General features: G+C 66.7%; 55 protein-coding genes and 1 pseudogene (1 of these 56 running past the window's edge). 20 read left to right on the top strand and 36 right to left on the bottom strand.

What is annotated here, in order from left to right:
- Nucleotides 1-98: 98 nt before the first annotated feature.
- Entirely contained in the window at nt 99-1,598 is a 1,500-nt protein-coding gene (locus ACRCUN_RS02640) for a two-component system sensor histidine kinase PdtaS (RefSeq protein WP_462140126.1), read from the bottom strand.
- A 16-nt stretch (nt 1,599-1,614) separates the two neighbouring features.
- Nucleotides 1,615-1,830: a biotin/lipoyl-binding carrier protein gene (locus ACRCUN_RS02645; protein WP_029373615.1), complete on the bottom strand. Its 216-nt coding sequence runs from the start codon at nt 1,828-1,830 to the stop codon at nt 1,615-1,617.
- A gap of 128 nt (nt 1,831-1,958) precedes the next feature.
- On the opposite strand from ACRCUN_RS02645, the gene ACRCUN_RS02650 reads away from it, so the two are divergent.
- Nucleotides 1,959-2,033 (top strand): 50S ribosomal protein bL37, encoded by a 75-nt coding sequence (locus ACRCUN_RS02650; protein ID WP_011728008.1) that lies wholly within the window; start codon nt 1,959-1,961, stop codon nt 2,031-2,033.
- Nucleotides 2,034-2,045: 12 nt separating this feature from the next.
- Here the strand turns inward: ACRCUN_RS02650 and rsrA are convergent, their stop codons facing one another.
- Nucleotides 2,046-2,351 (bottom strand): mycothiol system anti-sigma-R factor, encoded by a 306-nt coding sequence (gene rsrA, locus ACRCUN_RS02655; protein ID WP_462140127.1) that lies wholly within the window; start codon nt 2,349-2,351, stop codon nt 2,046-2,048.
- Nucleotides 2,348-2,995: a sigma-70 family RNA polymerase sigma factor SigH gene (gene sigH, locus ACRCUN_RS02660; protein ID WP_462140128.1), complete on the bottom strand. Its 648-nt coding sequence runs from the start codon at nt 2,993-2,995 to the stop codon at nt 2,348-2,350. The genes rsrA and sigH overlap by 4 nt, the downstream gene beginning before the upstream one ends.
- Before the next feature lie 216 nt (nt 2,996-3,211).
- On the opposite strand from sigH, the gene ybaK reads away from it, so the two are divergent.
- On the top strand, nt 3,212-3,703 hold the full coding sequence (ybaK, locus tag ACRCUN_RS02665; RefSeq protein WP_462140129.1) for a Cys-tRNA(Pro) deacylase: 492 nt from the start codon (nt 3,212-3,214) through the stop codon (nt 3,701-3,703).
- On the opposite strand, the gene catC is transcribed toward ybaK, so the two are convergent.
- From catC to ACRCUN_RS02685, 4 genes are all read right to left on the bottom strand, one after another.
- Nucleotides 3,700-3,981 (bottom strand): muconolactone Delta-isomerase, encoded by a 282-nt coding sequence (catC, locus tag ACRCUN_RS02670; protein ID WP_085147212.1) that lies wholly within the window; start codon nt 3,979-3,981, stop codon nt 3,700-3,702. The two genes, ybaK and catC, sit on opposite strands and share 4 nt — an antisense overlap.
- 7 nt (nt 3,982-3,988) lie before the next feature.
- Complete coding sequence (catA, locus tag ACRCUN_RS02675; protein ID WP_462140130.1) at nt 3,989-4,840, bottom strand: catechol 1,2-dioxygenase; 852 nt, start codon at nt 4,838-4,840, stop codon at nt 3,989-3,991.
- Between the two features lie 70 nt (nt 4,841-4,910).
- Complete coding sequence (locus tag ACRCUN_RS02680) at nt 4,911-6,014, bottom strand: mandelate racemase/muconate lactonizing enzyme family protein (protein ID WP_462140131.1); 1,104 nt, start codon at nt 6,012-6,014, stop codon at nt 4,911-4,913.
- Nucleotides 6,011-6,913 (bottom strand): LysR family transcriptional regulator, encoded by a 903-nt coding sequence (locus ACRCUN_RS02685; protein WP_462140132.1) that lies wholly within the window; start codon nt 6,911-6,913, stop codon nt 6,011-6,013. Before ACRCUN_RS02685 ends, ACRCUN_RS02680 begins: the two co-directional genes overlap by 4 nt.
- Nucleotides 6,914-7,128: 215 nt before the next feature.
- Between ACRCUN_RS02685 and benA the strand changes: the two genes are divergently transcribed.
- The 5 genes from benA to ACRCUN_RS02710 all read left to right on the top strand — a co-directional run bounded on the left by benA (nt 7,129) and on the right by ACRCUN_RS02710 (nt 15,055).
- Nucleotides 7,129-8,484: a benzoate 1,2-dioxygenase large subunit gene (benA, locus tag ACRCUN_RS02690; RefSeq protein ID WP_462140133.1), complete on the top strand. Its 1,356-nt coding sequence runs from the start codon at nt 7,129-7,131 to the stop codon at nt 8,482-8,484.
- Entirely contained in the window at nt 8,481-8,999 is a 519-nt protein-coding gene (gene benB / locus ACRCUN_RS02695) for a benzoate 1,2-dioxygenase small subunit (protein ID WP_462140134.1), read from the top strand. Before benA ends, benB begins: the two co-directional genes overlap by 4 nt.
- 8 nt (nt 9,000-9,007) lie before the next feature.
- Entirely contained in the window at nt 9,008-11,647 is a 2,640-nt protein-coding gene (gene benC / locus ACRCUN_RS02700) for a benzoate 1,2-dioxygenase electron transfer component BenC (protein ID WP_462140135.1), read from the top strand.
- A 194-nt stretch (nt 11,648-11,841) separates the two neighbouring features.
- Nucleotides 11,842-14,469 carry a helix-turn-helix transcriptional regulator gene (locus tag ACRCUN_RS02705; protein WP_462140136.1) on the top strand — a complete coding sequence of 876 codons (2,628 nt, stop codon included), beginning with the start codon at nt 11,842-11,844 and terminating at the stop codon, nt 14,467-14,469.
- Nucleotides 14,470-14,494: 25 nt separating this feature from the next.
- Nucleotides 14,495-15,055, top strand: coding sequence for a M15 family metallopeptidase (locus tag ACRCUN_RS02710; protein ID WP_462140137.1), 561 nt, complete (start codon nt 14,495-14,497; stop codon nt 15,053-15,055).
- Nucleotides 15,056-15,073: 18 nt separating this feature from the next.
- Here the strand turns inward: ACRCUN_RS02710 and ACRCUN_RS02715 are convergent, their stop codons facing one another.
- Genes ACRCUN_RS02715 through ACRCUN_RS02730 form a run of 4 tightly spaced genes read right to left on the bottom strand, consistent with a single transcriptional unit; the run spans nt 15,074 to nt 18,496 of the window.
- Nucleotides 15,074-15,724, bottom strand: a complete 651-nt coding sequence (locus tag ACRCUN_RS02715; RefSeq protein WP_462140138.1) for a CoA transferase subunit B — start codon at nt 15,722-15,724, stop codon at nt 15,074-15,076.
- Complete coding sequence (locus ACRCUN_RS02720) at nt 15,721-16,509, bottom strand: CoA transferase subunit A (protein ID WP_462140139.1); 789 nt, start codon at nt 16,507-16,509, stop codon at nt 15,721-15,723. The genes ACRCUN_RS02715 and ACRCUN_RS02720 overlap by 4 nt, the downstream gene beginning before the upstream one ends.
- Nucleotides 16,506-17,267, bottom strand: coding sequence for a 3-oxoadipate enol-lactonase (gene pcaD / locus ACRCUN_RS02725; protein WP_462140140.1), 762 nt, complete (start codon nt 17,265-17,267; stop codon nt 16,506-16,508). The genes ACRCUN_RS02720 and pcaD overlap by 4 nt, the downstream gene beginning before the upstream one ends.
- Complete coding sequence (locus tag ACRCUN_RS02730; RefSeq protein ID WP_462140141.1) at nt 17,264-18,496, bottom strand: acetyl-CoA C-acetyltransferase; 1,233 nt, start codon at nt 18,494-18,496, stop codon at nt 17,264-17,266. Before ACRCUN_RS02730 ends, pcaD begins: the two co-directional genes overlap by 4 nt.
- 77 nt (nt 18,497-18,573) lie before the next feature.
- Between ACRCUN_RS02730 and ACRCUN_RS02735 the strand changes: the two genes are divergently transcribed.
- From ACRCUN_RS02735 to ACRCUN_RS02760, 6 genes and pseudogenes are all read left to right on the top strand, one after another.
- Nucleotides 18,574-19,452 (top strand): LysR substrate-binding domain-containing protein, encoded by an 879-nt coding sequence (locus tag ACRCUN_RS02735; protein ID WP_462140142.1) that lies wholly within the window; start codon nt 18,574-18,576, stop codon nt 19,450-19,452.
- 9 nt (nt 19,453-19,461) lie between these two features.
- Complete coding sequence (locus ACRCUN_RS02740) at nt 19,462-20,310, top strand: SDR family oxidoreductase (RefSeq protein WP_462140143.1); 849 nt, start codon at nt 19,462-19,464, stop codon at nt 20,308-20,310.
- 141 nt (nt 20,311-20,451) lie between these two features.
- Nucleotides 20,452-21,510, top strand: a complete 1,059-nt coding sequence (locus ACRCUN_RS02745) for a GNAT family N-acetyltransferase (protein WP_462140144.1) — start codon at nt 20,452-20,454, stop codon at nt 21,508-21,510.
- 107 nt (nt 21,511-21,617) lie between these two features.
- Entirely contained in the window at nt 21,618-22,922 is a 1,305-nt protein-coding gene (locus tag ACRCUN_RS02750) for a hypothetical protein (RefSeq protein WP_462140559.1), read from the top strand.
- Between the two features lie 160 nt (nt 22,923-23,082).
- Nucleotides 23,083-24,447 (top strand): annotated as a pseudogene (locus tag ACRCUN_RS02755) (DUF222 domain-containing protein); the annotation flags it as partial.
- Nucleotides 24,448-24,492: 45 nt separating this feature from the next.
- Nucleotides 24,493-25,278, top strand: a complete 786-nt coding sequence (locus ACRCUN_RS02760; RefSeq protein ID WP_462140560.1) for a class I SAM-dependent methyltransferase — start codon at nt 24,493-24,495, stop codon at nt 25,276-25,278.
- Between the two features lies 1 nt (nt 25,279).
- On the opposite strand, the gene ACRCUN_RS02765 is transcribed toward ACRCUN_RS02760, so the two are convergent.
- Nucleotides 25,280-26,125: an enoyl-CoA hydratase/isomerase family protein gene (locus ACRCUN_RS02765; RefSeq protein ID WP_462140145.1), complete on the bottom strand. Its 846-nt coding sequence runs from the start codon at nt 26,123-26,125 to the stop codon at nt 25,280-25,282.
- 12 nt (nt 26,126-26,137) lie between these two features.
- Entirely contained in the window at nt 26,138-26,722 is a 585-nt protein-coding gene (locus ACRCUN_RS02770; protein WP_462140146.1) for a TetR/AcrR family transcriptional regulator, read from the bottom strand.
- 56 nt (nt 26,723-26,778) lie between these two features.
- Here ACRCUN_RS02770 and ACRCUN_RS02775 point away from each other — a divergent pair, with 56 nt between their 5' ends.
- Nucleotides 26,779-27,231, top strand: a complete 453-nt coding sequence (locus tag ACRCUN_RS02775; protein WP_462140147.1) for a 6,7-dimethyl-8-ribityllumazine synthase — start codon at nt 26,779-26,781, stop codon at nt 27,229-27,231.
- An 8-nt stretch (nt 27,232-27,239) separates the two neighbouring features.
- On the opposite strand, the gene ACRCUN_RS02780 is transcribed toward ACRCUN_RS02775, so the two are convergent.
- On the bottom strand, nt 27,240-28,739 hold the full coding sequence (locus ACRCUN_RS02780) for a DUF7782 domain-containing protein (RefSeq protein ID WP_462140148.1): 1,500 nt from the start codon (nt 28,737-28,739) through the stop codon (nt 27,240-27,242).
- Entirely contained in the window at nt 28,736-29,494 is a 759-nt protein-coding gene (locus tag ACRCUN_RS02785) for an SOS response-associated peptidase (RefSeq protein ID WP_462140149.1), read from the bottom strand. The genes ACRCUN_RS02780 and ACRCUN_RS02785 overlap by 4 nt, the downstream gene beginning before the upstream one ends.
- Nucleotides 29,495-29,539: 45 nt before the next feature.
- On the opposite strand from ACRCUN_RS02785, the gene aroA reads away from it, so the two are divergent.
- From aroA to ACRCUN_RS02800, 3 genes are read left to right on the top strand one after another with little or no spacing between them, the layout of a single operon-like run.
- Complete coding sequence (aroA, locus tag ACRCUN_RS02790) at nt 29,540-30,844, top strand: 3-phosphoshikimate 1-carboxyvinyltransferase (protein ID WP_462140150.1); 1,305 nt, start codon at nt 29,540-29,542, stop codon at nt 30,842-30,844.
- A gap of 6 nt (nt 30,845-30,850) precedes the next feature.
- Complete coding sequence (gene rsgA, locus ACRCUN_RS02795; RefSeq protein WP_462140151.1) at nt 30,851-31,831, top strand: ribosome small subunit-dependent GTPase A; 981 nt, start codon at nt 30,851-30,853, stop codon at nt 31,829-31,831.
- A gap of 53 nt (nt 31,832-31,884) precedes the next feature.
- Nucleotides 31,885-32,811: an SAM-dependent methyltransferase gene (locus tag ACRCUN_RS02800; RefSeq protein ID WP_462140152.1), complete on the top strand. Its 927-nt coding sequence runs from the start codon at nt 31,885-31,887 to the stop codon at nt 32,809-32,811.
- Nucleotides 32,812-32,821: 10 nt separating this feature from the next.
- On the opposite strand, the gene ACRCUN_RS02805 is transcribed toward ACRCUN_RS02800, so the two are convergent.
- Nucleotides 32,822-33,247, bottom strand: coding sequence for a hypothetical protein (locus ACRCUN_RS02805; RefSeq protein WP_462140153.1), 426 nt, complete (start codon nt 33,245-33,247; stop codon nt 32,822-32,824).
- A 228-nt stretch (nt 33,248-33,475) separates the two neighbouring features.
- Here ACRCUN_RS02805 and ACRCUN_RS02810 point away from each other — a divergent pair, with 228 nt between their 5' ends.
- A complete protein-coding gene (locus ACRCUN_RS02810; RefSeq protein ID WP_462140154.1) occupies nt 33,476-33,745 on the top strand; it encodes a hypothetical protein in 270 nt (89 codons plus the stop codon).
- Nucleotides 33,746-33,753: 8 nt separating this feature from the next.
- Here the strand turns inward: ACRCUN_RS02810 and ACRCUN_RS02815 are convergent, their stop codons facing one another.
- From ACRCUN_RS02815 to ACRCUN_RS02845, 7 genes are all read right to left on the bottom strand, one after another.
- On the bottom strand, nt 33,754-34,383 hold the full coding sequence (locus tag ACRCUN_RS02815) for a TetR/AcrR family transcriptional regulator (protein ID WP_462140155.1): 630 nt from the start codon (nt 34,381-34,383) through the stop codon (nt 33,754-33,756).
- A gap of 297 nt (nt 34,384-34,680) precedes the next feature.
- The gene (locus ACRCUN_RS02820; protein ID WP_462140156.1) at nt 34,681-35,928 is read right to left on the bottom strand and encodes a fatty acid desaturase family protein; all 1,248 of its coding nucleotides are present in this window, start codon (nt 35,926-35,928) and stop codon (nt 34,681-34,683) included.
- A 68-nt stretch (nt 35,929-35,996) separates the two neighbouring features.
- Nucleotides 35,997-37,133: a ferredoxin reductase gene (locus ACRCUN_RS02825; protein WP_462140157.1), complete on the bottom strand. Its 1,137-nt coding sequence runs from the start codon at nt 37,131-37,133 to the stop codon at nt 35,997-35,999.
- Nucleotides 37,134-37,197: 64 nt separating this feature from the next.
- The gene (locus tag ACRCUN_RS02830) at nt 37,198-38,604 is read right to left on the bottom strand and encodes a metal-dependent hydrolase family protein (protein WP_462140158.1); all 1,407 of its coding nucleotides are present in this window, start codon (nt 38,602-38,604) and stop codon (nt 37,198-37,200) included.
- A 23-nt stretch (nt 38,605-38,627) separates the two neighbouring features.
- Nucleotides 38,628-39,125: a DUF6912 family protein gene (locus tag ACRCUN_RS02835; RefSeq protein WP_462140159.1), complete on the bottom strand. Its 498-nt coding sequence runs from the start codon at nt 39,123-39,125 to the stop codon at nt 38,628-38,630.
- Between the two features lie 9 nt (nt 39,126-39,134).
- Nucleotides 39,135-40,892: a BCCT family transporter gene (locus ACRCUN_RS02840; protein ID WP_462140160.1), complete on the bottom strand. Its 1,758-nt coding sequence runs from the start codon at nt 40,890-40,892 to the stop codon at nt 39,135-39,137.
- 85 nt (nt 40,893-40,977) lie between these two features.
- Nucleotides 40,978-42,387: a WS/DGAT/MGAT family O-acyltransferase gene (locus ACRCUN_RS02845; protein ID WP_462140161.1), complete on the bottom strand. Its 1,410-nt coding sequence runs from the start codon at nt 42,385-42,387 to the stop codon at nt 40,978-40,980.
- A 179-nt stretch (nt 42,388-42,566) separates the two neighbouring features.
- Between ACRCUN_RS02845 and ACRCUN_RS02850 the strand changes: the two genes are divergently transcribed.
- A complete protein-coding gene (locus ACRCUN_RS02850) occupies nt 42,567-43,073 on the top strand; it encodes an Rv3235 family protein (protein ID WP_462140162.1) in 507 nt (168 codons plus the stop codon).
- On the opposite strand, the gene secA is transcribed toward ACRCUN_RS02850, so the two are convergent.
- From secA to ACRCUN_RS02900, 10 genes are all read right to left on the bottom strand, one after another.
- A complete protein-coding gene (gene secA, locus ACRCUN_RS02855) occupies nt 43,070-45,943 on the bottom strand; it encodes a preprotein translocase subunit SecA (RefSeq protein ID WP_462140163.1) in 2,874 nt (957 codons plus the stop codon). The two genes, ACRCUN_RS02850 and secA, sit on opposite strands and share 4 nt — an antisense overlap.
- 204 nt (nt 45,944-46,147) lie before the next feature.
- Nucleotides 46,148-46,792, bottom strand: a complete 645-nt coding sequence (gene hpf, locus ACRCUN_RS02860) for a ribosome hibernation-promoting factor, HPF/YfiA family (protein ID WP_462140561.1) — start codon at nt 46,790-46,792, stop codon at nt 46,148-46,150.
- Nucleotides 46,793-47,122: 330 nt separating this feature from the next.
- On the bottom strand, nt 47,123-47,752 hold the full coding sequence (locus tag ACRCUN_RS02865; RefSeq protein WP_462140164.1) for a ComF family protein: 630 nt from the start codon (nt 47,750-47,752) through the stop codon (nt 47,123-47,125).
- 50 nt (nt 47,753-47,802) lie between these two features.
- Complete coding sequence (gene lpqB / locus ACRCUN_RS02870; protein WP_462140165.1) at nt 47,803-49,563, bottom strand: MtrAB system accessory lipoprotein LpqB; 1,761 nt, start codon at nt 49,561-49,563, stop codon at nt 47,803-47,805.
- Complete coding sequence (gene mtrB / locus ACRCUN_RS02875; protein ID WP_462140562.1) at nt 49,560-51,212, bottom strand: MtrAB system histidine kinase MtrB; 1,653 nt, start codon at nt 51,210-51,212, stop codon at nt 49,560-49,562. Before mtrB ends, lpqB begins: the two co-directional genes overlap by 4 nt.
- A 46-nt stretch (nt 51,213-51,258) precedes the next feature.
- Nucleotides 51,259-51,945: a two-component system response regulator MtrA gene (mtrA, locus tag ACRCUN_RS02880; RefSeq protein ID WP_029373661.1), complete on the bottom strand. Its 687-nt coding sequence runs from the start codon at nt 51,943-51,945 to the stop codon at nt 51,259-51,261.
- Between the two features lie 53 nt (nt 51,946-51,998).
- A complete protein-coding gene (locus tag ACRCUN_RS02885) occupies nt 51,999-52,631 on the bottom strand; it encodes a dTMP kinase (RefSeq protein WP_462140166.1) in 633 nt (210 codons plus the stop codon).
- A gap of 82 nt (nt 52,632-52,713) precedes the next feature.
- Nucleotides 52,714-53,109: a hypothetical protein gene (locus ACRCUN_RS02890; RefSeq protein WP_462140167.1), complete on the bottom strand. Its 396-nt coding sequence runs from the start codon at nt 53,107-53,109 to the stop codon at nt 52,714-52,716.
- A gap of 31 nt (nt 53,110-53,140) precedes the next feature.
- A complete protein-coding gene (locus ACRCUN_RS02895; protein ID WP_462140168.1) occupies nt 53,141-54,163 on the bottom strand; it encodes a tetratricopeptide repeat protein in 1,023 nt (340 codons plus the stop codon).
- Nucleotides 54,160-55,380: an AAA family ATPase gene (locus ACRCUN_RS02900; RefSeq protein WP_462140169.1), complete on the bottom strand. Its 1,221-nt coding sequence runs from the start codon at nt 55,378-55,380 to the stop codon at nt 54,160-54,162. The genes ACRCUN_RS02895 and ACRCUN_RS02900 overlap by 4 nt, the downstream gene beginning before the upstream one ends.
- 129 nt (nt 55,381-55,509) lie before the next feature.
- Between ACRCUN_RS02900 and ACRCUN_RS02905 the strand changes: the two genes are divergently transcribed.
- Nucleotides 55,510-56,358: a helix-turn-helix transcriptional regulator gene (locus ACRCUN_RS02905; protein ID WP_462140170.1), complete on the top strand. Its 849-nt coding sequence runs from the start codon at nt 55,510-55,512 to the stop codon at nt 56,356-56,358.
- Here the strand turns inward: ACRCUN_RS02905 and ACRCUN_RS02910 are convergent.
- Nucleotides 56,313-57,194, bottom strand: coding sequence for an LLM class F420-dependent oxidoreductase (locus ACRCUN_RS02910; RefSeq protein ID WP_462140171.1), 882 nt, complete (start codon nt 57,192-57,194; stop codon nt 56,313-56,315). The genes ACRCUN_RS02905 and ACRCUN_RS02910 overlap by 46 nt on opposite strands.
- Nucleotides 57,195-57,280: 86 nt before the next feature.
- Nucleotides 57,281-57,671, bottom strand: the 3' end of a protein-coding gene (gene selD / locus ACRCUN_RS02915; RefSeq protein WP_462140172.1) for a selenide, water dikinase SelD. It continues 602 nt past the right edge of the window; only the last 391 of its 993 coding nucleotides appear in the window; its start codon lies off the right edge, out of view — the gene reads right to left on this strand; its stop codon occupies nt 57,281-57,283.

Below are 57,671 nucleotides of genomic sequence, written 5' to 3' on the forward strand. Positions count from 1 at the left end.
CCCCCCCCCCCCCCCCCCCCCCCCCCCCTCTCCCCCCCCAAACCCGGGCGCCCAGGTGCGCGCAGTGGACCGCAGGGGCCACACAGAGCCGCCAGGGGCTATTGAACGCCGCGGCTGCGCCTGCCGATGGGCACGCGAAGAACCACGTCGGTACCACCGGTGGGGACGTCGTGCATGCCCAGCGAGCCGTCCAACTCGGCCGAGACGAGCGTCCGCACGATCTGCAGGCCGAGCCGGTCGGATTTCTCCAAGCTGAAGCCCGCCGGCAGCCCACGCCCGTCGTCGTGCACGACGACATCGAGCCAGCGCGCCGAGCGCTCGGCCCGGATCGTCACGCAGCCCTGCGGCTGGCTGGCGTCGAAGGCGTGCTCGATGGCGTTCTGCACGAGTTCGGTGATCACCATGATCAGTGCGGTGGCACGGTCGGCGTCGAGTACGCCGAGATCGCCGTCGCGGTTGATCCGGATCGGCGTGTCGACCGAGGCCACGTCGTTCATGATCGGCAGGATGCGGTCCACCACTTGGTCGAGGTTGACCTCCTCGTCGACCGACATCGACAGCGCATCGTGCACCAGCGCGATGGACGAGACCCGGCGCACCGATTCGATCAACGCCTCGCGCGCTTCGACGTTGTTGGTGCGGCGGGCCTGCAGACGCAGCAGCGCCGCGACGGTTTGAAGGTTGTTCTTCACCCGGTGATGGATCTCGCGGATCGTGGCGTCCTTGCTCAGCAACGCCCGGTCGCGCCGTTTGACCTCGGTGACGTCCCGGATCAGCACCGCCGCGCCGACGGCAGCGCCGTGCACGACCAGAGGCAGGGTCCGTAGCAGCACGGCGGCGCCGCCCGCGTCGACCTCCATGCGCATGCTGGAACCGCCGGCAAGCGAGTCACGCACGTGGTTGGCGAGCTCCTGCGCCTCGAACGGGTCTGAGATCAATGGGCGGGTGACCGTGACGAGATTGTGCCCGTCGAGTTCGGAGGCCAGGCCCATGCGGTGATACGCCGATATGGCGTTGGGGCTCGCGAACACCACGTCACCCACCTCGTCGAGTCGGATGAAGCCGTCACCCACTCGCGGGCTCGAACGTGACATGGCCAGGTCGCCGACGTTGGGGAACGTGCCCTCCGACAGCATGTGGAGAAGATCGGTCGCGCAGTCCAGGTAGGCGCCCTCCAGCGGGCTGGCCATGCGGCGCGCGGCGAGCGCGGTCTGGTGGGTCAACACGGCCACCACGCGACCGCCGTGACGCACGGGCACCGCCTCGACGTTCAGGCCGGGCGCGTCGTACGAATCTCTTTGCGCGCCATCGCTTCCCCTGCCGATGGCACCCGTCTCGAAAGCTGTGGTGACCACTGGGAGGTCTTCGGCGCCGGCCAATGTGCCCACCGAATCGGCGAGCAACACCGTCGGGGCGGTATTGGGCCGCACCTGCGCGACGCACACCAGCGCGCCGTCGTCGCGGCGCACCCACATCAGGTAGTCGGCGAACGACAGATCGGCCAGTAACTGCCACTCCCCGACCACCGCATGGAGGTGGTCGACGGCATTGCCGGGCAAGACCGTGTGCTCGGCGAGCAGATCACCGAGGGTGGACATCAGCTACCGCGCAGAGTTAGTCGATCACCGCGATGAGGTCGCCGGCCTGGATGACATCGCCTTCGGCGACGTTGACCTTGGTGACCGTGCCCGCCACCTCGGCGAGCACCGGGATCTCCATCTTCATGGACTCGAGCAGCACCAGGGTGTCCCCTTCGCCGATCTGATCGCCCTCATGAACCACGACCTCGAGCACACTGGCCACGATTTCAGCGCGAACGTCCTCGGCCATCTTCACCCCACTCACTCCGGCTTGCTGTCTGCCTGCCGCCCTATATCGAACCACAACCCCGTGTGGACAGCGGTGTCACCGGGCCATGAGACACTTGGGAGCAAGCTCTAAACGTCTGGAGGAACATCATGGCCAAGCGTGGCCGCAAGAAGCGGGACCGTAAGCACTCGAAGGCGAACCACGGCAAGCGTCCCAACGCCTGACCTGTTCGCTCGTTAGCCCCGGATAATCGTGGTGCGGCTGATTTCAATACGCAGTCGCTCACGCAAGCTATCCGGGGCTTTTTCACCGCTGCACTTGGCGGCGATGAGCCGCTTCACCCGTTCCTCGACCCCGTAATGCCGCAGGCAGGCGGGGCATTCTTCGAGATGGTGCTTGAGCTTGTCACGGCTTTCGGGTGTGCACTCCCCGTCCAGCAGCGTCCATACCTCGGCGATGACCGCAGCGCAGTCCGGATGCTCGGGATCAACGGGTCCGACGGGCGGAGACCATCGCTCTTCCGACTCACGACTGTCGCTCATGACGACACCTCCTCCGGCTCACCAAACTGCGGACCTCGAATGAAGCCGCGGTCCCTGGCCACATCGGACAGCAGATCACGCAGCTGCTTGCGGCCGCGATGCAGCCGGGACATCACTGTCCCGATCGGCGTATCCATGATCTCGGCGATCTCCTTGTAGGGGAACCCTTCGACGTCGGCGTAGTACACCGCCATCCGGAATTCTTCGGGTAGGGCCTGCAGCGCCGCCTTGATCTCAGTGTCGGGCAGCGCCTCGAGCGCTTCCACTTCCGCCGACCGCAGACCGGTCGACGAGTGCTCGGCATTCGACGCCAGCTGCCAATCGGTGATCTCGTCGGTCGGGTACTCCGACGGCTGCCGTTGCTTCTTGCGGTAGCTGTTGATGTAGGTGTTCGTCAGAATCCGGTACAGCCACGCCTTCAGGTTGGTGCCCTCGCGGAACGACCGGAAGCCGGCGTAGGCCTTGACCATGGTTTCCTGCAAGAGGTCCTCGGCATCGGCCGGGTTGCGGGTCATGCGCAGCGCACCGCCGTAGAGCTGATCCAGCAGCGGGATCGCATCGCGTTCGAACCGCGCGGTGAGCTCGGCATCCGTCTCGTGTGTCGCTTCCGGCGTCTCGGGTTCTACCCGGTCGACGTCAGTCATCGTGGGAAACACCTTCCCTTCTGTTGCGGCGCCACCTAACGAGCCGGAATACCACGCGGTATCCGCCGGACGTTCCAGGCACACAGTTGGCACCAAAATCCCTCCTTATGATCCTAGAGCCTGCTACCGACAAGTAGCGCCGACCGCCGTCAGGCGCCGATGCTGACAGCAATAACAGCACGCAGGGGCCCAGGTGTTCCCGGTTACGCTGACCGCGTGGCACGCGCAGCAACCCCGGCTATCGCAGCTCTACAGGCCGCAGGCATCGACCACGAAGTGGTGGCCTACCACCACGATCCCCGCAATGAATCCTTCGGGGCCGAGGCCGTGGCCCAGCTCGCCGCGGATGGCATCGTGGCCGGGCAGGTGTTCAAGACGCTGGTGATCGCCCTCCCGAAAGGCCTGGCGGTCGCGGTGCTGCCCGTTCCCACCAAGCTGTCGCTGAAAGCGGCCGCTGCCGCACTGGGCGTGCCCAAGGCAGAAATGGCCGACCCGGCCGCCGCGCAGCGGTCCACGGGTTACGTGGTCGGCGGCATCTCGCCGTTGGGGCAGCGCAAGCCGCTGCCCACTGTTGTCGACACATCCGCGCTGCGGTTCGACAAAGTGCTGTGCAGCGCCGGGAAACGCGGCTGGGACGTTGCGCTCGCACCGGGCGACCTGATCCGGGCCACGCGGGCGGTCACCGCGGAAATCGGCGTTCCCGCTTAATCTTTGACATCGGAGGGATGCCGGGCCAGCGGAGTCACATGGATGTCCATGTACGGGAACAGCGGTAGGCCCGAGATGAGGTTGTGCAGTTCGTCGTTGGACTCGACGTCGAAGATCGAGAAGTTGGAGTACTCCCCGACGATCCGCCAGATGTGCGGCCATTTACCGGACCGCTGCAGCTGCTGCGAGTAGGCCTTCTCCCGTGCGACGAGGTGCGTACGGGCATCAGGGTCCATGTCATGGGGCAGATGGACGTCCATCCGCACGTGAAACAGCACGGGTGCGTCAGCTTTCCGGATCGAGGACGAAGCCGTACCGGACGGTCTCGCCACCGTCGGGCCCGGGCACCGGATCGAGCATCAACTCAGGTTTGACCGCGGTCGCGATGTCGTCGCGGTTGTGCGGGTCGCCGGGGAAGTACAACTGCGCGGTGAGCAGTTCATGCCCGGGCGCCGAGACCTTCACGTGCAGGTGCGCCGGACGCCACGCGTGCCAGCCGGCGGCCGCGATCAGCTTGCCGCACGAGCCGTCGGTGGGAATCTGGTACGGCGCGGGCCGGATCGTGGTGATCCGGAACTTGCCGTCGGGCCCGGTCGAGATGCTGCCGCGCAGGTTCCATTCCGGGATACCGGGCGCGAACTGCGAGTAGAACCCGTCGGAATCGGCGTGCCAGAGCTCGACCTTGCCGGCCAGCGGGCGCCCGTCGGTCGAGGTGATGGTGCCCTCCCACACGAGCGGGGTGCCTGCCTCGCCGTTTCGCATGGGCAGGGTCGCGTCCGCGCCGAGTTCGGGCGCGTTCGGGACGTAGTACGGCCCCTCGATGCTGCCCTTGTTGCCGTGCCGGTGCGACGTCGCGACATCCTCCACGACGTGCTCGACCCAGACGTCGAGGAACAGCGGCCATTCGCCGTCCTGGCCGACGTTGATGAGCCAGGCCTTGAGCGCGTTGTACTCGTCGTAGGTCACCTTGTGCTTGCGGATGGTGTTGTGCACGGCGTCGAGAACCTCACGCGCGAGTATGTCGACGCGCTCAGCCGGGACGTCGCGCACCGCCTCGAACGGCGACTTGTCGGTGTGAAAGCGCTCGGTGGCCGAGGCGCCCGACGCGGCGGCTGACGCCTTTTCAACGGTTGTCATGTGAATTCCTTTCGTGGTGCCGCGATTTGTGCACAGTCACCGGCGCCCAGCGCCGCTCAACGTGCACAAATCACAGGTCGGTGCGGTAGCGGGCGAGCTTTTCGGGATCGATGTCGACGCCGATGCCGGCGCCCGGCCTGCGGTGCAGCTGCCCGTCAGTGATCTGCAGCGGCGTCGTCAGCAGGTCATCGCTCATGTCCAGGAAGTTGGACAGCTCGCCGGCATAACGCGACGTGCGCTCGTAGGCGGTGCCGAACGAGATCGCGCACGCGGTGCCGAGCTGTCCGTCGATCTGATTGCCCATCACCATCTCCAGACCGAGTCCTTCGGCGAGATGGTGCACCCGGGCCGAGCCGGTGAAGCCGGTGCGGGCGGTCTTGATGTTGATCGCGGTCGCCGAACCGCCGAGCACCTCGCGCGTGACGTCGGCCGGTGTCGGCACGGATTCGTCGGCGATGAACGGGATGTCGAGCTTGTCGACCAGCCAGCGCCGCCCGAGCACGTCGTCGGCCGGGCACAGTTCCTCGGCGAACAGCAGGTCCAGATCGGCCATCTCGCGCATCGCCCGCATGGACTCCGATGCCGACCAGCCGCGGTTGCCGTCGACATAGAGTTCGACGGCGGTTCCGAAACGCTCGCGCAGCGCACGGACGACCGCGGTGTCCAGCGACACCGGGCGCCTCCCCACCTTGACCTTGAAGGTGCTGATTCCGAAGGTGTCTCGCATCCGTTCGGCCTCGGCGACCATCTTCGCCGGATCGTCGAAGCCGAGCATGTGGCTGACGCGCATGCGGTCGGTGTAGCCGCCGAGCAGCTCGCCGACCGACAGGCCGAGCGTGCGCCCGAACGCGTCCCACATCGCCATGTCGACCGCGGCTTTCGCGGTCGGGTTGCCGACCGTGCGGGCGAGCCGGCTGCCCGCGACCTCACGCTCGGTCAAGGTGAGGCCGACGAGTGCAGGCGCGAAGATCTGGTCGATCACCGCGACGATGCCGGCCTGGGTTTCGCCGTAGGTGAAGGGCCGCGGCGGCGCCTCGGCAACCCCCACGACGCCGTCGTCGGTGTGAACGTGCACCAACACGTGTTCGGCTACATGCACCTCGCCCGACGCGAATCGCAACGGCTTGACATACGGGATCGCGAACGGGATCGCTTCTACCGCAGTGATTTTCACAGCTTCTCCTCAAGCGGCTCTCGGCGTAGCGCCGATGCAAGGATCTCGACGACGGTGTCGACGACCGGGTTGTCGGTTTCACGGCGCCAGGCCAATGCCAGCTCGATGGTTCCGCCGTCGACGAGGTCGCGGAACACCACACCGTCCAGCGGCAGGGCCCGCACCGACTCCGGGACGACGGCTACTCCCAGATCGGCCGCCACGAGCGCCAGCAGCACCGCGGTGCCCGGCGCGGCGTGCTCGCGGTGAGGGACGAAACCCGCACTGCGGCAGCTGCGCAGCACCGCATCGTTGACCGCGGAGTCGCGACTGGCGTACGCGACGAACGGTTCGCTGCGGAGATCGGTCAGCGAGACCACGGGCTCGACGGCAAGCCGGTGATCGACCGAGACCGCGAGCACGAGCGACTCGACGTCGATGGTCGTCATCTCGATTCCTTCACCGACGGCCGGTGGCCGTAGCACACCGAGATCCAGTGCGCCCGTGCGCAAACCATCGCACTGCTCGGGGGTCAACATGTCGGCCTGGATTTCGAGCGCCACCGCCGGCAGCTCGCGTTTGACCATGCGGGCGATGCGCGGCAGATGCGAGAACGCGGCGGTGCCGGTCAGTCCGAGCCGCAACAGGCCGCCGCGTCCGCGGGCGATTCGGCGCACACCGCGCTCAGCGTCGTCGACGCCGGCGAGAATCCGAATTGCCTCGCCCCGCAGGAACTCTCCGGCTGCCGTCAGCGAGACCTGGCGAGTGGTCCGGTTGAACAAAGTCACATCGAGCTCGGCTTCGAGCTGGCGAATCGCGTAGGACAGCGCGGGCTGCGCGACATGGAGCTGTTCGGCCGCCTGGCCGAAATGGCAGGTGTCGGCCACGGCTGCGAAGTACCGAAGATGCCTGAGCTCCACGCTGCACTCCTTTCGGGCCGTCCGATTGTGATGGGTGACACATCGACGGTATCTCCGGGATAGATATCGAACAAGGACTTGTTTTGGTCAGATTAATCGTGCGCCTTTATCAATTGATGCCTGAGTCAGGACTAGGAGACTGCCTAGTGTGACGCCGAACACTCACTGCGAGAGTGCTGTTGTCGCGCATCGTCGCGCACACCTGGAGGACCGATATGACAGCCACTCACCTGGCCAGCGTGCTGGCCGACGCCGTGATCGACGACCCTGCCACCGGCATCTACCGCGCCAACCGCCGCATCTTCACCGACGAAGAGATCTTCGAGCTGGAGATGACGCACATCTTCGAGGGCAACTGGATCTACCTCGCCCACGAAAGCCAGCTGCCCAACCCGGGCGACTACTTCACCACCTACATCGGACGTCAGCCCGTGGTGATCACGCGCGACAGGGACGGGCAACTGCACTGTCTGATCAATGCCTGCGCCCACCGCGGTGCCATGATCTGCCGCCGCAAGACCGACAACCGCACGACGCTCACCTGCCCATTCCACGGGTGGACATTCCGCAACGACGGCACCCTGCTCAAGGTCAAGGACCCGGAGGGGGCCGGCTACCCGGATACCTTCAATGTCAACGGATCCCACAACCTCACCAAGGTGGCCCGGTTCGACAACTATCGGGGATTCCTGTTCGGAAGCCTCAACGCCGACGTCCTTCCGCTGACCGAACACCTCGGCGACGCGACCACGGTGATCGACATGCTCGTCGATCAATCGCCGGAAGGCCTTGAGGTGCTTCGTGGTTCGTCGACCTACACCTATGACGGCAACTGGAAGGTGCAGGCCGAGAACGGGGCCGACGGCTATCACGTCACCGCGACGCACTGGAACTACGCAGCAACCACGAGTCGGCGCAACACCGGTGAATCGAAGAACGACACCAAGGCACTCGACGCCGGTGGCTGGGGCAAGTCCGGCGGAGGCTACTGGTCGTTCCCGCACGGGCACCTGTGCCTGTGGACCTGGGCGGCCAATCCGCAGGACCGCCCGCTGTGGGACAAACTCGACGAACTCAAGGCGCAATTCGGCCAGGCCAAGGGCGAGTTCATGGTCAAGGGTTCACGCAACCTCTGCGTTTACCCGAATGTGTATGTTATGGACCAGTTCTCGACGCAGATCCGGCACTTCCGGCCGATTGCCTCGGACAAGACCGAGGTGACCATCTACTGCATCGCCCCCAAGGGCGAGAGCGACGAGGCCCGCGCACATCGCATTCGCCAGTACGAGGACTTCTTCAACGCCTCCGGGATGGCCACTCCAGATGATCTGGAGGAGTTCCGCTCGTGCCAGCTCACGTTCCGGGCGCAGGCCGCGCCGTGGAACGACATGAGTCGCGGCGCCGAGCACTGGCTGTCGGGCCCGGATCCGCTCGCTGAATCGCTTGGTATGACGGGCATCGTCTCGGCCGGTATCCGCAACGAGGACGAGGGCCTCTACCCCGTCCAGCACGGGTACTGGCTGCAGACCATGCGACAGGCGCTGGCTGACGAGGAAGGGGCGGACCGATGAACACCGCACCGCAGACCGGCGCAAAACTGGTCACGCAGAACGCCATCGAGCAGTTCCTCTACCGCGAGGCCCGCTACCTCGACGACCGCGAGTTCGAGAAATGGCTCGAGTGCTACGCCGATGACGTCGTCTACTGGATGCCGTCATGGAGCGATGACGATCGGCTCGTCGAGGATCCGCAACGCGACATCTCGCTGATCTACTACGCCAACAAGGGCGGCCTCGAGGATCGCGTGTTCCGTATCCGCACCGAGCGGTCGTCGGCGACGTCGCTGCCCGAACCTCGCACGAGCCACAACATCAGCAACGTCGAGGTGATCGAACGCCGCGGCGAGCTGGTAGATGTCCGGTTCAACTGGCACACCATGTATTTCCGGTACAAGACGGTGGACCCGTATTACGGGACGTCGTTCTACACCATCGACTTCTCCGGTGAGCAGCCGCTGATCCGGCGCAAGACGGTGGTGCTCAAGAACGACTACATCCACCACGTGGTGGACGTGTACCACTTCTAGGGACAGCCATGACTGCCGTAACCGAACCCGAGAACTACTCCGTGGCACTGTCCTTCGAGGACGGCGTGACCCGGTTCATCACGTGCCGCGAAGACCAGACGGTGGCCGACGCCTCCTACCGCCAACGCATCAACATCCCGCTGGACTGCCGCGACGGCGCCTGCGGAACCTGCAAGGCGCGCTGCGAATCCGGCAGCTACGACGCGGGCATCTACATCGACGACGCGCTGTCGGCCGACGAGGCCAAGGCCGGCTATGTGTTGCCGTGCAGCATGAAGCCGCGTTCGGATCTCGTGCTGCAGATCGCCAGCACGTCCGACGTCGCCAAGACCCAGGCCGCCACGTACACCGGCACGCTCGTCGAGCTCACGCGTCTGTCACCAACCATCGTCCGGTTCGCTGTCGAGATCCCGAATCGGTCCGAGCTGGCCTTCTTGCCCGGGCAGTACGTCAACGTGTCTGTACCGGGAGCCGACGTGCACCGGTCGTACTCGTTCGCCAATGCGCCGGATGAACCACGGCTGACCTTCCTGGTGAAGCTGACCCCGGGTGGCGCGATGTCGGATTACCTGAGCCGCCGCGCGGCCGTCGGTGACACCCTCACGTTCACCGGACCCAACGGCTCGTTCTTCCTGCGGGAGGCCGACCGTCCGGTGCTGATGCTGGCCGGGGGAACCGGCCTGGCGCCGATCCTGTCCATGTTGCGCAAGATGGCGGCCGACGGCAGCCGCCGCAAGACACACCTGATCTACGGCGCGAAGACCGACGACGATGTCGTGGCGCTCGACGAGCTGCGCGAGATCGCTTCGCAAGTGCCGGGTTTCACGTGGGATCACTGTGTGTCCGATCCGCACACCCGGGCTGCCAACCAGGGCCGGGTGATGACCCTGATCGAGCCGGCCCAGCTCTATGGCGGCGACGTGGCGATCTATCTCTGCGGGCCGCCGGCCATGGTGGAGTCGGTGCGCAAGCACGTCGCCGCAACCGGCATCGAGCCGACGGGCTTCTACTACGAGAAGTTCGCGCTCGCCCACGGCTCTTCCGCCGACGACGCCCAGGACACCAGGACGGCCACCGGTGGCGGAGAAACGCTGATGCCGGCTCCCGATGCCCGTGCGATCGCGGGCCAGGAAATGCTGGCCCGCAGCGCCACTGCCGTCATCGCCTCATGGCCGCGGCCGGTGGCCGTCGGTGACACCGGCGACACCGCCCGTCGCATCGCGGGCCAACTGATGGCCCCGGCCACCGACGGTGTCATCTGTCCACTCGACGACGACAGCGGGACGTTGATCGCTTCCGCGTCCCGTTCAGTGTGTGGCCAGCCGGTTTTCGCGGCGGTCACCTCGCCGAGCCCGGTCTCCGAGGACGGCTATCAGATCGGCGAGGAACACCCCGAAGTGCACGAGTCCGATGCGCTGTTCGAGGCGCGCCAGGCACTCGAGCTCGGTGCGCTCGAAGTCACACTGGGCCGGCTGTCGAACCGGCAACTCGCCGGCTATCGGCTGTTGGCCGAATCGACCCTGCCCTACGTCGACGGCGATCGGTTCGCCGACGCGGCTCAGTACACCGAGACCAACGCGGCATTCCACGACTATCTGTTCACCCTGACCGGAAATGACCACCTCCTGCAGGCCTACCAGGCGCTCGGGGTGAAGGGCCGCATGAGCGACGTGCTGCGCAACGCCACCTGGTGTCACCCGCTGTGCGCACAGGACCACATCGACATCGTCAACGCGTTCGAAAGCGGGGACCGCGACGCGGCGCGCGCGCTGATCACCGCGCACGCCGGCCGGTCCAAGCAGACCATGCGGCGCGCGATGGCCGACAGCGAACAGGCCCGTTCCACGCGCAGGCCGAAGTTCATCACGCCCGGCCGATTCGCGGGCAAGGTCATCGTGGTCACCGGTGCGGCACAGGGTATCGGTGAGCACACCGCGCGGCGCATCAGCGCCGAAGACGGCGTCCTGGTCCTCGCCGACCGCTCCGAACTGATCAAAGAACTGGCCGCCGAACTGGCCGCCGACGGGCCCCGTACGTTGGCCGTCACCGCGGACCTGGAGCACGACGAGGGCGCAGACACCTTGGTGCGGCAGGCCATCTCGGAGTTCGGCCGTATCGACGTGCTGATCAACAACGTCGGCGGCGCCATCAATTTCAAACCCTTCACGACGTTCACCTCAGAACAGATCCGAGCCGAGATCACCCGATCGCTGATGACAACGCTGTACGCCTGCCGAGCCGTGCTGCCCTCGATGGTCGAGCGAGGCACCGGCGTGATCGTCAACGTGTCCTCGGCGGCCACGCGCGGTGTTCACCGCATCCCGTATTCGGCGGCCAAGGGCGGTATCAACGCGCTCACCGCGTCGCTGGCCATGGAATACGCCGATGCCGGCATCCGCGTCGTCGCGACGGCCCCGGGTGGCACCGAGGCTCCGCCCCGGCGCATATCCCGCGGCACCCCGCAGGCCACCACCGATGCCGAACGAGCCTGGTTCCAAGCCCATATCGACCAGACGCTGGAATCCTCGCTCATGCACCGCTACGGCACATTGGCCGAGCAAGCCGCGGCGATCTGCTTCCTGGCCTCTGACGAGGCGTCCTACATCACCGGGTCGGTGTTGCCGGTGGCAGGCGGCGACCAGGGCTGATCGGCCACCTGCACGTCGCCTGGCCGGACCGTCACCTGAAACCGCTTGAGTCCCCAGCCATCCGATACGGCGAAGAACACCCTCTTGGGTTCTATCGGATCTCCACCCAACCAATGTGGGTACTCCGGAAGGTCCACATACGCAATCGAATATCTTTGGCCTGACCGCTCGGACGTGCGCCGTACGATGTGGACGTGGTCGGTTCGACAGGATGCATCGGCCGGGAGCGCGAACTGGCTGAACTGTCAGACCTGCTCGCCGAGGCCGAGCACGGCGCGGTCGTTGTCGCGGTGACCGGCGAACCCGGCATCGGCAAGACCGCCGTGTTGAGGGAACTCGCGGCACAGCGGTCTGGCCGGTGGGCTCAGGCCACCGCATGGGAGTCCGATCTACCCGCCGGCGTGCTCGCCCAACTGCTCCAGGACGAGTTGCCAGCGGATCCGCTCGACGCCGCGGCGCACCTGGTCGACCATTTGACCGGTCGCGGCACGATGCTGCTGGTGATCGACGATGCGCACAATGCTGATCCTGTTTCGTTGCAGGCTATTTCGATGCTGGTACGGCATCAGAGTGAGATTCCCGTGCTGATTGCGCTCGGCATTGAGACCGTCGACGGCGTGTCCGCTGACATCGTCGCGAACCAGATCCGGTTGGCCGGGCTGCCGCCCAGCGCGGTCGGTGAGATCGCCCGCCGGCGTGGAGTGACACTGCATCCCGCGATGGTCGACGCACTGACCCGGCACACCCGAGGTAACCCGCGCGACGTGCTGGCCCTCCTCGACGAGGCACCTGCGGCGCTGTGGGCCCGCCCGGATTCGAGCCTGCCTGCGCCCTCGCACGTCCTGGTTTCCGTCAAGGCCGCCCTGCAGCACTGTGGTACCGACGGGCGCGCACTGGTGGAGGCCTTCGCCGTGCTGGGTGACGGCGCATCCCTGGCGGAGGCAGCCGCGCTGGCGGGCGCCGATGACCCGCTGGGCGGTCTCGACGCCGGAGTTTCGGCCGGATTACTGGTGCAGACAACACAATTCGAACCCAGTCTGCCTGATCAGCTATGCCGAACCGCAGTGCTGCAGCTGATGGGGGTGCGGGCCGTTGCCGACGCGCATCGCCGTGCCGCCGAGATCGTCACCGACCCGGCCCGGCAGCTTCGGCATCGGGTTGCGGCAGCGCCGCTGCCCGACGAAAAGCTGGCCGACGAGGTCGATGCGATGGCACACGCGCGCGGCATCGAAGGCGCGTGGGCGCAAGCGGCCACGTTGTTCCGCGACTCCAGCCGGCTCACGCCCGACCCCTTGCTGCGCGACGAACGGCTCACGCGATCGGTCGACGCGCTTGTCGCCGCCGGCGACTGTAGCGCCGCCGCGGCCCTCGTCCCGGCTGTCGAGATTCTGCGCGAAACACCTTTGCGCAACGCCGTTCTGGCGTATCTGGCGATCCTGCGGGGTCGTGCCACCGAGGCCGAGGTGCGACTGCGTCGCGCCTGGGACATCGTCAACACCGAGCGCAATCCCGAGATAGCCGCGCTCATCGCGCAGCGCTACGTGCTGCACTCGCTCGTGCGCTGCCGCGGCGACGAACTGGTCGCCTGGGCCGATACCGCGTTGCGCCTGGCCGATCGCGATTCCCCGACCCGGATCGAGTCCGCCGCTATCCGCGGACTCGGACTCGCCGCCGCGGGACGTCCGGATGAGGCGACCGCCTCCTACGACGCGCTGGCGGGCCGGCTTCGGCACGGTGCACAGGCGCAGCGCATCACCATGGGCCGGGGCTGGCTCCAGCTCATTCGCGACGACGTCGACGCAGCCCGAAGCAACTTGGAAAGCGCGGTGGCCACAGCGAGTTTGGGCGGTTCGACGCGAATCACGCTGTGGGCGAAGGGGTGGTTGGCCCGCGTGCAATTCGTCTGCGGTGATTGGGACGCCGCCCTGGCCACTGTCGAATCCGGCCGCGACCTCGCTGACTCCAGCGGTATCGTGATCGTCACACCGCTTCTGGAATGGACTGCGGCACAGATACATGCATTGCGTGGCGATTGGGCCGCAGCGGAATCCGCGGTACGCGCGGCCGACGTGGTCACCCAGGACTACGAGATGATGCGGATACCGACCATTCTTGCCCGGGCGCAGGTCGCGGAGGCCGAGGCGGACTATGCGAAGGTACTACGCGTCGTGGAGCCACTCGCCGCGATGGCGTCGGGCACCTCACTCGCCGAACCCGGCTATTGGCCGTGGCCCGACCTGATGGCCAACGCTCTGGTCATCGACGGCAAGTTGGAGGCCGCGGACGCATTCCTGCGTCCGCACGAAGAGCAGGCCGAGGAACGTGGGCATCGCTCGGCGATGGCACGGCTCGGATACGCCCGCGGCAGGCTCCTGGGTGCCCAGGGAAACCTCGCAGCGGCGCGCACCAAGTTCGAGGAGTCACTGGCCCTGCTCGACGGGTTGCCGCTGCGCTACGACCGGGCACGCATCAACTTCGCCTACGGTCAGACGCTGCGCCGCGCCGGCAAGCGCCGGGAGGCCGATGCCGTCATCAGCACCGCCCGCGACCTGTACCTGTCGCTCGGCGCGCACGCCGTCGTGGCCCGCTGCGAGCGCGAACTCAAAGCAGGCGGGCTGCACCAACTGCGCGGATCGCGCGACAGCGTCGAGCTGACGCCGCAGGAAGACGCAGTGACCTCGCTCGTGGCGCAGGGCCTGTCCAACCGTGAAGTAGCTGCTGAACTGTTCGTTTCTCCCAAGACCGTGCAGTACCACCTGACCCGGGTGTACGCAAAGTTGGGTGTTCGGTCACGCGCAGAGTTAGCTGCACTTCGCAGATGACCCGACGGTGCGTAATGTGGGCACGATGACGGGGAGGATTCTGGGGGTCGGTGCGGTCGCGTCGCTGGCCGCCGGTGTAGTCGTCGCGGCGCTCGGCACATCGCCGGCTGCCCCGCAGATCGAGCTGGCCGACAACACCATCGCGATCGACCCCGGTGACGGGTCCTTGGCCAACGGTCAGACCCTGACCCCGTTCGACGTGCAGAATCCGGCCATCAGCCGGCTCGACCCGCGGCTTTTGACCGCCATCCAGAACGCTGCCACGGCCGCGGCGGCGGAGGGCATCACGATGACCGTCACCTCGGGGTGGCGGTCCGCGGAGTTTCAGCAGAGCCTGCTCGATGACGCGGTACAGACGTACGGAAGCCTGGCCGCCGCACGCGAGTACGTGCAGACTCCGGCCGCATCCCGGCACGTCACCGGCGAGGCGGTCGATATCGGCGGCGTGGGCGCCGATCACTGGCTGATCGCCAACGGCTCGCGGTTCGGGCTGTGCCAGATCTATGCCAACGAACTGTGGCATTTCGAGCTCGTCGCCGATCCGGGTGGCCAGTGCCCGCCGCTGCTGCCCAACGCGGCGGGCTGATCTACTCGCTGACGGACCCTAAACGCGCGCGGGAACGCGACCGTCGATGACCGCCGCGCCGGTTTTGGCCACCACGTCGTCGTAGTCGACGTCGGGCGCGAGCTCGACAACCCGGAAGCCGTCACCGGTGACATCGAAGACGCCGAGGTCGGTGATCACGCGGCTCACCACCGCCTTGCCGGTCAGCGGCAGGTTGCATGACGAAACAAGTTTGGCGGCACCGGATTTGGCGACATGGTCCATCAGCACGATGACGCGGCCGGCTCCGCTGACGAGATCCATCGCGCCACCCATGCCCTTGACCATCGACCCCGGCACCATCCAGTTGGCCAGGTCGCCGTTGGCCGCTACCTGCATACCGCCAAGCACCGCGACATTGACGTGCCCGCCGCGGATCATCGCGAAACTCGTTGCCGAGTCGAAGAAAGAGGCACCGGCGACCACGGACACGGTCTGCTTGCCTGCATTGATGAGATCGGGGTCGACCTCGTCGTCATACGGAAACGGGCCGACGCCGAGGATCCCGTTCTCGGCGTGCAATGTGACGTCCGAGCCATCCGGCAGGTAGTCCGGAATGAGCGTGGGCAAACCGATGCCGAGGTTGACGTAGTCGCCGTCGTGCAGTTCGGCCGCGGCTCGCGCTGCCATCTGTTCGCGGGTCCAGCTCATCGTGCTGCCTCCTCGGCGTCCGGCCGCGGTCGGGTGGTGCGTTTTTCGATGTCCTTGTGCGCGGCCTGTTCCGGCGTAAGCGCGACGATGCGCTTGACGAATATGCCAGGCAGGTGGATCTCGTCGGGATGCAGTTCGCCGACTTCGACGACCTGCTCGGCCTCGACCACGGTGACCCGTCCGGACATCGCGGCCGGTGGATTGAAATTCCGTGCGGCAGCATGGAATTTGCAGTTGCCCGCCTTGTCGACGACGGCGGCCCGGACGAGGGCGTAGTCGGTGACGATGGATTCTTCCAGCACCATCTCCTTGCCGCCGAACGTGCGAACCTCCTTCGCGGGCGAGGCCAGCGCGACGGTGCCGTCCGGGTGATAGCGCCACGGCAGGCCACCCTCGGCGACCAGCGTGCCCACGCCGGTGGGTGTGAAGAACGCGCCAATCCCGCTGCCGCCGGCCCGCATCCGCTCCGCGAGAGTGCCCTGAGGGGTGAGTTCGACGGTGAGTTCGCCCGCGAGGTATTGGCGTGCGAACTCTTTGTTCTCGCCGACGTACGACGCGATGACCCGGCTGATGCGGCCCGCCTCCAGCAGCAGGCCCAGCCCGGCGCCGTCGACGCCGCAGTTGTTCGAGACGATCGTCAGATCGTCGGCGCCCTGCCCCAGAAGCGCCTCGATCGAGAACCACGGGATGCCGGCCAGACCGAATCCGCCGACGGCGAGGCTCGCACCGCTGGGAACGTCGGCGACGGCTGCGGCCGCCGATTCGACCACCTTGTTGAGGGTCATGATTGCTCCAAGAAGTCAATGAGGGCGGGCGTGATGATGCCTGGCTGCTCGGCGTTGGCGAGGTGCGCAGCATGCGCCACCTCGACCAGGCGGCCGTTGCGCACGTTGTCGGCGATCTCGGCCAGTTTCGCGGGCGGTGTTGCGGGATCGTCGGTTCCGGCGATCGCCAGCGTCGGCGCGGTGATGTTCGGCAGGTCGGCCCGCAGATTCAGCGCGGCGATGGCCTCGCAGCAGCCCGCATAGCCCTCGGCCGGTGTCGCCGCAACCATGGCTTCGTGCTCGGCTTTCAGGTCGGGCCGCTCGGCCAGAAATTGCGGCGTGAACCACCGCGCCACGACGGCTTCGGCAACTGCCTTGGTTCCGTCGGCACGCACGGTGGCCGCTCGGTCCATCCACGCCGAGGCCGGCGGCAGTTGCGCACCCGTGCACAGCAGGGCCAACCGGTCGACGCGCTCGGGGTTCCGCGCGGCGAGCCGCATGGCGGTCATGCCGCCCAATGACAGCCCGACCACGTGCGCGCGTTCCACGTCGAGTGTGTCGAGCAGCGTGATGACGTCATCGGCGAGGTCATCGATCGAGTAGGGGCCGTCGGGCACCGGCGACTGGCCGTGCCCGCGGGTGTCGTAGCGCACCACGCGGAACCGTTCCTCGAACGCGGCCAACTGGGCATCCCACATGCGGTGGGTCGAGCCCAGGGAGTTGGAGAACACGACGACGGGCGCGTCGGGCCGCCCGGTCACGATGTGGTGGACGTTCATCGCACAGCCTCGAAAATCGCCGCGAGGCCTTGTCCCCCACCGATGCACATGGTCTCCAGCACGTACCGGGCATCTCGGCGCGCGGCCTCGTATGCCGCGGTGGCCAGGATGCGCGCACCGGTGGCACCGATCGGATGGCCCAGCGAAATGCCGGATCCGTTGGGATTGACCCGGTCATCGAGCGGGTCGACCTTCCACCGGTCCAGGACCGCGAGCACCTGGGCCGCGAACGCCTCGTTGAGCTCGATGAGGTCGATCTCGTCAAGCACAAGGCCGGCGCGGTCGAGCGCCGCGGCCGTGGCGCTGACAGGTCCGATGCCCATCGTTTCCGGCGCGCATCCGGTGACTGCCCAGGAACGCAGCGTCAGAAGCGGTGTCAACCCTCGTTTTTCGGCTTCAGCGCGGGTCGTGACGACACACATCGCTGCGCCGTCGTTCTGGCCCGAGGCGTTGCCTGCCGTCACCGTCGCCTCCGAATCGACCTTGCCGCGGATCGGGCGCAGCGAGGCCAGTTGCTCGATGCTGATGTCGGCGCGGGGATGCTCGTCGCGGTCGACGACGGTGTCGGGTTTGCCCCGCTTGCCCGGCACGGTCACCGGCACGAGTTCGTCGGCGAACCGGCCTGCGTCGTGTGCGGCGACCGCGCGCCGATGCGAGCGCAGCGCCAGTTCGTCTTGATCGTCGCGCGAGATGCCGTATTCGCGGCGCAGGTTCTCGGCCGTCTCGATCATCCCGCCCGGAATGGGATGGTTTGCACCACTGGCTGTTTCACGCGCGCGATCCAAGCGGTCCTGCAGAGCGATGCCGCCCTGCCGGACACCGGTACGCAACCCGAGCGCGTAATGCTCGACGTTCGACATCGACTCGGCGCCGCCGGCGACAACCGTTCGGGCTGCACCGGTCGCGACCTGTCCGGCGGCGTAGAGCACCGCCTGCAATCCCGATCCGCAGCGCCGGTCGATCTGCAGGCCGGGCACGCCCGTGCCGAGGCCCGCATCGAGCGCGGCGATGCGGCCGATCGAGGGGGCTTCGCCACTGGCGTATCCGTTACCCAGCACGACGTCATCGATGTCGTTCTCACCCAAGCCGGTGCGGGTGACGAGTTCACGCAGCGTGATCGTGGCCAGGTCGGTCGCCGTCAGCGCTGCCAGCGCGCCACCCATCCGTCCGACCGGCGTTCGGATCGGGCTGCAGATGACCACTTGGGACGCGGATGAAGCCGAAGTCATGCCTTCGACGTTAGGCAACCAGACACATATTCTGAAATACTCAGATACGCCTAATTGATATTCGTGGAGTCTGAATCGTGGAACTGCGTCACCTGCGCTACTTCCGGGCGGTCGGCGAAGAACTGCACTTCGGCCGCGCGGCGGAACGCCTGCACATCGCCCAGCCGCCGCTGTCGCAGCAGATCCGTCAGCTCGAACGTGAACTGGGTGTCGCGCTGTTGACCCGCACCACGCGCAGTGTCGAGCTGACGCCTGCCGGCCGTACTTACCTGCAGCGGGCCGTAGAAATCCTCGACGCGGTTGAGGAAGCGGGCGGCCAGGCGCGGCGCATCGCCGCGGGAATCGAGGGCCGGGTGGCGATCGGGTGCGTCGGTTCGGCCACGTACTCGCTGCTCCCCCAGTTGGTGCGAGCGCTCGGCGAATCGCTGCCCGGGGTCGAGGTCAGTGTGCGGGGCGAAATGCTGGCGCCCGCCCAACTCGAGGCCCTCGTGTCGGGCGCGCTCGACCTGGCCCTGCTGCGTCCGCCGGTGATTCACGACGGCGTCATGACCGAAACGGTGCGCCGCGACCGTCTGCTGGCCGCCCTGCCCGCCGACCATCGTCTCACCGACCGCGCCGAGGTGACCGTCGACGATCTGCGGGACGAGGCCTTCGTTGTCCACGCCGGCCACGGACGGTCGGTGATGAGCAGCCTGGTCACCGCGATCTGCACCGACGCCGGCTTTGTTCCACGGATCCGCCAGGAGGTCTCCGAAACGTCGACGCTCGTGACCCTCGTTGCCGCCGGGATCGGCATCGCGATCGCCCCCGCCCCGACGGCCGCACTCGACATCGCCGGTGTCCGATACGTGCCGCTGGCCCCGGCGTCCCTGGGCGTTGACCTGGTCGCGGCCTGGACTCAGCATTCGGCCGTGATCGCCAATGTGTTGGGAGTGTTGCGCAAGCTCACGGAATAGGGTGACCTCATGACTCTGTCCGGAAAGACCATGTTCATCTCCGGTGCCAGCCGCGGTATCGGTCTGGCGATCGCCAAGCGGGCGGCCGCCGACGGCGCCAATGTCGCGCTGGTCGCCAAGACCGCCGAACCGCACCCCAAACTCGAGGGGACGATCTACACCGCCGCCAAGGAGATCGAGGAGGCCGGCGGGCAGGCCTTGCCGATCGTCGGTGACGTGCGTGACGGCGATTCGGTCGCCGGTGCGGTGGCCAAGGCCGTCGAGCAGTTCGGCGGCATCGACATCTGCGTCAACAACGCGTCGGCGATCAATCTGGGCTCGATCGAAGAGGTGCCGCTCAAGCGGTTCGATCTCATGAACGGTATCCAGATCCGCGGTACCTACGCCGTGTCGCAGGCCTGCATCCCGCACATGAAAGGCCGGGAGAACCCGCACATTTTGACGCTCTCGCCGCCGATCCGGTTGGAGTCCGAATGGCTCAAGCCGACCGCTTACATGATGGCGAAGTTCGGAATGACGCTGTGCGCGTTGGGTATTGCCGAAGAGATGCGCGAGGCGGGTATCGCGTCGAACACGTTGTGGCCGCGCACCCTGGTGGCGACCGCGGCCGTGCAGAACCTGCTCGGCGGCGACGAGGCGATGGGTCGCGCACGCAAGCCCGACGTGTATGCCGATGCCGCCTACGCGATCTTCAACAAACCGGCGCGGGAGTTCACCGGTAACAGCCTGCTGTGCGAGGACGTGCTGCTCGACAACGGCGTCACCGACCTGTCGGTGTACGACTGTGTGCCTGGCTCCGATCTCGGCGTGGATCTGTGGGTGGACACGCCGAACCCGCCGGGGTACGTGCAGCCCTAGCACCGGCCGCTGAACGGCGGTGGCCGCCAACCGAACTGAAGACCAGCTCCCGAGGGATCGGCGGGTGCGGGAAATTCGGTCGATTGCTGCCGCCCGCCGTCGGTATGGTCCCGATGTCACGACGATGGCGAAAGGACCACGATGACATCCGGCCATACACCGGCCCTCGATCTACCCCTCAGCGCCCGAGTCAGCGCCCCTGCGACGGTTGACGTCCCGACCGTCGGCGAAGACCTGACGTGGCGCGCGGTGACGAAGGACGACATCGCGGCCATCTGGGTGCTCCTGCGCGCCGCGGGCACCGTCGACCACCCGCGCTTTCTGGTCACGAAGGAAGAAATCACCGAGGAGTTCACGCGATCCGATTTCGATCCGGCGGCCGACACCATGATCGCGTTCGACTCGTCCGGACAGGCCGTCGCGTACGGCACTTCGACCCTGAGCTCGAGTCAGGAATCACTCGTACAGGTGGCCCTCGACGGCGCGGTACACCCCGACCGCCGTGGCGAAGGCATCGGTACCGCGCTCCTGCGCTGGCAAGAGCAACGTGGTTTGCAGCATCTCGCCGGCTCGGACAAGCGCCTGCCCGGATGGCTGGGTTCCGGTGCGAACGAGGTCGCCACGGCGAAACTGCGCTTGCTGCACCGCAATGGCTACGAGTCGGTGAGATGGTGGCACGAGTTGGAACGCAATCTCGCCGAGCCGATTCCCGATGTCGCCCTGGATAACTCGGTGCGGGTAGTCAACTACGGTCCCGATTGGTCGGAGTCGACCCGGCATGCGCACAACGACGCGTTCCGCGATCACTGGGCCAGCCAACCCGTCACGCAAGAAGAATGGCAGATCGGCGATCGGCTCAGCATCACACGGCCCGACCTGTCGTTCCTTGCCGTGGCCACCGATGCCGATGGCAACGACCAGGTTGTCGCCTACGTGCTCAGTGAGGTCAACAAGGAAGAATGGGCGCTCGTCGGCCACACCTTCGGATATATCAACTCGGTGGGCGTCGTGCGGGAATGGCGGGGACGCAGGCTCGCCCAAGCACTGCTCACCCACACCATGCGCGCCTACCGGGCCGACGGGCTCGACCGTGCGGTCCTCGACGTCGACTTCGAGAGTCCGACAGGCGCATTGGCGTTGTACGAAAAGCTGGGATTCACCACCGTCGACCGTTCGATGAGCCTCGTCAAACAGTTCTGAGCGATCGCGCATTCAAAACGCCTGAGCCCAGCCCGTTTTTGGAGGTTAACCCCCGCGACGCACCCACCGCACTCCGCTAACGTCTTGGCGTGACGAGCGCAGCCGATTTGTCGGATCATCAGACAACCGATACACCCACGACGCCGCTTCCGATCTGGACGCCGGTGCAGAAGCTCGTTTTTCGCCTGCTGTTCACGGTTGGCGGCGGCATCCTCATTCTGTCCGTCTACGGCAACCTCGGCCTGGCTGTGCTGCTGAAGCCGTTGCTGGACATCCTCGCCCAGCTCGGCAGCTTGGTCGCCCGCGGTGAGGGCACAACCCTCAACTTGTCGGGCTCTGGCGACTCGCTGGCCACGTGGTGCTACCACTCGGGCTGGATCCTGGTGGCCCTCGTGATCACCGCCGTCTGGACGGCACTCGACCGGCAGCGGCCGAATTACCGTGGCCTCGCGGCGCTTCTACTGGTCGCCGCGAGATTCGCGCTCGCGATTTCCATGTTGGTGTACGGACTGGCCAAGGTCATCCCCGCCCAGATGGGTTACATGGCATTGCCCAGTTATCAGATCCAACTGGTGGGCGACGTCAATCTGATGAACACGCTGTGGGGTTTCATGGGTGCCTCCGCCCCGTACTCCATCGCCGCGGGCCTGGTCGAATTCGTCTCCGGCGTGCTGCTTCTGTGGCGGCGTACGTGGCTGATCGGTGCGTTGTTCGCCATCGTCGCGATGGGCCAGGTTTTCCTGTTGAACCTGTTCTACGACGTACCGGTCAAACAGGTCTCCGGGCAGCTGCTGCTCATCGCCGTCGGAATCACCGCACCCTACTGGCGCACCCTGGCTGTGGCGCTGCTGCAGCGCCGAACCGTCGAACCGGTGACGCTGTGGGCACCGCTGGGCTCGAGCACGCGGTGGCTGCGCCGCACCGGTACGGTGACGAAGTGGGTGCTCGCAGGCGCCTGCATCGTGCTCACCACCACGTTCGGCATCGTGGCTCTGCGTTACATGCACGAGCGGCAGTCGGAAATCGATGGAGTCTGGCGCACAACATCTTTCACGATCAACGGTCGGCAGGCGACGCTGCAGGACACCGCACCGGAGCCCTGGATCAACGTCGCGATCACATATCGGGCCAGCGACTACAAGAGCGTCGTCACGCAGAACGCGGCAGGCTACGTCACGGCGTACGAGGTCGAATTCCGCGATGACCGCATCGAACTCACCGATCCCGAGGGGTCCGAGCCGATCGTCCTCTACTACCGCCAGGACGAGCCGGATCGGCTCGTGCTCACCGGCACGCTCGACGGCAAGCAGATCGAAGCGCAGTTCGAACGCCGATTCCTGCAGAAGGCCAACTCGCATTTCCGCTTCGTCCAGCCCGACGTCGACCCCGGTTTCGCCGGCCGGTTGCCGTAGACGCACGGGCCAGTCGGCCACTTACCACGTGCCACTGACACATTCGGCGCACGGGCCGTCTGAAGCGCGCTTTTATCCCCAGTTTCGTTTTCATCCACAGATTCGCCCTGGCAGGTCGAGACCCACGGCATTTCGCACATGCGTTCGGTACGTTCGGGTCATGGCTCAGTTCACCACCGCAGAGGCAGCACGCGAGCACCTTCGTGCGCTGGCCGACCAAGTGGACGCCGCCTACGCCGCGATGGCAAGCCTGTGCTCGGATGGGGTGGGCAATGAGTTTCGCGTGGAGATGGCCGAGCGACTGGAGAGTCAAGAGCGCACGAACCGAGGTCTGATGTACCGGATCTTCGGCGAGATCGCCGATCCGCCGGACGAAGCCGGGATGGAACCGGCGGTGGCCGATAGCTTGTGGGCGCGGCTGCGCATCCCGCCGAAAGAGATCAAGCGCCGCATGAAGGTTGCCGCCCGGGTTCGACTGCGTCGCCAGCTGACCGGTCCGCCCGCCCCGCCCGAACTCCCACTGGTGGCAGCAGCATTGGAGGAGGGCGCCATCGGTGACGATCATCTACGCGCCATCTGCTGGGCCATCGACACCCTGCCGTCCGGTGTGTCCGATGACGACCGCGCCGAAGTCGAACGCAGCCTCGTGCGCGAAGCGCGAAAGAACGACGCCGAGATCGTCAAAACCGCCGGGCGGCGAATCGATGAGATCTTCAACCCCGACGGCCATTACAACGAAGAAGACCGGGCCCGCCGCCGCGGCCTGCGTCTCGGCCCACAAGGCCCCGACGGCATGTCGCGACTGGACGGCTGGATCGACCCTGAAACCCGCAGCTTTGTGGAAGTGTCGACCGCCGCGGTTCGCCCCGGCCGCCATCTACCCGACGGCACGCTTGCCAAGGTCGACGACGACCGCACCTCCGATCAGCGCTGCCACGACGGCATCAAACTCGGCCTCAAACTGGGCATCGCGTCCGGCGGCACGGGCTCACACCGCGGCCATCCGGTCACCGTGATCGCCCGCACCACCCTGGCCGAACTCAATCAGGCCGCGCACGCCGTGCATAACCCCGACATTCCGATGCCGACTCCCGCCCGCACCGGCGGCGATACCGCGCTGCCGATGCGGGATCTGATCCGCATGGCCGCTGATGCCATCCACTATCTGGCGATCTTCGACGACCACACCGAGCGTCCCCTCTACCTCGCCCGCCAGGCCCGCATCGCCACCGCCGACCAACGCATCATCTGCTATGCCCGCGACGGCGGATGCACCCGGCCGAACTGTTCAGAACCCGGCTATCACTCCGAGGTCCACCACAGTCCGGATTGGGATCCGGACGGCGCCACCGACGCCGACAAACTGTTCTTCGCGTGCGGGCCCGACCATGCCCGCGTCACCCGCGGCGAATTCATCACAAAAGTCATGCCCAATGGCCGCCTCGGCTGGACCGACGGCACGACCGCACTCCAGATCAACCACGTCCATCACCCCGACGAACTCCTGCACGACCCCGCCCCACCCGGCGAGGGGAACGACGGTGCGACAGCCGATCGGCATACTCGATCTGTGTCTGAAGCCAAACCCACCAACTGGGCCGGCGGGCGTTATGAAGCCGTCGCCGAACGTATCGCAGCCATCGCGGGTGAAGTCGTCGCCGCCGTCGACAGCCGTCGTCCGATCCAAGATGCCAAGGTGCTCGACCTTGCGTGCGGCACCGGCAGCGCCGCACTGGCAGCGGCGTCCGCAGGTGCCGCCGTCACGGGCGTCGACCTCACGCCCGAGTTGATCGAGATCGCCTCCAACCGGCCTGGTGGCGCCGAAGTCAACTGGGTGGTGGCCGACGCCGCCGATACCGGACTGCCCGATGCCGGCTTCGATGCGGTGACGTCGAACATGGGCATCATCTTCGTCGAACCGAACAGTCTGGTGGCCGAGGTCGCGCGACTGTTGCGGCCCGGCGGCGTGTTCGGGTTCTCCTCATGGATCCGCGATGGAGCAGGCAGCCCGTTCTACAACCCGATCGTCCAGACTCTCGGCCAGCCGCCGGCGTCGGGTCACTCCCCCGACGACTGGGGCGATCCCGAGATCGTGGCGACACGGCTGGCCGCCGGCTTCGACGACCTCGACATCGACAAGCGTTTGCACACTTGGCAATTCGAATCGGTGTCGAGCGCGATGCATTTCATCAGCCAGGAGTCGCCCATGCACGTCGATCTGCTGGGGCGGCTCGACGAGCCTCAGCGTGGGAAGCTGCTGACGGCATTCGAGACCGCGCTGGCCGAATGCGCTGATGCTACGGGCCAGGTGTCGTTCACCAGCCCCTACCTGATTGCGACCGCACGCCGCCGGTGAGCTAGTCCGCCCGGGTTCCGCGGGACAGCATGGTTTCAACGCTGTCGGTGAAGGCTGCGGTGGTGAAGCACGTCGGCTCGGCGAACTCCTCAAGCGTGAGAGCGTCGTTCCAGCTTGCGTCCGCGGCGGCACGCAACAACGGCTTCGCCATCGCAACGGCGTGCGGTGGCATCGCGGCGACCCGCGAGCACCAGGCATCGGCCGTCGCGAGCAACTCACCGTGAGCGACGACCTCGTGTACGAGGCCCAGCCGATGGGCGGCCTCGGCATCGATGTGCTCGCCCTTGAGGTAGTAGGCCAGCGCGCCCTGATAGCCGAGACGCCGGGTCAACGCCCAACACGTCCCGACCTCCGGGAGTAGCCCGAGGCGGCCGAACGCCGGCACGATGACGGCCCGCTCGCTGGCGATCGTGAGATCACACGTCAGTGCCCAAGCGAGGCCCACGCCGGCGGCCGGGCCGTTGAGTGCTGCGACGAAAATTGTGTCCGAACCGGCGATGAGCCGTGCGATCCCGCCGAATTCGCGGCGTATCCACCGCCAGACGTCGGCGGTTCCTTCGGCGTCGTATCTACTCTCGACGGCCGCACGCATCATCCGCAGGTCACCTCCCGCGCTGAACCCGGGGTCGGCACCGGTCAACACCACGGCCCGAATATCGTTGTCGGCCACCAGTTCCTCGATGTTGCGGCGCAACTGCCTGGTCAGCGGCGCGGACAGCACGTTGAGCCGGTCCGGATCATCGAGTGTGACGACGGCCCGGTCGCCGCTGCGTTCGACCCGAACCCGGGCGGGAGCTTGCGGATCATCGCCGTCGGCGACCATGGTGCGGTAAAGCGGCTTACTCATCCTGACCACTCCTCAAGTTTTGGTGCTGCCCAGTGCATTCCATGCCGCATCGGCGAACGTTTCGATAACGGCGGTGTCCATGTCGGCAAGGTCTCCGGCCACCCAGTACCGGGAATACTCCTGCGCCGGCCCGAGCCACAACGCGGCGGTGACTCCGGGCTGCATACGGACGAGCGCGCCGTAGGTATGGTGCGGACGCCACCAATCACGCACGGCCGCAAAGAAGTCCCGGTTCGCGGCGCGCAGTTCGGCGCTGTCGAGGCGGTCTCCGAGCAGAAGCCTGGCCTCGCCGCGGTGCGCGTCGACCCACGACAGGTGATGGCGAACACCGCCGCGAATTCCGTCTTCGGCGCCAGCCTGCTCACGCAGCATCGCGACGAACCCCGCCTGGTATTCGGCCATCACCTGCGCATAGACCGCGGCCGCCAATGCGGGCTTGTCGGGAAAGTGGTGATAGAGCGATCCGACGCTCACCTCTGCCTCGCGCCGCACTTCATCCAGGGTCGCGGCGATTGCACCCTCGGCCGCGAACCGGCGTCGAGCAACCGACAACAACCGCTCTCGGGAATCCCGGCCTCGCGATCTCGACGGTGACACGAGAATTACTCTACCATTACCGAGGAATTCTCTAATTCCTCTAGGAGGCCCAACCCATGCCGACCGACCGAACACGGCGCGTAGCCGTCGTCGCCGCACGGTGGCACGCCGAGATAGTCGACGAAGCCGTTGCCGCGTTCGCCCAGACCATGACCGACCACGGATATCCCGACACCGAAATCATCAGAGTGCCAGGAAGTTTCGAGATACCTCTCCACGTCCGCCAGCTTGCCGGCACGGGCCGCTACGCCGCGATCGCCGCGTGCGGGTTGGTGGTCGACGGCGGGATCTATCGCCATGACTTCGTGGCGTCGGCGGTTGTCGACGGCCTGATGCGCGTGCAACTCGAAACCGGGGTGCCGGTGTTCAGCGCCGTGCTCACGCCGCACCATTTCCACGAGCACGCCGAGCACGCCGCATACTTCCATCGCCACTTCGCGGTGAAGGGGCGCGAACTCGCCGACGCGTGCGCCGACACCCTCGCGAGCCTGGAACAGCTCGCGTCCTGACGTCTCGCTTACTGCGCCTGATAGAGGATGCCGCGGCCGATTGCCTCGCGCACCTCGGGAAGCGCGGCCGCGGCGAGCGCATCGGCGTCGACGCCGTGATGTGTCGCGAGCAGTTCGATGAGCGTGCCGAGCGGCACTTCGCCGCGGCATCCGGCGAGCAGGGCCCGTAACACTTCGTCGACGCCGATGACGGCGGCCGGGCCGCCCGGGCGGCGTACCGCGGCCCCGATCTGCTGCCAACCGTCCGGACCCGGTAGGGATTGCTCTTCCAGGAACACCGGCGCCGTCGAAAGCCGGGCCGCCAACAGCCGGTCATCTGACGAGTTGCGGAGGTAGTCGCGGCGCGCGAAGAACGCGTCGACCTCCGACCCGGTGACTATCTCGTCCGCAGCGGTGATCTCTTCGAGAATCTGCTCCGGCTCCTCGCCGTGACGGGGTGCCCGCAACGAGATCAAGCCCATACCGATACCGGCGATGCCGTGTTCGGCGAACCAATCCAGCCACTGCCCGCCGCGGTCGGCCATCTGTTCGGGCGTCTCCCCCGCATCGGCCAGCCACAGCGAGACATAGCTGATCGGGTCGGCGAGCTCGCGCTGCACCACCCAGGCGTGCAGGCCGGTGCCGGCCAGCCAGCCGCGCACTCGATCGCGCCAGTCAGTGCCTTCTGAGTCAGGTCGGACGATCCAGTTGGCCATGATGTGCGCCGTACCGCCCGGCGACAGGTGATCGCCGACTTGTTCAATCAAGCTCTGACACAATGCGTCTCCGGCGATGCCGGAATCCCGGTAGATGTAGTCACGCGCACCGGACCCAACCACGAACGGCGGGTTCGACACGATCAGGTCGAAGCGCTCCCCCGCGACGGGCTCGAACAGGCTGCCGTGGCGCAGATCCCACGACATGCCGTTGACGCGCGCCGTCGCAGCGGCGAGCGCCAGGGCCCGCTCATTGGTATCGGTCGCCACGATCTCGGCGCAGTGCGCGTCGAGATGCAGCGCCTGAATTCCGCACCCGGTACCCAGATCCAGTGCGCGGTTCACGGGTGTGCGAATCACGGCACGGGCCAGCGATATCGACGCGCCGCCGATGCCGAGCACGTGATCGTGCCGGAGGGGTCCACTGCGCAGCGCGGCGTCCTGATCCGAGACGACGATCAGATCGTTGGTTCCGTCGCTGTGCGGACGGATATCGAGCGCCGCGCGAACCGCACCGTCGGACACCTCGACCACACCGTTGGCGGCCAGAGCCTTCAACGACACCGATGGCAGCGCCCCCTCGACCTGTTCGCATGTTTCGTCGCTGCCGAGCAGGAACAGCCGGACGAGGACGGCCAGCCGCCGCTGATCGGTCGGTGCGGCGTTGGTGGCGCGCAGGGCGGGCCACCACACTCCCCGGCCGAGCGCGGCGTTCACGTCCGCGCCCAGCAGATCGGCCACTCCGTCGACCGTGTACCGAGCCGCGCGCAGATCTGCCCCGATCGCGTCGATGACGCCCGGATCGATGGTCAAAACAGGGATGCTTCCGGCTCGGCCGGCTCGATCAGCTCCGGCCCGTTGTTCCGCACGCTGTTGACCAACCGGGACACCTCGCGGATCGCGATCCGATCGAGGTCGCCGTGACCTCGCAGCAGCCCCTCGTCGATCGGGGAATCGGGATCGAGCCAGCGGTCCCAGTCCGCGGCGCTGATGGTCAACGGCATGCGGTCGTGGATGTCGGCGAGGGGCCCGGCCGCGTCGGTCGTGATGATCGTGCAACTCAGCAGCGGCGGTGCGTCTTTTGGTGCCCCGGCCGGACGCCACGTCGTCCACAGCCCCGCCATGAACAGGGGCTCACCATCCGCGCCGTACATGTAGAACGGCGTCTTCTCGCCTTTCTGGCCCTTCCACTCGTACCAGCCGTCCATCGGCACCAGGCAGCGCTTGTTCTTCGCCGAGTTGCGGAACGCCGGTGAGCTGGTCACCTTGTCGGCGCGGGCGTTGATCAGCAGCGGACCTTTGTTGTCCGGCGTGCCATCCTCGGCCGTCTTGACCCACGGCGGGATGAGACCCCAGCGCATCGACCGCACACGGCGGGTGGACTCGTCGTCGGGCTCGGTGTGCCGTTTGACGACGCTGCTGATGGTCGTGGTCGGAGCCACGTTGTAGTTGGCGCCGGCCACATCCTTGTCGCCGGAGGCCGACGACGCCGACGTAGTCTCGTCGATGGCCTGGATCTTCTGCGCAAGCAGCGCCGGGTCGGTGGTGACCGCGAAACGTCCACACATAGAGCCCATGGTTGCAGAATCGGGCGACAAGGCAGGATATAGGCCGTGAGCGGACGCGACGAGCAGAAAGCAGCCTGGGCTGCCCCGTCGACCACCACGCCTGTCGATGCGACGGTGACGGTGCCCGGTTCGAAGTCACTGACCAACCGAGCGCTGGTCCTTGCCGCACTGGCCACCCCGCAGGGCCCGTCGACCGTCAGCGGGGCCCTGCGCAGTCGTGACACCGACCTCATGATCGAGGCGATCCGCACGCTGGGCGTGACCGTGACGGGCGACGGTAGTGAACTGACCGTCAGCGGTGCCATCGCACCTGCCGCGGATGCCCGCGTCGACTGCGGTCTGGCAGGCACTGTGTTGCGGTTCGTGCCGTCGGTGGCCGCGCTCAGCACGGCATCGGTCACTTTCGACGGTGACGAGCAGGCCAGGGCGCGTCCGATCACCCCGCTCCTGGACGGGCTGCGCAAGCTCGGCGTCGACGTGGATGGCGACAGCCTGCCGTTCGTCGTGCGCGGCAGCGGCGCGGTCAGCGGCGGGACGGTCGAGATCGACGCGTCAGGGTCCTCGCAGTTCGTCTCGGGGCTGCTGCTGTCGGGCGCGTCGTTCACCGACGGGCTGACGATCGTGCACACCGGCGAGTCGGTGCCCTCGGCTCCGCACGTGGCCATGACCGTCGCGATGCTGCGCGACGCCGGCGTGCAGGTCGACGACTCGGTGGCCAACCGCTGGCACGTCCATCCGGGGCCCGTCGCCGCGCGGGCTTGGAGCATCGAGCCCGACCTGTCCAACGCCACGCCGTTCTTGGCCGCGGCGCTCGTCACCGGGGGCACCGTGCGGATCGCGGACTGGCCCACGGTCAGCATCCAGCCCGCCGACACCATCCTCGATCTGCTGACGAAGGTGAACGCCACTGTCCGACAAGCTGATTCACACCTGGAAGTCACCGGCGCCGACGTCTATGACGGTTTCGACGCCGACCTGCACGATGTCGGCGAACTCGCACCGACCGTGGCCGCCCTTGCGGCCCTTGCCCGCGAGGGCTCGACGTCGCGGTTGCGCGGAATAGCCCATCTGCGTGGGCACGAGACCGACCGCCTCGCAGCGCTCACCACCGAGATCAACGGCCTGGGCGGGGATTGCGCCGAGACCGAGGACGGCCTGCTCATCACCGCGCGGCCACTGCACGGCGGGACGTGGCGGTCGTACGCCGATCACCGGATGGCCACTGCTGGTGCGATCATCGGCCTGCGAGTGCCCGGTGTCGAGGTGGAGAACATCGAGACGACGGCCAAGACGCTGCCCGACTTTCCGCTGATGTGGGTGGACATGCTGGCGGACTCCGCGGGGGATTAACAGCCGTTGAGCGCGCGGGACTACGACGAATCCGACGTCCGCATCAGACCGGGTCGGGGTACCCGCCCGCGCACCAAGACCAGGCCCGGTCATGCCGACGCCCGTTCGGCGATGGTGGTGACAGTGGACCGCGGCCGCTGGGGCTGTGCGCTCGACCGCGATCCGCATCATCGCGTGACGGCGATGCGGGCCCGTGAACTCGGACGCACCCCGATCGTCGTTGGCGACGATGTCGACGTCGTGGGCGATCTGTCGGGACGCCCCGACACGCTCGCCCGCATCGTGCGGCGCGGTGAACGCCGAACGGTGTTGCGCCGCACCGCCGACGACACCGATCCCACCGAGCGGGTGGTCGTCGCAAACGCCGATCAGTTGCTCATCGTCGTGGCGCTGGCCGATCCGCCACCGCGCACCGGATTCGTCGAACGCGCGCTCATCGCGGCCTATGCCGGCGGCCTGAATCCCATTCTGTGCCTTACCAAATCGGATCTTGCGCCCCCCGAGCCGTTCGCCGCGCAGTTCGACGGTCTGGATTTGACGATCGTCAACGCGGGCCGTGACGACCCGCTCGATGCCGTCGCTCCCCTGCTGACCGGTCAGGTCACGGTGTTTCTCGGCCACTCCGGGGTCGGGAAGTCGACGCTCGTTAATCGACTTGTGCCAGAAGCTGATCGGGCTATCGGCGAGGTGTCCGGCGTCGGAAAGGGCAAGCACACGTCGACGCAGTCGGTCGCGCTGCCGATGGATGGTGAGGGCTGGGTGATCGACACACCTGGGGTGCGCTCGTTCGGCCTGGCCCACATCGAGCCCGATGATGTGCTGCTGGCATTCTCGGACTTGGCCGACACCATCGACGACTGTCCGCGCGGATGCGGGCACATGGGTCCGCCTGCCGATCCGGAGTGCGCGCTCGACACGCTGTCCGGCGCGGCGGCTGATCGCGTGACTGCCGCGCGGCGGCTGCTGGCGGTGCTGAAAGAAACCTGACAGTTCACCTGCCGCCCTTGCTGGTTAGCTCAGCTAAGCGTTAAATCGGTGGCATGGAACGCACCGAGAACGACACCTGGGATCTCGCCACCAGCGTGGGCGCCACGGCCACGATGGTCGCGGCGGGCCGGGCCCGCGCCACCAGAGCCGAACCCGCGCTCATCGACGACCCGTTCGCCGAACCCCTCGTGCGCGCCGTCGGCATCGACTTCTTCACGCGTTGGGCCACGGGCGATCTCGACGCCGAGGCGGTCGACGTCCCCGGTGCGCCATGGGGCATGCAACAGATGACCGACCTGCTTGCGGCGCGCACCCGTTACTTCGACGCGTTCTTCGCCGAGGCCGCGAAGGCAGGTGTCCGGCAGGCGGTGATCCTGGCCTCGGGCCTGGACGCGCGCGGCTACCGGCTGGCCTGGCCCGCCGGAACCGTGGTGTTCGAGATCGACGTCCCGGATGTGTTGGCGTTCAAGGCGCGCACGCTGGCCTCGCTCGAGGCCGCACCGACCGCAGACATCCGGAAGGTGCCGATCGATCTGCGCGACGACTGGCCGACAGCCCTGCGCGCGAGTGGGTTCGACCCCAGCGCGCCGTCGGCGTGGAGCGCCGAGGGGCTGTTGCCGTTCCTGCCCGCCGACGCTCAGGACCGATTACTCGACAACATCACCGCACTGAGCGCCCCGGGAAGCAGGTTGGCCTGCGAGGTCTCGCTACTCGGCAGCGATGCGGACGGGGAGAGCACCCCGGACTTGGACCCGATCACCGCACGTTGGCAGGAACACGGTTTCGACGTCGAGCTCGGCGAGCTCGGTTATCCGGGACCGCGCAATGACGTCGACGACTACCTCGGTGCCAGGGGCTGGACCACGGCGCGTACGGAGCTCACCGCCCTGCTTGCCGAAATCGGGCTGCCCGTGCCCGCGCGAACCGACGGCCAGCACTCGCTGAGCGACAACTACTACAGCACCGCGGTCAAGCAGTAGTTCGGCGAAATCAGCGCTTGGCCTTGGTCTGGTTGGCCGCCGCCTGCGCTTGCTCCTGCGCGGCTTCCTCTTTTGCCTTCTGGATCGCGGCCCGGCCTTCCGGACTCGCGGCAGAGTTACCCGGCGCCGTCGCCGTGGCCACGCCGGCGTTGCAGTTCAGGTTGAGCAGCACCGTGTCGGTCACCGGCGCGAAATCGTCGCCCTTGATCCATGGCGCCTGCTCTGAACTCGTGACCACGCAGTCGTCGTCGGACAACGAGTCACCCGACCGCGTCGAGACGACGCCCTTCATGCCGGCATCGGCAAGCGCCGATTGAGCGTCGGCATATGTTTGTCCCGCATAGTCGTCCGCCGCGGCGACACCCGTCGCCAACAATCCGACGGGAACCGCAGACAGCCCCACCGCGATGGCGGCCTTTCCAAGCAACTTTTTCATTCTGACCTCCGGTGAACCCGACCTGTTGAGAGCCAGAGGCTAGGAGCGGCGGCTGCCAGGCCCCTGGGAGAACAGCGGGTGAATACTTGGAATTGATCGGTTTTGGACTTCCAAGTCCGACCACCGGCACAAACAACGTGTCAATGCCTGCTAACTGCAATTGACCGTGAAAAAATTGGACGATAGAGTTCAGTTGAATATTCGCGGCTCATAGACAGGACATTCGTGATGACCTCACGTCGTTTACCCCGCCGCCTTGCCGCCACTGCCGGCCTGGCCGCTCTCATCGCCATGGGCGGTTTTGCCGTGGCCTGCGGCACCGGTGGCGAGGAAGCTCCGAGCACTCCGACGACCACTACCACCACGACCACGACCACCACCGCACCGAGTGTGGAGCCCACCGAAAAGGGGCTGAACCCCGACGGCGGGAACAAGTTCACGCCCACGCACATCGTGACCCCGGCGCCTCCCACCGGTGGCGGCAAGGGCGGCCACTAAAAACGTTGTCAGGCAGCCTGATACGACTTGATGTGATCGATCGCCATGTTGAGCGCCGATTGCATCAAACGCGGATCGTGCGCAGTCTGCGACAGCAGGTAACCGCCCTCTACCGCGGCCAGTAGCCCAGTCGCGAGACCCTTCGCGTCGATATCGGCGCGAAGGGCTCCGCTGTCTCTGATGCGCTGCAACGCCGCCGCGAGCAGATCCCGCCATTGCGCGAAATGCTCGGCCAGCGATACGCGTGCCTTGTCGTCACTGTCGGAGAGTTCGGCGGCCAGCGACCCCAGTTCGCATCCCCACAGACCACGGCGCAACGTACAACGTTGGACCATGGCGTCCCGCCATTGATCCAGGCCACGAAACGAGTCGACCTTCTCCAACCGCAGCCGCTGCCACGACAGAATCTCATCGGCCCGCAGCGTGATCACCTCGTAGACGAGCTCGGTCTTGTCGTCGAAATGCTGGTAGAACTGCGATTTACTGGCTGCGCTCGCGGCAAGGACCTCGTCGATCGTCGTGGCCGCCACACCCTTGACGTGCATGAGTTCGGCCGCGGCCGTCACGATGCGGTTGCGGGTCGCGACGCCCCGAGACGTCAACCGAGGCCGCGAAGCGGGTTCCTGTTCCGACGGCACACCTCAACTGTAAACCGAACAGTCCGGTCCACTTCATCCGACGCGTGCGCGTGGCTCTGATCGGCACTGCCCTCTGCCCGTTGTCACGCTAGCGTCGGCATTCGACGCCCACTGCCACTCCAGCGTGACAATCGGCAGCGAAGGCACCCAGCGGCCGAGACCCTCAGCACCGCCAGCCACGCTAGCGTGGCATTCGACGCCCACTGCCACTCCAGCGTGACAATCGGCCACGACACAGACCACAAAACGACCGTGGGCTGTGCCGAGATTCGGCACAGCCCACGGTCGGACGAAAAACTACGCGGCGCGCTTGGTGCGGCGCCAGCCGCGCACGGTCTCGATCGCGGTCTTCAAGCCGCGGCGACGACCGGTGTGGGGGTCGGTCACGCCGTACCCCTCGAGCTCGGTGAACATCCGCTCACTGCGGGTCTCCGGTGCGTTGTCAGCGGTGTCGCGCAGGAACCGGTCCGGCAACGACAGTTTGGCGATGGTGCGCCAGGACTTGCCGTACTGCACCAGGAACGAGCCGGTGGTGTAGGGCAGGTCGTACTTCTCGCACAGCGCCCTCACCCGGATCGAGATCTCGTAGAGCCGGTTGCTCGGCAGATCGGGATACAGGTGGTGTTCGATCTGATGGCACAGGTTGCCGCTCATGAAGCGCAGCACCGGGCCGTTGTCGAAATTGGCACTGCCGAGCATCTGCCGCAGGTACCACTGACCCTTGGTTTCGCCGACCATGTCCGTCTTGGTGAATTTCTCTGCGCCATCGGGGAAATGGCCGCAGAAGATCACTGCGTTGGCCCACACGTTGCGGATGATGTTGGCCATCGCGTTCGCCTTCAGGGTGGACTTGTAGGTCGCACCCGGCGACAGCGAGGTCACTGCCGGCCATGCCACGTAGTCCTTGAACACCTGCGCGCCGGCTTTGACGCCGAACTCGCGCACCCGGATCAGCGTGGCCTTGCGGTCGTCGCGACCCTTGAAAATCTTGCCGAGCTCCAGGTGCTGCAGCCCGACGCCCCACTCGAACAGCGTGCACAACATGGTGTTGTAGAACAGGTTGAGCAGGTTCATCGGCTTCCAGCGCTGATCGCGCGTCACGCGGATGAGGCCGTAGCCCACATCGTCGTCCATGCCGAGGATGTTCGTGTACTTGTGATGCATGAAGTTGTGGGTGAACCGCCAGTGCTTGGACGCCCCACTCATGTCCCACTCCCACGTCGAGGAGTGAATCTCGGGATCGTTCATCCAATCCCACTGGCCATGCATGACGTTGTGGCCGATCTCCATGTTCTCGATGATCTTGGCCACGCCCAGGGTTGCGGTACCCGCCCACCACGCCGAGCGGCGCGAGCTTGCCGCCAGCATGACGCGGCCCGCGAGCTCGAGGGCACGCTGTGCCGCGATGGTACGGCGGATATAGCGCGCGTCGCGCTCCCCGCGGGAGTCTTCGATGTCCTGACGGATCGCATCGAGTTCGATGCCCAGATTCTCGATGTCGGCATCGGTGAGATGCGCGAACGCGGGAACGTCGGTAACAGCCATCGTCAGCCTCCTTTCGCCTACCTACGCTACCGTAACCTACGAATCCGTAGGTTACCAGTCAGTAAAGCCTAAACGTCGAGCACACAGTCGCCGGAGGCGGCCGAGACACACGTCTGAATTCGGGTACCCGGATCGTGTTCGACGCCGGTTCGCAGGTCACGCACGTGACCGTCGACCAAGCCCACCACGCATGACTGGCAGATGCCCATCCGGCAGCCGAACGGCATCCGGATACCCACCTGTTCGCCGGCATCCATGAGCGGCGTCGCGCCGTCGACCGCGATCTCCTTGCCGCTGCGCTCGAACGTAACCGTGCCACCGGCACCGTGCGGGGCGGCGCGGCTCACGGCGAAGCGTTCGAGGTGCAGATTGCCGGACACCCCGGCCGCCGCCCACACCTTCTCGGCGTCGTTGAGCATCGCCTCGGGCCCGCACGCCCAGGCCTGACGCTCCTGCCAGTCGGGCACCTCGTCGCCGAGACGATCGAGATCGAGCCTGCCCTCGCTGCGGGTGCGGCGCAGGCGCAGCCGGTAGCCGGGATGGGCTTCCTGCAGAGCTGCCAGCTCCCCGCGGAACATCACATCGGATTCTGTTGGCGCCGAATGCAAATGGACGATGTCGGTGACCTGGTCCCGACGCACCAACGTGCGCAGCATCGACATCACCGGGGTGATGCCCGAGCCGGCCGTCAGGAACAACACCGACGCCGGCGCCGGGTCGGGCATGACGAAGTTGCCCTGCGGCGCAGCCAGCCGCACCACGGTCCCTGGTGCCAACCCTCCGACCAGGTGGGTCGAGAGGAACCCCTCGGGCATTGCCTTGACCGTGATGGTGATGGTGCGCGCACCGGTCACCGGGCTCGATGTGAGTGAGTAGGACCGCCAGCGCCAGCGCCCGTCCATCAACACACCGATGCCGATGTACTGACCGGGCTGATAGTCGAACGAAAAGCCCCATCCGGGCTTGATGACCAACGTGGCCGAGTCGACGGTTTCGCGCCGCACTTCCAGCACCCGGCCGCGCAGTTCCCGAGCCGACCACAACGGGTTGGCCAGCTTCAGATAGTCGTCCGGCAACAACGGCGTCGTGATCCGCCCGACGATGCTGCGCACCGCATGCCAGCCGGGGTTTTCCTTGGCTCCCGCGATGGTGGGGCGGACCGTATCGGCAACATTGGCCGAGATCTTGATGTAGTTCTTGGCCATGCAACCTACGGTACCGTAACCTACGGAGTAGTAGCCAGTCCTACGTCGAAATTTGACGGGCGCGTCAGGGCAGCGTGTTCTTATGGACCTTGCCGTCTTTCATGATCAGTTTGAAGTTCCGTTCTGGATCGGCAACCAGCGCAAGGTTTTTCAGCGGATCGCCGTCGACCAGCAGCAGGTCGGCCAACGCGCCTTCCTCCACCACACCCAGCTTGCCAGGGTACGGGCTGCGTTTACCGGACATGGCGAGCAGCTCGGCATTGGTCGAAGTGGCCATCCTCAGCACCTCCGCCGGGGTGAACCAGGTCCCCAGTTTTGCCAATAGGGCGCCCTGTTTGGGCGCCAGTTGCGGCGAGAACAGGATGTCGGTGCCGAATGCCGTCTTGAGCTTGTACTTACGCGCCAGTTCGTAGACGTTGCCCACCCCGTCGATGACCTCCTTGGCCTTCGCCGCTTCCTCGGAGCCTGGCGGGAACGCGCCGATGATCTCTTCGGGCAGCGGTTGTGTGCTCAGCCATACGTCGTTGTCCGCCATCTGTTTCGCGGTGGCTTCGTCCATCAGGTGTGCGTGTTCGATGCAGCGCACTCCGGCCCGGATGGCCTGCTGGATGGATTCTGGCGTGTACGCGTGCACCGTCACATAGGTGCCCCAGTTGCCTGCCGCCTCGGTGGCCGCGCGCAGTTCGGGTTCGGTGAACGTCACGGCGTCGAGCGGGCTGTGCGGGGAGGAGACGCCACCGCCTGCGGTCAGCTTGATCTGTGACGCGCCGAGAAAGAGTTGCTCACGGGTACGCGTCCGCACCTCGTCGGGACTGTCGGCGACCATGCTCGCACCGAGTGCCTCCTGGTGCGACACATGCCCGCCGGCAGTGCGCGGCAGGTCCGCGGGCGTCCGGAAGTCGCCGTGGCCACTGGTCACGGTGATGATCGCACCTGACGGGTAGATACGCGGGCCGTCGACCACACCCTCGTCGATAGCCCGCTTGAGACCGAAACTGGGACCGCCCAGATCGCGCACCGTGGTGAACCCGCGCATCAACGTGTCGGTGGCCTCTGCGCCCGCCAACAGGTTGAGGTACCCGGGGTCCAAAGTCGTCAACTGTGTCACCGGCGGCCGCACCAGCATCGTGTGCCAATGGTTGTCGATCAGGCCCGGCATCAACGTGCGGCCACTGCCGTCGATGACGGTGACGTCTGGCTCGGTGGGCAGCGGGTCGGTGGTGATCCGCTCGATGCGATTGCCCTTAACCCGCACATTGGACGGTGCCGACAACCTGTCACCGCGCCCGTCGAAGATCCTGACGTTGCGGAACTCCGTAATCCGCCCGGCCGAGTCGATGCCGGAGACCGACGGGCCGTCAGGTGGTCTTTCGGACGGCGAAGCCGTCGGTGTGCTGTCGCCGCCGTCGGCCGAACATGCGGTCATCGCCACCAGGAGGGTGAGCATCGCGGCCAGACGCAGACTCGTCATCGGCACAGTCTCCGATCAGTAGGTCACAACAGCTCGAGCAGGAACGGCAGCTCCTGCGGGGCATACCAGGCCAGATCGTGATCCTGTGCGTCACCGACGGTGAGTTCGGCGTCCTCGTCGCCGAGATCGGCTTCGTCGATGACATCCACTGCGGCCAGCACCGCCGCTTCGGCGTCGGCGTTGTCGACGTAGACGGCGATCACGGCATCGAGGTCCACCGGACCACCCAGCCGGACCACCGCGTCGTCGAGGTCCGGCCGCCCCGTCGCCTCCGGCACCTCGGCCACCACGACCGCGCGGCGGGTGGGTAGATCCGAGGAGCCGCCGGTGGCCAGCAGCCGAATCGACGCCAGTGCCGCTTCGCGCAGCGCTACCTCGGCGAGCTCGTCGTCGTCGCCCTCGGCGTAGGCCTCCCGCAGTGTCGGGGTCACCGCGAACGCCGTCCCGTTGACGACCCGCAACGACCGGTCGGCGACGAGCTGCTGCAGAGCGGCCAGGGTCGTCGGGATGTAGACGCGCACCCCGCGAGGTTAGCCGTCCGCCGCGGGATCTTTCTTCACCGCGATGACAAAGTCGTCGCCGTGTTGAGTGACACCGGCGACCACGGCGTCGTTCACCGCCTCGACCGCGTACTTCCGGCGCATCACCAACGGGTCGGTACGCAAGTCGCGTACCAGCGCCACGGCCAGACCCACCATCACGACGACGAACGGCAGCGCCGCGATGATCGTGATCTTCTGCAGACCGTTGAGTGCGTCCTCACCGCCCACCAGCAGCATGACCGCCGCAACCGCACCGGTGGCCACACCCCAGAAGATGACGGTGGGCCGGGTCGGTTTGATCGTGCCGCGCTCGGACAGCGAACCCATCACGATCGACGCCGCGTCAGCACCGGACACGAAGAAGATGGCGACCAGGACCATCACCAGAACGCTCGCCACGGTGGCAACCGGGTACTGGTCGAGCACGCCGAACAACTGCTGCTCGATACCGATGTCGTCGCCGACCAGGTTTGCGCCCTCCTGCTGGGCCCGGATCGCGGCCCCGCCGAACACGCAGAACCACACGAGCGACACCACGCTCGGGACAAACAGCACCCCGGCGACGAACTGCCGGATGGTGCGGCCCCGCGAGATCCGCGCGATGAACATGCCCACGAACGGGGTCCAAGAAATCCACCACGCCCAGTAGAAGACCGTCCACGCCTGCAGCCAGGTCTTCACCTCCGCGCCTTCGGCGCCGGTGCGGGCCGACATCATCGCCAGTTCCTGCACGTAGCTGCCGATCGACGTGGGAATCAGGTTGAGCATGAACACCGTCGGGCCCACGACGAACAAGAAGGACGCGAGCACGAGCGCCAGCACCATGTTGATGTTGGACAGCCACTGGATGCCCTTCGCGATGCCCGACACCGCCGAGAGCACGAAAGCGATGGTGAGTACGACGATGATGCCGATGAGGATCGCGTTGCCGGTCTGCCCCAGACCGCCCACGATCTGCAGACCACTGCGAATCTGAAGCGCACCCAAACCCAACGACGCCGCCGAACCGAACAGCGTGGCGAAGATCGCCAGCATGTCGATGACCTTGCCCCACGGCCCGTTGGCCCGCTCGCCCAGCAACGGCTCGAACGCCGCGCTGATCAACTGCAGCCGGCCTTTGCGGTAGACGCCGTAGCTGATGGCCAGGCCGACGACGGCGTAGATGGCCCACGGATGCAGCGTCCAGTGGAACAGCGTGGTCGCCATCGCGATCTGGACGGCTTCGGGATTGCCCGCATCGCCGGTGCCGGGCGGCGGTGTCACGAAGTGCGACAGCGGCTCGGAGACCCCGAAGAACATCAGGCCGATGCCCATGCCTGCGGAGAACATCATCGCCACCCACGACACGGTGCGAAACTCGGGCTCCTCGTCGTCTCGGCCCAGCGGGATGTTGCCGTAGCGGCTGATCGCCAGCCACACGACGAACACCACGAATCCGGATGCGGTCAGGACGAACAGCCAGCCGGTGTTGTTCATCACCCAGCCGAGTGCGCTGGTCGAGGCGGTGGCGAGCGAGTCGGTGCTGAGAAAACCCCAGACCAGGAATCCGAGGGCGATCACGGCGGTGACGCCGAAGACCACCCAGTCAAGTCCCTCCCTGCGGGTATAGGCCTTCTCCTCGACCGGGATGTCGAGGACAGGGTGGTGAGGTACTACCTCGCCGGCGGGCGACTTGAGTGCTTTTTCTGTTTTCTTGGCTTCTTGCGTGTGCTTGTCGGATCTACTTTTTCGTATCTCAGCGGTCATGGTGAATTCATCAGACCGCGAACCGAGACTCAGGTCAAATAGTTCCTTGGTTTGCCCGGTTCGATTTGCTCCTCGCGCGCGTGGCTTACTTGGCCGCCTCTAGCAGTTCCTCCAGTGACTCCTGCAGCAAGCTCGGCAGCACATCGACGTCGCTCATGGCGTCGCGGTCGGCGTTGATGCCGAAATACAGCATGCCGTTGTAGGACGTCACGCCGATCGCCAGCACCTGGTTGTGCAGCAACGGCGGCACCGCGTAGGTCTCCAGCAGTTTCGTGCCCGCGACATACATCTGCTTCTGAGCCCCGGGCACGTTGGTGATCAAGAGGTTGAACAGGCGGGCCGAGAAACCCGTCGCCACTCGAATTCCCATGGCGTGCAGGGTCGGTGGGGCAAATCCGGACAATGTGACGATGGTGCGCGCGTCGACCAGACTGGCCGCGGTCGAATGCGATTCGGTGGCATGCGCGATCTGCGAGAGCCGGACGACGGCGTTGCCCTCCCCCACCGGCAGGTCGACGAGAAACGGTGACACTTCGCTGATCGCCTGCCCGGGCCCTGCGGTGTCGAGTTCGGCATCGGGATAGACCGACATCGGCGCCATGGCGCGCACGGTGGTGCTCGGAGTCACCGGTTCGCCGCGCGACAACAGCCAGTTGCGCAGGGCCCCAGCCACTACCGCGAGCACCACGTCGTTGACGTCGCAGTCGTAGCGGGCGCGCACCATGCGGTAGTCGTCGAGCCGGTGCTCGGCGACCGAGAACCTGCGGTTGCGCGAAACCCTGGTGTTGAGCGGACTGCTCGGCGCCGTACCGCGCGCGACGGTACGCGCGACGTCAGCGACGCGGCGTCCCACCGCGGCCAGCTCCCCGGCATTGGTGGCCACTTCGGTGACCGTGTCCCGCAGGGCCGCGAGCTGGCTCGTGGGCCGGGTGATCCACTCGCCGATCGCCCCCGCCACCAGTTGGCGGTCGCTGGGCTCGCGGGCCGGAATCCAGATGTCCTCGCCGAATTCGGGCGGCTTCTGCGTGCGGTCGGCGATCACGTGCCCGATCTCCAGCGCGGTCATCCCGTTCACGAGCGCTTGGTGGCTCTTGGTGTAGATCGCTATGCGGTTCTTCGTGAGCCCTTCGACGAGGTACATCTCCCACAACGGGCGGGTCTTGTCGAGTGGACGCGAGCCGAGCCTGGCCACCAGATCGTGGAGCTGGGCATCGCTGCCGGGAGACGGGAGAGCCGAACGCCGGATGTGATAGGTGATGTCGAAGTCGCGGTCGTCGACCCACACCGGCCGGGCCAATCCCAGCGTCACCTCGCGCACCTTCTGGCGGTAGCGCGGGATCTGCGGCAACCGCTGCTCCACGGTGGCCAGCAACGTCTCGTAGCTCAGACCCGCACGGGGTTTGCGCAGAATCGACAGCGACCCCACGTACATGGGAGTCGAGGTGTTCTCCAGGTGGTAGAACGTAGCGTCGGACGCCGACAGCCTGGTCACCATGCGGCGCCAACCTCCATATCAACTCGCGACGAACTCCGCGTCGAACTCCGTCACGGTAACCGGCGGTTCTGCAAGTGCGCATCATGGGTGCTCCGAGCCCGCTCAACGCGTGAGATCATATGGAGGTCTGCACCTCTCCAGCAGATGTCGCCCCGTACTGCCGACCGCTGGAGACTGCATTGACCACCCCGGAAGCCACCTCCGAGCCCACTGCCGGGCCGCCTTCGTTGACCTCGCCTGTGGTCGACTACGAACCGCCCGTGCTGCCGCTGCACGCGCCGACAGCGCCTACGCCGGTGTGCCCCGCGCCCACTGCGCTGCGCCGGCACACAGCGCGCCGGTTGCGGTTGGTCGAGCCACCGCCGGAGCGTCAACCGCACGCCGGTGCCGCAGAATTCGCCGACATGGCGTTGCGCCGGGTACTCGAAGTCGTCGACCGGCGCAGGCCACCCGCGCAGCTTCGGACGCTGATGAACCCGTTGCTCTTCGACGTCGTCGTCACGCTCGCCCGGTCGCGGCATGGCGCTGCCGCCACTTTGCGCAGGGTGCGCTTACGCGCGGTGACCGATCCGGCGGCAGCAGAGGTGTTCGCCACCTACACCCGCGGAACTCGGGTGCGGGCCATCGCCGGGCGAGTCGAATTCCGCAGCGGCCGCTGGCAACTCACGGCCCTACAGATCGGTTAGGGCTTGCGGTGCGATTTCGCCGGCCGGCCGGTCTTGGCCTGTCGCCGCGCGGCCTCGCGCCGCTCACGCCGCGTGCCGCCGGCCGGAGCGGCATGCCGCCCACCGCCACTGGTCCGCTGGACCTGAGCGGAACCGTCCTCCGACGGCCCGGTGTAGGTCAGCGGCGGCGCATCATTGTCGATTCCCTTCGCCCGCAACGCCGGCGCCGGCTGAGCGGGCTTTCCGGCTTCCGGACGTTCCTTGGTCGCCACCGCGGCAGGCTCGGAATCCGGTGACTGCGCTTTGTCGGACGCCTTTGCCGCGGCAGCGGCAGCGAACTCGGCCAAGCCCTGCGGCGCGGCCACCGGGGCGACCGCCGGTGCCGGGGCGGCCTCGACCTGGACGTTGAACAGGAACCCGACCGACTCCTCCTTGAGCGCGTCGAGCATGCCGACGAACATGTCGTAGCCCTCGCGCTGATACTCGACGAGCGGGTCGCGCTGCGCCATCGCGCGCAGGCCGATGCCCTCCTTGAGGTAGTCCATCTCGTAGAGGTGCTCGCGCCACTTGCGGTCGATCACGTTGAGCAGAACGTTGCGTTCGAGCTGGCGCATAGCGCCCTCGCCGGCGATCTCCTCGAGCTGCTTCTCCCGCTCGGCGTACGCACGCTCGGCGTCCTTGATGAGGGTGTCGAGCAGCTCCTCGCGGGTGAGTTCACCGGCCTCGCCGACCGCGTTGGAGTCGATCAGGTCGTGATGGTCGACACCGACCGGATACAGCGTCTTGAGCGCGGTCCACAGGGTTTCGAGGTCCCAGTCCTCGGCATAGCCCTCGGCGGTGGCGCCGTCGACGTAGGCCGTCACCACGTCGATCAGCATCTTGTGGGCCTGCTCCTGCAGGTTCTCGCCCTCGAGGATCAGCCTGCGCTCCTCGTAGATGACCTTGCGCTGCTGGTTCATCACCTCGTCGTACTTGAGGACGTTCTTGCGGACCTCGAAGTTCTGCTGCTCGACCTGCGTCTGCGCACTCTTGATCGCGCGCGTGACCATCTTGGCCTCGATCGGCACGTCGTCGGGCAGATTCAGGCGGGTGAGCAACGACTCCAGCGTCGCGCCGTTGAACCGCCGCATCAACTCGTCGCCGAGCGACAGGTAGAACCGGGACTCGCCAGGGTCACCCTGACGGCCGGAGCGGCCACGCAGCTGGTTGTCGATACGGCGGGATTCGTGGCGCTCGGTGCCGAGCACGTACAGGCCGCCGGCCTCGACGACCTTCTTGGCTTCCTTGCCCGCCTCTTCCTTGATGGTGTTGAGGGTGTCTTCCCAGGCGGCCTCGTATTCGTCGGGCGTCTCGACCGGGTCGAGGCCCCGCTCACGCAGCCGCTTGTCGGCCAGGAAGTCGACGTTGCCGCCGAGCACGATGTCGGTACCGCGGCCGGCCATGTTGGTGGCGACCGTGATCGCGCCGAGCCGGCCGGCCTCGGCGATGATGCCGGCCTCCTGCTCGTGGTACTTCGCGTTCAGCACGTTGTGCGGAATCTTGCGCTTGGTGAACTGCCGCGACAGGTACTCGGAGCGTTCGACGCTCGTGGTGCCGATCAGGACCGGCTGCCCTTTCTCGTACCGCTCGGAAACGTCGTCGACGACCGCGATGTACTTGGCTTCCTCGGTCTTGTAGATCAGGTCGGACTGATCCTGCCGAACCATCGGCCGGTTGGTCGGGATCGGGACGACGCCGAGCTTGTAGATCTCGTGCAGCTCGGCGGCCTCGGTCTCGGCGGTGCCGGTCATGCCGGACAGCTTGTTGTAGAGGCGGAAGTAGTTCTGCAGCGTGATCGTGGCCAGCGTCTGGTTCTCGGCCTTGATCTCGACGTGCTCCTTGGCCTCGATGGCCTGGTGCATGCCCTCGTTGTAGCGACGGCCCAGCAGCACACGACCGGTGAACTCGTCGACGATGACCACCTCGCCGTTGCGGACGATGTAGTCCTTGTCGCGCTGGAACAGCTCCTTGGCCTTGAGCGCGTTGTTGAGGTAGCTGACGAGCGGCGAGTTGGCCGCCTCGTAGAGATTGTCGATGCCGAGCTGGTCCTCGACGAATTCCACGCCCAGCTCATGGACGCCGACCGTGCGCTTACGTAGGTCGACCTCGTAATGGACGTCCTTCTCCATCAGCGGGGCCAGGCGCGCGAACTCGGTGTACCAATTCGAGGCGCCGTCGGCCGGGCCGGAGATGATGAGCGGGGTACGTGCCTCGTCGATCAGGATCGAGTCGACCTCGTCGACGATGGCGAAGTTGTGGCCCCGCTGCACCATGTCTTCGACCGAGTGCGCCATGTTGTCGCGCAGGTAGTCGAAGCCGAACTCGTTGTTGGTGCCGTAGGTGATGTCGGCGGCATAGGCGGCCCGGCGCTCCTCGGGCGTCAGGCCCGACAGGATGACGCCGACGTCCAGGCCGAGGAACCGGTGCACCCGGCCCATCCACTCGCTGTCGCGTTTCGCCAGATAGTCGTTGACGGTGACGACGTGCACGCCGTCGCCGGACAGCGCGTTGAGGTAGGACGGCAGCACCGCGGTAAGGGTCTTGCCCTCACCGGTCTTCATCTCGGCGACGTTGCCGAAGTGCAACGCGGCGCCACCCATCACCTGGACATCGAAATGACGCTGGTTGAGGACCCGCCAAGCGGCCTCACGGGCCACTGCGAAGGCCTCGGGCAGCAGGTCGTCGAGATCTTCCCCGTCGGCGATCCGCTTCTTGAACTCGTCGGTCTTGGCTCGCAGCTCGGCGTCAGAGAGCTTCTCGACGTCGTCGGACAAGGTGTTGACATAGTCAGCCACCTTCTTGAGGCGCTTGACCATGCGGCCTTCACCGAGACGGAGCAACTTCGACAGCACGCTATTTCCCCTGTGGGTTTCGATGGATCCCGTGGGCGGGATCGCACGGGTTTCAGTCGAGATCCATCGTAGGTGACCCGCGCCGGTGACCGGTCTTAGTCCGCGCCGAGTCCGCGTACGTGGCACCCGTCGGGCACCCCGGAAAGCAAAATCGCACTCCGGAACGCTCCGGAGTGCGATTTTGGCGTCTGTCGATCGGCCTGCTCAGGCCAGGCGTATCAACCCGTAGTCGTAGGCGTGCCTGCGGTACACCACTGACGGCTTGTCGCTCTCCTTGTCGTGGAACAGGAAGAAGTCGTGGCCGACGAGTTCCATCTCGTAGAGCGCGTCGTCGACTGTCATGGGTTTGGCCGGGTGTTCCTTGGTCCGCACGATGCGGCCGGGTTCGTGGGTGGCGACGCCGTCGGTGAACTCGGGGGTCTCCTCCCGCACCGGGGGCGTCAGGCCGGGCAGGGGGTCTTGTGCGGTGGCCTCCGCCAGCGAGACCGGGGTCTTGTCCCCGTAGTGGATCTTGCGGCGGTCCTTGCTGCGGCGCAGCCTGCTTTCGAGTTTGCCTGCCGCCGATTCGAGGGCGGCGTAGAAGCTGTCGGCGCAAGCCTCGCCACGCACGACCGGTCCTCGGCCGCGGGCGGTGATCTCGACGTGCTGGCAGTTCTTGCGCTGCCTGCGGTTGCGTTCGTGGTCAAGTTCGACGTCGAAGAGGTAGATGGTCTTGTCGAATCGCTCGAGGCGCGACAACTTTTCTGAGACGTAGATACGGAAATGGTCAGGGACCTCGACATTGCGTCCCTTGACCACCACCTCGGCGCGAGGCTCGGCGGTGCTCTCCTGGACGTCTTCGACGACCATGGTGCGGCTTGAATCCAGCGAATGGGTTGACATACTTGGCAACTCGTTTCTCTCACACGTCGCACGCTTATCGTGCCGGGCTTTAACGAATCGCGGCGATGGGCCCAAGATTGTCACTCCGCCCATCGGCGCAAGGTGTCGAGTAACTCACCTCCTGCCTAGGACTGGCCCTGTGCGGTGAAGTGGCGCTGCGGTCTGAGCGCCGCCGTGAGGTGTTCACGGGTGGTTGCTGCCGACGGTAGTCCGTGTTCACCGGATCGTGCCAGTAATTTCGGCGACGTGTTTTCAGTTCTTCACTTGCGTTTGATGCGCGGGTAATCGTCGCGGCCGTCAGGCATGGGCGATCGCGAGGACGGCCGACACGTGGATCCCGGCGGTTCGCAACGTGCGGACCGATTCGGCCGCGGTGGCTCCCGTCGTGACGATGTCGTCGACCAGTAACACCTCACCCGTCACACGCTTGACCACTCGGACGCGTCCCGCGATGTTGCGCCGGCGGTCGACTCCCGATAGCCCGACCGAGTCCCGCGCCCACGGCCGCAGGCGCAGTGCCTGCACCACACCGATGCCGGACAGCCCGGTCGCGGCATGCGCAGCGATCCTGGTCACCGGGTCGCCGCCGCGGCGCCGTGCCGCGACCCGACGGGTGGGCGCCGGAACGATGGTCAGCGCAGCCTCGATGATTCCCCAGCTGACCAGCCGGTCGAGTCCGGTGCGCATCGCGCAGGCGAGCGGCGCGACAAGGTCCGTGCGCCCCTTCTCCTTGACCGCGACGATCGCGCTGCGCCGGGCACCGGCATGACGGCCGAGTGCGAACACCGGCACCCCCGGATCGAGGCGCGGGGTGATCAGATGAGGTTCATCGTCACGGACGGCCAACTCTTTGGCGCACGTGGCACACCATCGCGTCGATGGCGCCCCGCAACCACCGCATTCGAGCGGCAGGATGAGATCGAGCATGCCCGCAGTGTGGTCGGCACGGGTGACAAGTGGGCCTGCCTTTTCGCGGGTCAGCCGGGCAGCACCGGGATCGACCCGGCCATCATGAGCGGTCGCACCTCGACCCAGCCGGGGTTGTCCTCGGCGGCCGAAGCGGAGAGCTGCAGTACGCCACGTTGGTCGGCGACATACACCGTCGAGGGGTTGGCGGCCACGGTGGTGACGGGCATCAACAGATTGCGGCTCGGCCCATCGGAATTCACGCCGTCGAGGTTGACGTAGGACACCGGGTGCTGCGGATCGGTGCGGCTGACGACGATGTCGTCCCCGGTGCGCCACGACAGCGACACCGCGGTGTCGCCGAGACCGAAGCCGAGGCGGCGCGGATAGGTCAACAGGAACCGGCCGTCCTGGGTCTGCTCGACGCCGGCCAGGATCACCTGCCCTGCGATCACCATCGCGGCGCGGGTGCCGTCGCGCGACAGCTGCAATTCGGTGATGGGGCCCGGATAGCGCGTCGACACCGCGGCGGCGTCGACCGGGATCCGGGCAGGCGCCCCGGACGCGTCCCGGATCGCCCTGACCACGTTGATGCCGTCGACGACGACCCACACCGCCTGGTCGAGCGACCAGCTGGGCCGCGACAGCGCGCGTCCCTCCATGGCTTGCACCGCGCCGCCGCCGAGCGGTCCGATCCACAGTGTGGCGGTGGCGTCGGGCGCGCCGGGCGGCAGCACCACCACCGACGCGGCGTCCTGGCCGTTGCGCGATACCGCGGCCGAAACCTGATGGGGCGCCTGCCCGAACGAGCCGGGCACCCGCGGTGCGCGCTGCCCGTCGAGCGACACCAGCGAGCCGTTCACGAGTGCGTGCAACCCGGCCGCCGCGCCCGGCGCCGCACCGGGATCGGTCGCGGCCACATCGGAGGTCTCCCAGCCCTCGGCGAACCGGTCGTCGAGCGGGGCACCGTCGGCGTTGATCACATAAGGCCCGGCGATCCCGGCGCGCGACAGCGTCCAGATGATCTGTGCGGCAAGCAATTGTCGGCTGTGCGGATCGGTGGTCGACAGGTTTTCGAGGTCGATGCGGGCCCCGCCGTATCCGCGTCCCACGCCGGTCTTACCGCCGTCGGCCCGGGTGACCGGCCCGCGCAGCTTCAACGGCGCGTCGAGCAGGTTGCGGACGGATTTGGCCATCTCCGGGCGCGGCCCGGCGACCAGTTTCGAGATCAGCTCGGTGGCCAACTGGTCGGGGTCGGACACCGCCACGTACCGCGGATCGGGGACGACGGTGGTTCCCGTGGGGTCGACGAAGTAGAGCGTGTTGCGTTTGTAGGTGGCCTGAAACTGTTGCCAGTCAAGGAAAACCCCGTTAGGCAGCCGGTCGATGCGCCAGCCGCCCGAGGTCTTGACGAGCTCGATGGGTCCGGGATCGGGCAGCGCGCCCTCCCCCGTCTCGAACACGCCCATGTCCGAAAGCGAGCCGAGGATGTCGGCGCGCATGCTCACCGAGACCCGATCCGAACCCCTGGTCTCGACGAACACCACGCGGTCGATCAGCAACGCGCTGCCTGCGTCGTCCCACGTACTCGATGCCGATTCGGTGAGGAACTGCCGCGCCGCCAGGTGACGGTTGGCGGGATCGGCGGTGGCTTTGAGGAATTCGCGCAGCAGGACGTCGGGGTCCATTTCCGGCGACGGTTTGGGCAGGCTCGGTGGCGCGGGCCGGTCGACCGTGCCGATCGCCTGCGGGGACGACGAACTGGGGATCCCCGCGCAACCGGACGTCAGTACTACAAGGCCGACGATCAACACCGTCAGCAGGCGCTTCACACGCTCTCCTCCGCTGGCTCCCGGTCCCTGGTGGCACGTCGCCGGGTGCCCCGTTGCGGCGCAACCGGTTTGAGCGGCAACGGACTGGTGGTGACCTTGTGGCCCCGGACCAGCGGCAGGGTCAGGCGGAAGCACGCGCCCTTGCCCGGTTCGCCCCACGCCTCCAGCCGGCCCTGGTGCAGACGGGCGTCTTCGATGCTGATGGCCAGGCCCAGACCGGTGCCACCGGAACGGCGGACCCGCGACGGGTCGGAGCGCCAGAACCGGCTGAACACCAATTTCTCTTCGCCGGGGCGCAATCCGACCCCGAAGTCGCGGACGGTCACCGCGACGGTGTCCTCGTCGGCGGCCATCCGGATCCGCACCGGTTTGCGTTCGGCGTGGTCGATCGCGTTGGCGATGAGATTGCGCAGAATCCGTTCCACCCGGCGCGGATCGACCTCGGCGATGACTTCGTGGCCGGGCATGTCGACGTCGAGTTCGACCTCGGCGTCGGCGGCCAGGTGACCGACGTTGTCCAACGCGCTCTGGACCGTCGAACGCAGGTCCACCGATTCGACCGAGAGTTCGGCGACACCGGCGTCGTGGCGCGAGATCTCCAGCAGGTCGGCGAGCAGCGTCTCGAACCGGTCGAGCTCGTTCACCATCAACTCGGTGGAGCGGCGCAGCGCCGGATCGAGGTCCTCGCTGTGGTCGTGGATCAGGTCGGCGGCCATGCGCACCGTGGTCAGCGGTGTGCGGAGCTCGTGACTGACGTCAGAGGTGAAGCGCCGCTGCAGATTTCCGAACTCTTCGAGTTGTTGGATCTGGCGCGAGAGGCTTTCGGCCATGTCGTTGAACGACACCGCCAGCCGCGCCATGTCGTCCTCGCCGCGTACCGGCATGCGTTCGGTCAGGTGGCCTTCGGCGAACCGCTCGGCGATCCGCGATGCCGAGCGGACCGGCTGCACGATCTGCCGGGCCACCACGAGCGCTATGGCGGCGAGCAGACCGAGCAGCACCACGCCGCCGGTGAGCATCGTGCCCCGCACGAGTGAGATGGTGCTCTCCTCGTTGTTGAGCGGGAAGATCAGATAGAGCTCGAGGTTCGGCACCGACGACGACGTCGGGCTGCCGACGATCAACGCCGGACCGGAGAACCCGTCGGTGTGGACCGTGGCGTACTGATAACTGACCTGTCCGGCCTTGACGAAGTCACGCAGCGCGTTGGGCACCTGCTGGATGGGTCCCGCGGCGGTCGCAGCTCGCGGGCCGTCGCCCGGCACCACGAGTACCGCGTCGAACGCACCGGCCAGATCGGCGCGCGCGTCGGCCTTGCGGTCGATGAGCGTGTTGCGCGCCAGCTGCAGGCTGCTGTCGAGTGACCGGGATTCCTCGCCGCCGACGATGCCGCTGACGGTATTGCGGGCGCGCTCGACCTCCTCGGTGGCGGCCCGGACCTTGACTTCGAGGATCCGGTCGGTGATCTGGCTGGTCAGCACAAAGCCGAGGACCATGATGACCGCAAGGGAAAGCCCGAGCGTCAGCGTCACCACACGTAGTTGCAGCGAGCGACGCCACACCAGACTGAGGGCTCTACCCAGCGTCCCCAATCCGCGCAAAAGTGGGCCGGAGCCTCCCCAGCGGCGCCGTCTGGGGCCGAAGATCACGGCCACCGCCGAGCGGTGAATGTCACGGCCACCGCGAGCGGTGAGATCACGGGGGTCCGGCCTTGTATCCCACTCCTCGAACGGTCAGTACCACCTGCGGGTTCTCCGGGTCTTTCTCAACCTTCGCCCGCAACCGCTGGACATGCACGTTCACCAAACGGGTGTCGGCGGGGTGGCGATATCCCCACACCTGTTCGAGCAGCACATCACGAGTAAACACCTGACGCGGTTTACGTGCCAGCGCCACCAACAGGTCGAACTCGAGCGGTGTCAGCGAAATCTGCTCGCCCTGCCGGGTCACCTTGTGAGCAGGCACGTCGATCTCGACGTCGCTGATCGACAGCAACTCGGCGGGCTCGTCCTCGTTGCGCCGCAGCCGGGCGCGCACCCGCGCGACGAGTTCCTTGGGCTTGAACGGCTTCATGACGTAGTCGTCGGCGCCGGACTCCAGGCCGAGCACCACATCGACGGTGTCGGTCTTGGCCGTGAGCATGACGATCGGGACACCCGAATCGGCGCGCAGCACGCGGCACACGTCGATGCCGTTCATGCCGGGCAGCATCAGGTCCAGCAACACCAGATCGGGCCGCAGTTCGCGGACCGCGGTGAGCGCCTGGCTGCCGTCGCCGATGACCGCCGTGTCGAACCCCTCACCGCGCAGCACGATGGTGAGCATCTCGGCCAGCGATGGGTCGTCATCGACGACAAGGATCCTTTGCCTCATGGAGTCCATGGTGTCACCAGTTCGCGATAAAACTGGGCTACCACACGCGGGGTGTCTCGCCTTTATCCGCTGCTTAACTGACCTGCCAGGGCCGCCGGATCCACGTCAGGGCCCGCGACGGCCCATAGTCCGCACCAATTGGCGGCAGCGAGGGCGGCATAGACCTCCCCGGTGCGCCGCTGCAGACCGCCGTCGCGCTCGTAGGCGTCCTTGGCGCGGTCGGCCTCGGTGTTGGCCCGGTGTTCGGCCCGCTCAGCTGCCAGCTCGGTCGGCACGTCGAGCAGCACCTGCCAGTCCGGCGCGGGTAGCTTGAGCCGGTCGAATTCGAGTTCGCGGACCCACTCGACCACCTCGCCGTCGGCGCCCTGGTGCAACCTGGCCGCACTGTAGGCGGCGTTGGACGCGACGTAGCGGTCCAGGATGACGACGTCATAGGCGGCCTGCAGGTGTTCGATCTCCTCGCGCGCGCCGGCCCGGTCGAGCGCGAACAGGACAGCCATCGCATGCACCGACTCGGCGAGATCTCCGTGAGCCCCGTGCAGCGCCTCGGCCGCGAGGTCGGCGGGTACCGAATGGTGATAGCGCGGGAACGCCAGGCTGCCGACCGACTGGTGCGCGGACTCGAACGCGGCCCGCAGGCCGTTGGTCAGTGTGCGTTTGCCGGCGCCGTCGACGCCCTCGATCGCGATGAGCACACGGGCAGCGTAATTGGTGCGGACGGGCGGATGCCCGGCGTGAAGAAGATCGCGGGTTTCCCGAAAATTCTCGCGATCTTGTTCACGTTCGGCCCCCACGATCGCCCGGCGGCACGTAGCCCGGCGTGAATCCCTTCTCGTCGACGATGAGATTCAGGGTGCCCAACTCGCATTCCTCGATGTCGTCGAACGCGATGTCGGGCAACAGATCGGTGTGGAAGATCGGACGGCCTTCGGCGTCGTAGCCGCCGTATCCCTTGTCGGCGTAGACGTCGACGTACTTCACGATGCCCATCGCATCGGCGGCCCGGCGCGCGTAGCCCTCACCGCCGCCCGACCAGACCATGATGCGCGTGTTCTTCATGCCGGCCAGCGTGATCAGCAGCGTACGGATGCGTTCGTTGGCGACGTAGGCGTCCGTGACGGTGTTGTCGCGCAGCGTTCCGTCGATATCGAACGCGATGGTGATCGTCCTCAACCTCTTCAACCCCCTCGTGTTGACGGCATCGCTATTGCCCGGTCAGCCAGCCGAGGACCGTCAGACCCACAATGCCAGGAAGCAGCAATGCCCCGAGGACATCGGTGAACGGAGTCGACCCCACCGCCGTCATGGCCAGGCCGGCGAGCACCGCGAAAAAGACGAACAGCAACCGGAGGACAAGCAGGAACCGTTCGCGCAGCACTGCCCGCAGCGCGGGCCACGGCACCCTGCGGAAGATCCATACGAGCACGCCGATGAATCCGACCGTCAGCGCTCCGGCGAAAAACCTTGGCAGAACGGTGGATCGGCCCTCCTCGTGCATGGCCGCCGCCGCGATCAACGCGACGGCCAGGAACACGACCGATGCCGTCGACCACCGCAGCACCCCGGTGAGCGCCACCCCGACATTTCGGCGGGCCAACTCCCCCAGTCCCGGGTCGAGCTGGCCGGCACCGAGGAACCCGCGCAGCGCCATACCCGTCTTCCCGCGACGTAATCGGCTGACTGCCAGGTTGTTCACCGCGGACGCGTGGTCGGGTTCCAAGCGGATCGCCTCGTGATAGTCGGCCTCGGCCGCGGCGAATCCCCACATCGATCGGTAGATGTCGCCGCGCAACACCCAGCAGTCGGCTGACGACGGGTTCAAACGCAGCGCCTCGTTGGCCGCCACCAGCGCCTGCTGTGCATGGCCCGCGGAGAACAGCATGCTCGCGTAGATGTAGTGCGCGAGATAGACATTGGGGTGTTCGCTGACGCTCTTCCACGCCATCCACAGCGCCTCGGGCATTCGCCCTTGCCCTTGCAGGGCCAACGCATACAGACGCTTGGCGTACTCGCTGTCCGGTGCGCCGGCCAGTGCGGAATGGGCCGCAAAGGCCGCGGCGTAGTAGTCCTTCTGCCCGATCTTGGCGCGCGCCAAGCCGGCGAGGAGGTCGACGTTGTTGGGATCTTCGGTCAGCGCCGACCGCAGCACCTCCTCGGCGCGCGCATAGTTGCCGGAGTCCAGGTATGCCTGGGCGATGAACCCAGCGCCGTCGGTTGTCGAGGTCACCGGATCTTTTTGTGCCGCAGGTATTTTGCCAGTTCGTCGTAGGAGCCGTCCCGATTGCCGAACTCCACGACGTTGCGGGCGGTGTCGAACCAGGCACCCGCCGACGGACGAATCTGTGCGAGCGCCGTCTCGACGTCCCGCATCTGGACCGGCCGCACCTGCCCGGTGCGCATTGAGTCTGCCATCGCCAATTGCGTTGCACTGTCGCATATGTGGGCCAGATCGGCGCCTGAGAAGCCGTCGGTGCGTTTGACGACCGCCGCCAGGTTGATGCCCTCGACCGGCCGGTCCTGCAGGTGTAATCGGACGATCGCCGCACGCGCATCGGCGTCCGGTAGCGGAACGAAGATCATGCGATCGAATCGCCCGGGCCGACGCAGCGCCGGATCGACGTCCCAAGGCGCGTTCGTGGCGCCGAGGACATAAACCCCGTCATTGGTCGACGTGGCCGAGTCCATCTCTTCGAGCAGCGCGTTCACAACCGACCGCAGACCCGAGTTCCCACCGAGTGCCGACCGGCGGTGCCCGAGCGCGTCCACCTCGTCGAAGAACAGCACGCAGGGCGCCTTGCGGCGCGCGGTGTCGAACACCGATCGGATGGCGCGCTCGCTCTCGCCGAGCCAGCGGCTGAGCACATCGGCGATGCCCACTTGATAGAAGTTCGCGCCCAACTCGCCGGAGACTGCCTTGGCGATGAAGGTTTTGCCGCACCCGGGCGGGCCGTAGAGCAGCAGACCGCCGCGAGCCGAAACCTTGTAGGCCTTCATCAACTCGGGATTGCGGATCGGCCCAAGCAGTGACAGTTCCAGCTGAGTCTTCACGTCTGCCATCCCGGCGATGTCCGACAGCCGCACGGTGCTGGATTGAACGGCGTCGAAGTCGTCCTCGTTGACCGCCTCGGCCGGTTCCTCGACGAACGCGGGCTTCACGATGTCGGCCACCTGTTCCTCGGCCGCCGACCAATCGAACGCCCGGGCGGCATCGGCTGGAGCAGCAGGCGCGGGCGCACCGGCGAGGCCCGCGGTGCACTGTTGCAGAAGGGCCACCGCGCGCGCGTTCGCCGCATCTTGAGCCAGCACCGCGCTGCAGTGCGCGAGGGCTTCGGCATACCGCTGCCGCTCCACCAGCAGGGTGGCCAGGTGCAGGCGCAACTCGGCGAGCTCGGGGCTGCGCTCGACGGCGGCAGCTAACTCCTGGATGACCGCATCCTCCGCCATTCGAACCCCCGTCAATCGCTCATCAGGATCCTATCCGGCCCGACGCGCCCCTACGGACGCCTCATCCGGGGACTCACACCACCAGGCTGAGGTTCCGGTCCGCGCGCAGAACGCTCCTACCATCGCCATATGAGGCGCGAGCAGCTCAGTGATTTCCTGCGTACCCGCCGGGCCCGGCTCAAGCCGGCCGACGTCGGTCTCGTGGATGGCGGACGCCGCCGGACCCCGGGTCTGCGGCGTGAGGAGGTCGCGTTGCTCGCCGGGGTCGGGACGTCGTGGTACACGTGGCTCGAACAGGGCCGAGACATCACCGTTTCGTCGAGCGTGCTCGACGCCATCAGCACGGCGCTGCGGCTCACCGAGTCCGAGCGGGCCCATCTGTACGCCCTGGCCGGAACCAATCCGCCGCCTGCCGCGGGCGTGCGTGACAGCGCGGTGACACCGGAACTACGTCATCTGATCGACGCGTGGTCACCGCGGCCCGCGATGCTGCAGGACCGGTACTGGAACCTCCTTGCGGTCAACGACGCGACGCAGCAGGCGTTCGGCTATCGCGAGACCGACCGCAACTGCCTCGTGACGTTTTTCACCAACAGCCACTACCGCGACATGTACGTGCACTGGGCCGCCGCCGCGCCCGGCGTCGTTGCCGCTTTTCGCGCCGACGCTGCGCTCTACCCCGGCGACTCCGCGTTCGGCCGCATCGCCCAGGACTTGAGCGCCATCAGCCCGGATTTCGAGAAACTGTGGCAGCAGCATGATGTCGGCCCGCATCTGCAGGCGATCAAAGCGGTGCACCACCCCGAGGCCGGCGAGCTCGTATTCGACAAGACGACCCTGGCCGTCACCGATCATCCCGGCTGGCACCTCGTGCTCTACAACCCGCGGCCGGGAACCGGCACCGCTGACCGGCTCGATCGCCTCATGACGGCTCAGTCGCGGAACGGCCTTGTCAGCTCGGCAAGCTCGTCGAGATAGCGCAGCGCATCCCGCTCCGGCGCGCCCGCGTCGCGGAAGAACACGCAGTGCTCGACGCCGCCGTCGGCCAGGATCGCCAGCTCACGCTCACCCAGTGGCGTGATGGCGCCCTGCCGTTCGGGCCCGAGATATCCCCGTTGGTCGGCGCCGATCAGCGTGACGGGTATCCGATCACGTCCGGCGTCGGCCGCGCGCCGCTGCAGCTCTTTGACCCGCGTCACCAATTCTTCCGGCGGGCCAACGAGGTTCGGCGCCCAGCCGTCCCCGTATTCGATGACCCGATCGAGCACTGTCGGTCCGTTGCCACCCACGAGGACGGGCACGTGCCGCGGTTTCGGCCAGGAGTAGAGGGGGCCGAAATCCACGAACTCGCCGTGGAATTCGGCCTGTTCGACGGTCCAGATCTCCTTCATCGCCAGTACGCGCTCACGCATCAGCGCCAGGCGGGTGCGCGGCTCGGTACCATGGTTTCGCATTTCCTCACGGAGCCAACCCGCACCCACGCCGAGCTGGAACCGGCCATTCGACAGATGGTCGAGGCTGGCCGCCTCTTTCGCGAGGGTGATCGGATCACGTTGCACCACAAGGGCGATTCCGGTTCCTAGCAGCAGCCGTTCGGTGACGGCCGCTGCGGCCGCCAGGGCCACAAAGGGGTCGAGGGATCGGTAGTAATCGTGGGGCGGCAAGTCGCCGTCGGGCGGTGGCGGCCCGTCGACCGGGATATGCGTGTGCTCGGCGACGAACAGCGAATCGAACCCGCGCGCCTCAAGCGCACGAGCCAGATCCGTGGGCGACAGCCCCTCGTCGGTTATGAATGTGCTGACACCGAACTTCATGCCTCCACGGTGCCGACCGGTCCGCGAATCAACCAGTGCGCAGTCATCGTAGGTTTGGCACCACCACGTTCACCGATCCGTGGCGATCACCGCACCACGATGGTGTGTTCACCGCGGGCCACGAGTTCACCGATGACGGGCGCGCCCGGGATCTCTCCCGCGATCAGCAGCCCGCCGGAGGTCTGCGCATCCGCCAGCAGCAGCGCCTCGTCCTCGCTCACGGCGGAGAGATCGACATGCGGGGCCACCCACTCGAGGTTGCGGCGGGTACCGCCGCTTACATAGCCGTCGCGCAACGCCTCTCGGGCGCCGTCGAGGTAAGGTACCGCGGCCGAGTCGACAACCGCGCTCACACCGCTCGCGCGGGCGAGCTTGTGCAAATGCCCCAGCAGCCCGAAACCCGTGATGTCGGTCGCGCATTCGACGCCGGCTGCGAGGGCCGCAGCCGAGGCTTCGGCGTTCAGCGTCGTCATCACC

The organism is Mycobacterium venezuelense, from assembly GCF_054919535.1.

Coding starts and splice junctions, on each gene's coding strand:
- benA (WP_462140133.1), top strand. CDS start 7,129: ATGACAGCCACTCACCTGGCCAGCGTGCTGGCCGACGCCGTGATCGAC.
- ACRCUN_RS02820 (WP_462140156.1), bottom strand. CDS start 35,928: ATGGCTGTTACCGACGTTCCCGCGTTCGCGCATCTCACCGATGCCGAC.
- ACRCUN_RS02775 (WP_462140147.1), top strand. CDS start 26,779: ATGCCGACCGACCGAACACGGCGCGTAGCCGTCGTCGCCGCACGGTGG.
- ACRCUN_RS02905 (WP_462140170.1), top strand. CDS start 55,510: ATGAGGCGCGAGCAGCTCAGTGATTTCCTGCGTACCCGCCGGGCCCGG.
- ACRCUN_RS02845 (WP_462140161.1), bottom strand. CDS start 42,387: ATGGTGACCAGGCTGTCGGCGTCCGACGCTACGTTCTACCACCTGGAG.
- ACRCUN_RS02900 (WP_462140169.1), bottom strand. CDS start 55,380: ATGGCGGAGGATGCGGTCATCCAGGAGTTAGCTGCCGCCGTCGAGCGC.
- ACRCUN_RS02805 (WP_462140153.1), bottom strand. CDS start 33,247: ATGAAAAAGTTGCTTGGAAAGGCCGCCATCGCGGTGGGGCTGTCTGCG.
- ACRCUN_RS02765 (WP_462140145.1), bottom strand. CDS start 26,125: ATGAGTAAGCCGCTTTACCGCACCATGGTCGCCGACGGCGATGATCCG.
- mtrA (WP_029373661.1), bottom strand. CDS start 51,945: ATGGACTCCATGAGGCAAAGGATCCTTGTCGTCGATGACGACCCATCG.
- catA (WP_462140130.1), bottom strand. CDS start 4,840: ATGACAACCGTTGAAAAGGCGTCAGCCGCCGCGTCGGGCGCCTCGGCC.
- ACRCUN_RS02720 (WP_462140139.1), bottom strand. CDS start 16,509: ATGACCCTCAACAAGGTGGTCGAATCGGCGGCCGCAGCCGTCGCCGAC.
- ACRCUN_RS02910 (WP_462140171.1), bottom strand. CDS start 57,194: ATGAAGTTCGGTGTCAGCACATTCATAACCGACGAGGGGCTGTCGCCC.
- ACRCUN_RS02745 (WP_462140144.1), top strand. CDS start 20,452: ATGACATCCGGCCATACACCGGCCCTCGATCTACCCCTCAGCGCCCGA.
- ACRCUN_RS02830 (WP_462140158.1), bottom strand. CDS start 38,604: ATGACGAGTCTGCGTCTGGCCGCGATGCTCACCCTCCTGGTGGCGATG.
- ACRCUN_RS02840 (WP_462140160.1), bottom strand. CDS start 40,892: ATGACCGCTGAGATACGAAAAAGTAGATCCGACAAGCACACGCAAGAA.
- ACRCUN_RS02640 (WP_462140126.1), bottom strand. CDS start 1,598: ATGTCCACCCTCGGTGATCTGCTCGCCGAGCACACGGTCTTGCCCGGC.
- benB (WP_462140134.1), top strand. CDS start 8,481: ATGAACACCGCACCGCAGACCGGCGCAAAACTGGTCACGCAGAACGCC.
- ACRCUN_RS02710 (WP_462140137.1), top strand. CDS start 14,495: ATGACGGGGAGGATTCTGGGGGTCGGTGCGGTCGCGTCGCTGGCCGCC.
- ACRCUN_RS02645 (WP_029373615.1), bottom strand. CDS start 1,830: ATGGCCGAGGACGTTCGCGCTGAAATCGTGGCCAGTGTGCTCGAGGTC.
- pcaD (WP_462140140.1), bottom strand. CDS start 17,267: ATGAACGTCCACCACATCGTGACCGGGCGGCCCGACGCGCCCGTCGTC.
- rsrA (WP_462140127.1), bottom strand. CDS start 2,351: ATGAGCGACAGTCGTGAGTCGGAAGAGCGATGGTCTCCGCCCGTCGGA.
- ACRCUN_RS02715 (WP_462140138.1), bottom strand. CDS start 15,724: ATGAGCTGGACCCGCGAACAGATGGCAGCGCGAGCCGCGGCCGAACTG.
- ACRCUN_RS02810 (WP_462140154.1), top strand. CDS start 33,476: ATGACCTCACGTCGTTTACCCCGCCGCCTTGCCGCCACTGCCGGCCTG.
- sigH (WP_462140128.1), bottom strand. CDS start 2,995: ATGACTGACGTCGACCGGGTAGAACCCGAGACGCCGGAAGCGACACAC.
- ACRCUN_RS02785 (WP_462140149.1), bottom strand. CDS start 29,494: ATGTGTGGACGTTTCGCGGTCACCACCGACCCGGCGCTGCTTGCGCAG.
- ACRCUN_RS02730 (WP_462140141.1), bottom strand. CDS start 18,496: ATGACTTCGGCTTCATCCGCGTCCCAAGTGGTCATCTGCAGCCCGATC.
- ACRCUN_RS02865 (WP_462140164.1), bottom strand. CDS start 47,752: ATGCTCGATCTCATCCTGCCGCTCGAATGCGGTGGTTGCGGGGCGCCA.
- benC (WP_462140135.1), top strand. CDS start 9,008: ATGACTGCCGTAACCGAACCCGAGAACTACTCCGTGGCACTGTCCTTC.
- ACRCUN_RS02825 (WP_462140157.1), bottom strand. CDS start 37,133: ATGGCCAAGAACTACATCAAGATCTCGGCCAATGTTGCCGATACGGTC.
- ACRCUN_RS02740 (WP_462140143.1), top strand. CDS start 19,462: ATGACTCTGTCCGGAAAGACCATGTTCATCTCCGGTGCCAGCCGCGGT.
- hpf (WP_462140561.1), bottom strand. CDS start 46,792: ATGGTCGTCGAAGACGTCCAGGAGAGCACCGCCGAGCCTCGCGCCGAG.
- ACRCUN_RS02800 (WP_462140152.1), top strand. CDS start 31,885: ATGGAACGCACCGAGAACGACACCTGGGATCTCGCCACCAGCGTGGGC.